Genomic DNA, 57671 nt, shown 5'->3' with positions numbered 1-57671 from the left:
ACGCCCACCGTAGCGGAGGCGTACGCGGCGGGCGGCGTGACCGTCCTGTCGAGCGTCGTCGAGGGCTTCCCCGTCGGCCTCGTCGAGGCCATGCTCTGCGGCCGCGCCACGGTCTCCACCGATGTCGGCGCGGTGGTGGAGGTCATCGGCGGCACCGGGCTCGTCGTACCCCCGCGCAATCCGCGGGCGCTCGCCGAGGCGTGCGTGGCCCTGTTACGCGACCCCGAGCGCCGTGCACGCCTGGGCGCGGCGGCCCGCGCGCGGGCGCTCGAACTGTTCACCGTCGAGCAGAACGTCAAGGCGTTCCACGGCATTTACCTGGAGATCATCTCGCGCTCGCCGGTCGACCGGACCGCCCTCGACCGCGCCGGGGAGCCGCTGCCGTTCGCCGTCCCCGCCGAGGCCCGGCTGCCCGGCCGCTGGACGGGCCGGGCCTCCCGCATCGCCGCGCGGGGCGGCCCGAGCTGGGCCGCGGGAGAGCCGGTGCGGCAGACCGCGCCCGCGGCCGGCACGACCACGACGGAGGGGGTGCGATGAACGGGCCGACGCGACCGGACGGCCGTCCCGGAACACCGGACGGGGCGAGCACGGCAGCCGACGTCGTATCGGTCGAGGGTGTACCGGATGCCGGTGGGCGTTCCGGTGGAGTGACCATCGACCGCAGGGCCTCGGCGGAGTCGGCCGCCCCACGCCGTGGCGCGGCCGACCCCGTCAAGGCCCTGATGCACCGCCACCGCGACCTGTGCGAACGGGCCGTGGACCCCCTGGAGATCGCGGCCGGCCTGGAGGCGCACGGCGTCACCGACCGCACCGCAACCCGCTTCCGCCACCGGGACGTCTTCTCCCTCGCGGAGGAGATGTACGCGCGCGTCCCCCGCGCCGACGAGGAACCGCCGCGTCCGTACACCGCCGCGACCGGCCGGCCCCGAGCGGACTGGATCCTGTTCGCTCTGCTGCCGGGAGCCCTGTGCGCCGCCACCGTGGCCGGCCTGCGCCTCACCACCGGACAACCCCGGCTGGTCACGGCCGCCGTGGGCATCCTCGCCCTGGCGCTCGGCCTACGGGCGGCGCTGAGCCGCGGCCCGCTGAGCGCCGTCGCCCCTCGCGGCGGCGCGCACCAGGCCGGCGGCAACAGCTGGCCGTGGTGGCTCCTCGCCTACGCCGCCCTCGGCGACGGTCTGCTCCACGACGCCGTCGCCGCAGGCCCCCAGGCCCTGCCTGCCTGCCTCACGGGCGGCTCCTGGACCCTCGCCACGGCACCCGTCCTCGCCCTCGCGCTCGGCTGCGCCCCGGCCGCCTGGTCCGCGCACCTCCTCGCCGCACGCGCGAGCCGGAAACTGACGACCAGCCGGGGTCTGGAGGAGTTCGCCGCCTCCGTACGACCGCTGCTGCTCGCCGTGTTCGCCCTGTTCCTGGGTGCGCTGACGGCACTGCTGGCCCTGTGCGCGGCGGCCCTGGGCGAGGCCGCTCCTTATGCGCAGGTCCTGACCCTGGGCGCGCTCCTGCTGCTGGCCCGCCTCCTCGCCCTCCACGGCTTCACCCACGTGCCCGCCGTCGTGCTCGGCTCCGCGGCCCTGGCCGAAGCCGCCGCCGTGGGCACGGTCCTCGCGGGCCGCCTGCCCGGCTGCGCGGCCCTGGCCGACCCCGTCGAGTCCCTGGTGCGGGCCTGGGGCCCCGGCAGCGTCCCGGCTCTCGCCTGCGGAGCGGGAGCGCTGGTCCTGCTGGTCCATGCCACCCGCAGCCTGACCCGCGCGTCGGCCCATGCCCGACCGGAGACCGCCCGATGACCCCCCGACCCGCGCGCCCTGGGGCCACCCCCGCCCCCACCGCCACGACCGTCGACGCGGCGGCGACACAGGTTTCGGCGACACAGGCCTCGGCAGCAGGACCCGAGGTGGCGGCGGCTGCCTCCACGACAGCGGTCACTCCCACGGCCCCGGCTGCCCCCGCGCTGGCGGCCGCTCCCACGGCTTCGACCGCCGCCAAGGCGCCCGCCGCGCGCGTGGCGTGGGCCGCGCACGTGACTCCTGCGGTGCCAACCACGCACACGGTGCCCGCCGCACCCACCGTGCCGACCGCCGCCCACATGCCGCGCTCGCACCCGCGCCGGACTTCCCGATCCGCCGCCTGCCCGGGGGGCACCAGCCCCGGAGCCGGAGGCGACCGCACCACCCCCTCGAAGGAGAGACACGAGATGACCACCTCCCGACCCGGAGCGTCCGGAGCCACCGGAACATCCGGAGCGCACACCCCGGGAGCCGAGCGATGAGGGTCCTGCTGATCGGAGCCAACGGCTACATCGGCCGCTTCGTCGCCGACCGACTGCTCGCCGACCCGGCCGTCCAGCTCACCGCGCTCGGCCGCGGCGACGACGCCGACGTCCGCTTCGACCTGGCGTCCGGCAGCCCCGGCGCACTCACCCGCTTCCTCGACGCGGTCCACCCCCAGGTCGTCGTGAACTGTGCCGGAGCCACCCGCGGCGGCGCCCGCGACCTCACCCGGCACAACACCGTCGCCGTCGCCACCGTCTGCGAGGCCCTGCGCCGCAGCGGCTGCGGAGCCCGCCTGGTGCAGATCGGGTGCGGCGCCGAGTACGGACCGAGCCAACCCGGCTCGTCCACCGCCGAGGACGCCGTGCCGCGCCCCGGCGGCCCCTACGGCGTCAGCAAACTCGCCGCCACCGAACTCGTCCTCGGATCCGGCCTCGACGCCGTCGTCCTGCGGGTCTTCTCGCCCGCCGGGCCGGGCACCCCCGCGGGCTCCCCGCTCGGCCGCCTCGCCGAGGCCATGCGCCGCGCCATGCAGTCCGGCGACGGCGAACTCAAACTCGGCGGACTCGGCGCCCAGCGCGACTTCATCGACGTCCGCGACGTGGCCCGCGCCGTCCACGCCGCCTCGCTCTCCGCCGCGCAGGGCGTCATCAACATCGGCTCGGGCCGCGCCGTACGCCTGCGGGACGCCGCCACGGTCCTCGCCCGCGTGGCCGGCTACGCGGGCGCCCTGCACGAACTCGACGGACTGTCCGGCGGGCACCACCTGCGGGCGACCGTCGGCCACCCGCGCACCGACCCCGACCACGCGGCCCCGGTCGCCTACCCCGACGGCTGCGGCAGCTGGCAGCAGGCCGATGTGCGCACCGCACGCGACCGGCTCGGCTGGCGCCCCCGTATCAACCTCGAAGAGTCCCTCGCCGACATCTGGATGGAGGCGGCATGCCGCATCTGACCAGCTCTGCGGAAGGCGCCGCGCGCACCGAGGTCCGCGTCGGCTTCGGCGTCCCGGGCTGCGGGCACCCCCTGCTCGCCCCGACCGAGTGGGGCGAACTCTCCCGCCCCGGGACCCCGCTGCACTGGGTCGTGCTGAACGTCGCCGACGGCCCCGGCAGCCGCCCCGACCCGCACTGCCTGGAAGCGGCGGGCCGGGTCCGCAACGCGGGCGTCCGGGTCCTGGGCCACCTCGACACCGCCTACGGGTCCCGCCCCTTCGCCGACCTGATGTCCGACGCGCACCGCTATCGCGACTGGTACCGGGTCGACGGCTTCCTGCTGGACCGGTGCCCGGACGATCGCGCCGCGCTCCCCGCGATCCGCCGCACGGTGGCCGCGCTGCGCGGACTGCGCGACGGCACCCACATCGTCCTCGGCCACGGCACCCATCCACACCCCGGCTACGCCGAGAACGCCGACCAACTCATCACGTTCAGCGGCCCCTGGAGCGACTACCGCTGGTCGCAGGTGGCCGAATGGACCGCCGACTACCCGCCCGAGCGGTTCTGCCACCTCGTCCACGGGGTCCCGCGCGGCCACCTCGACGAGGCCCTGCGCATCGCCCGCTGGCAGGGCGCCTCGACGATCTACTTCACCGACCGGACGGACCGGGGCGGCAGCTCCGACCCCTGGGAGACCATGCCCGGCTACTGGGACGACATCGTCTCGCGGATCGGAACGGGAGTCTCGGAATGAAGAAGGCCATGGCAGTGTTACGAGGAGAACAACCGTAGTGATTGACCGACCAACGGAGTCCCCGTGTCGTTGCCACCCCTGGTCGAGCCGGCTGCCGAGCTCACCGTAGACGAGGTCCGCAGGTACTCCCGCCACCTGATCATCCCCGACGTCGGGATGGACGGGCAGAAGCGGCTGAAGAACGCCAAGGTGCTCTGTGTGGGCGCCGGCGGCCTGGGCTCGCCGGCACTGATGTACCTGGCCGCGGCGGGCGTGGGCACGCTCGGCATCGTGGAGTTCGACGAGGTCGACGAGTCGAACCTGCAACGCCAGATCATCCACAGCCAGTCCGACATCGGCCGCTCCAAGGCCGCGTCGGCGCGTGACTCCGTCCTCGGCATCAACCCGTACGTGAACGTGATCCTTCACGAGGAGCGGCTCGAGGCCGACAACGTGATGGACATCTTCAGCCAGTACGACCTGATCGTCGACGGCACGGACAACTTCGCGACCCGTTACCTGGTCAACGACGCCTGCGTGCTGCTGAACAAGCCGTACGTCTGGGGCTCGATCTACCGCTTCGACGGACAGGCCTCCGTCTTCTGGTCGGAGCACGGTCCCTGCTACCGCTGCCTCTACCCGGAGCCCCCGCCGCCGGGCATGGTCCCCTCCTGCGCCGAGGGCGGCGTCCTGGGCGTGCTCTGCGCGTCCATCGGCTCCATCCAGGTCAACGAGGCGATCAAGCTTCTCGCGGGCATCGGCGAGCCGCTGGTCGGCCGCTTGATGATCTACGACGCCCTGGAGATGCAGTACCGCCAGGTCAAGGTCCGCAAGGACCCCGACTGCGCGGTCTGCGGCGAGAACCCCACCGTCACCGAGCTCATCGACTACGAGGCCTTCTGCGGCGTCGTGTCCGAGGAGGCCCAGGCGGCGGCGGCCGGCTCGACGATCACTCCCAAGCAGCTCAAGGAGTGGATCGACGACGGCGAGAACATCGAGATCATCGACGTCCGCGAGGTCAACGAGTACGAGATCGTCTCGATCCCCGGCGCCAAGCTGATCCCGAAGAACGAGTTCCTCATGGGCACCGCCCTGGAGTCCCTCCCGCAGGACAAGAAGATCGTCCTGCACTGCAAGACGGGTGTCCGCAGTGCGGAAGTCCTCGCCGTGCTGAAGTCCGCGGGCTTCGCGGACGCCGTACACGTCGGCGGCGGCGTGATCGGCTGGGTCAACCAGATCGAGCCCCACAAGCCGGTCTACTGACCGCACCGTCGTCCGACCCGCACGACACCCGAAGCCCACGGCCCCGACCGACCCGGACGCCGTGGGCTTCGTCCGTGGTCGGCCGGCCGCGTTCCCGGCACCGCCGTCGGCGGGCCCAGCCGCGCTCAGGAGCAGGTCTTGCCGTCCTTCGGCACCGTGCCCTTCAGCAGGTACGCGTTCACCGTCGAGTCGACGCAGTCGCTCCCGCTTCCGTACGCCCCATGGCCCTCGCCCTTCCAGGTGAGCACCACTCCGACGCCCTTGCCCAGCTCGTCCGCCATCCTGCGAGCCCCCTCGTAAGGCGTCGCCGGGTCGCCCGTGTTGCCGACCACCAGGACGGGCGCCGCACCCGGCGCGCTCACCTCCGGGGTGTCGTACTGTCCGGCCACGGGCCAGTCGTGGCACCAGCCGGCCGTGTCCCAGCCGAGGAAGTCCCCGAAGACGGGCGAGATCCGCTCGAACTCCGCCAGCCGCTTCTTCGTCTCCTCCGGAGTGGGCCGCTGCTTGTCGTCCAGGCACGATATGAGCCGCTGGGAGTGGGTCGTCGTGCCGTAGTGACCCGATGCGTCCCGCTCGTTGTAGCCGTCGGCGAGCGCCAGCAGTCCGGTGCCGTCGCCCTGCTGCGCCTCCTTCAGCGCGCTGGTCAGGCTCGGCCAGCCGGCCTCGCTGTACAGCGGCAGGACGATGCCGGTGACCGCCAGCGACTGGGTCAGCTTCCGCCCCGACGACGTCGGCAGCGGCGCGTCGTCGATCCGCGAGAGCAGGTCCGCGATCTTCCGCGTGCCCTTCTGCGGGTCCTGACCGGTGGATTCGAGGTAGTCGTTCAGCGCGCGCTGGAAGCCACGGGTCTGGTTCTCCGCGTGGCCCACCGTGTCGGCACTGGGGTCGACGACCGCGTCGAGGATCAGCCGCCCGACGTTCTTGGGGAACAAGTGGGCGTAGACGCCGCCGAGTTCGGTGCCGTAGGAGATGCCGAAGTAGTGCATCTTCGCGTCGCCGAGGACCTGGCGCATCAGGTCCATGTCCCGGGCGGTGTCGGTGGTCGAGACATGCGCCAGCAGGTCGCCGGCGGCCTTCTTGCAGCCCTGGCCGAAGTCGGCGGCGTCCTGGAAGTACGCCTGCTCCTCCGCGGGGGTGTCGGGCGTCACGTCGATCGCCTCGGCGGCCTGGATCTGCCGGTCGCCGCGGCAGCGCACCCCGCCGCTGGCGCCGACCCCGCGCGGGTCCCAGCTCACCAGGTCGTACCGCTCGTGCAGCGCGGACACGGTGGAGGCGTACGACGGCATCGTCGACACTCCCGAGCCGCCGGGGCCACCGAAGTTGAACAGGAGCGAGCCGATGCGGTCCCCGCTGCGGGCCTTGGCACGGATGACCGCCAGACCGATCGTCCGGCCCTCCGGCTTCGCCCAGTCCAGCGGAGCCTTGATCCGCGCGCACTGCCAGTCGTCGCCCGGTGCGGGGGAGTCGGCGGTGGCCTTGCAGCGCTCCCAGGCGACCTTCTGGGAGGTCAGCGACGCGGGCAGCGCGGGCGTTCCGGCGGGGGCGTCGGGCGAGGAAGCTCCAGAGGACGCCGTCGCCCCGCTCGTGGCCGTGTCGTTCTTGTCGCTGCCGGACGACGAGCCGCTGCTGCAACCCGCCACGAGCAGTGCGGCGACGGCCCCCAGTGCCGCCCAGCGTGCCGATCGAGCCATCCGCGTGATCCCCCCAAACAGGCCGTCCGCACCGGACGGCGCACGGCGGTCAGGCCATACTAGGCGGAGCGAGCCCGACCCGTCGGGCCCTGTGGATAACCATCTGACCTGCGGCTTTGCTGACTTGGGCGGGATTTCAGGAGCACACGGTCCCGGCCGCGGGCACCTTTCCCCGCAGCAGATAGTCGTTCACCGCGCTCTGCACACACCTGTTCTTGCTGTCGTACGCGCCGTGCCCCTGGCCCTTGTACGTCAGCTCCACTCCGACGCCCTTGCCCAGCGCGTCCACCATCCTGCGCGCCCCCTCGTACGGCGTGGCCGGGTCGCCGGTGTTGCCCACGACGAGGATCGGCGCGGCTCCGGGGGCGTGGACGTCCGGATGGTCGGCGGCTCCGGGCACCGCCCAGCCGGTGCAGCTCACCATGCCCCAGGCCAGGAAGTCCCCGAACAGGGGTGAGGCGGCCCGGAACTCGGGCAGCTTCCCCTGTACGTAGTCGGCGGTGTAACGGGGCTTGTCGTCGGCGCAGTTGATGGCGACGTTGGCGGGGATGATGTTGCTGTACTCGCCGTTGGCGCTGCGCCCGTTCATCGAGTCGGACAGCAACATCAGGATCCTGCCGTCGCCTTCGTACGCGTCCTGCAGGCCTTCGGTGAGGTACTCCCAGAAGTCCTTCGAGTACAGGGACTGGGCGATGCCGTTGGTCGCCGCCGTCTGGGTCAGCTTCCGCGGCAGGACGCCGGGGATCGGCCGCTTGTCGAGGTCCTTGAGCAGGGCGGCGATGCGGTTCTTGACGTCCTGGGGGCTGTTCCCGACCGGGCACTCCTCGACTTTCGAGGTGCAGTCCTCGGCGTAGTTGTCGAGTGCGAGCTGGAAGCCGGCGGCCTGCCCGAGCGAGCTCTGCTCCGAGTTCTGTGTCGGGTCGACGACCCCGTCGAAGACGGCGCGACCCACGTTCTTGGGGAACAAGTGGGCGTAGACGCCGCCGAGTTCGGTGCCGTAGGAGATGCCGAAGTAGTGGAGCTTGTCGTCGCCGAGGACCTGGCGCAGCAGATCCATGTCACGGGCCGCGTCGGTGGTCCGGACATGCGGCAGCACGCGGTGGGAGTTCTTCTCGCAGGCGGCGTTGAACTGCCGGGTGTTGTTCAGGAAGGCGGCGCGCTCGACGGCGTCGTCCGGGGTGGCGTCCTGCTGGAAGTACCGGTCGAGCTGCTGGTCGTTCTCGCACTCCACTCCCGCGCTGCGGCCCACCCCGCGCGGGTCGAAGCTCACCAGGTCGTAGCGGGTGCGCAGGGCGGCGTAGTCCTCACCGAAGGCCGGCAGCGTGCTGACGCCCGAGCCGCCCGGCCCGCCGAAGTTGAACACGAGCGAGCCGATGCGTCCGCTCTCCGGGCCGCTCGCCTTCGCCCTGATCAGCGCGATGCCGACGGTGTCGCCCGTGGGGTCGCTCCAGTCGAGGGGGGCCTTCATCGTGGCGCACTGCCACGCGTCGCCGTCCGGCAGCGGGGAGGGCGCCGTACCGCCGCCCTCGGCCTCGGACGGGGCGGGGCAGTCCTGCCAGTCGAGCTTCTGGGCCGCCGGACCCCCGTCCGTGGAGTCGCCTCCGCAGCCCGCCAGCACCGAGGACAGCAGCACGGCGGAGGCGGCGGTCAGCGCGGCGGCACACGGCCGGGAGAGACTGGGCATGATCCCATCGTGGGGCTCCGCCCGCCTGCCCGCGCGGAAGCACGGGCCGTACGAGGTACGGCGGCCGTCCCCGTCAGAGCGATCCCCTGCGCGACAGATGGTTGAACGCCAGCCACCCGGGCAGCACCGGCAGCCACAGCGTCAGCAGCCGGAACAGCAGTACGGCGGGCGCGGCGACCTCCTTGGGGAGCCCGACGGCGATCAGGCCGACCGTCAGGGTCGCCTCGACCGCACCCACACCGCCGGGCGTCGGCGCCGCGGATCCGAGCGCGTTCCCTGCGAGGAAGACGACGGCGACGCTGGCGATGCTGACCGAGACCGAATCACCGCCGAAGGCCCGGATCGACGCGTCCAGGCACATCACGAAGCAGGCGGTGAGCAGCAGCATGCCGCCGATGCCGGTGACCAGCTTCTGGGGCCGCTGGAGCACGTCCAGCATGCGCGGCACGACTCCGGCGAACAGCGACCGCACGCGCGTGACGATGAACTTCCGCAGGAGCGGCACCGAGGTCACCACCAGCACGAGCACCGCCACCGTCAGCAGACCCGCGATGACCGTCCGGGACGGCGACAGCGACGGCGTCTTCTCGGTGCCGGTCAGATAGCCGAAGGACAGCAGCATCAGGATGTGGCAGCCGAGCCCGAACAGCTGCGACGCGCCCACGCTCGCCACCGCGAGTCCGGGCCGCACACCCGCCCGCTGCAGGAACCGTGTGTTGAGGGCGACCCCGCCCACCGCGGCCGGGGCCACGATCTTCACGAAGGACCCGGCCACCTGGGCCGCCACGGTCCGCGGGAACGGCACCCGCTCCGGCACGAAGCCGAGCAGGCTCATCGCCGCGGCCACATAGCTCAGCGCCGAGAACAGCACCGCCGCGACGACCCAGCCCCACTGGGCGTCGGAGAACACGGTCGCGAACTCGATGTGGGTGAGCTGCGTCAGCAGGAAGTAGGCACCGATGGCGCCCGCGATGAAACTGATCAGAGTGCGGGGTCGTACCCGTTCGAGGCGGGCCGGCTCGACCGGCGCCTGCGGTCTGATCCGCAGCACCTGGTGCCGGATCTGGGTGAGCAGATCCTCCTCGCGCGCCTCCTCCAGAGCCTCGTCGATGGCTCGCTTCTCGGCCCGCTGCTCCGCTCGTACGGCCTTCTTGTCCTGCTTGTCGGACACCGCGGGCACGGCTTCGCCCCCGGCCGCCTCCAGACGGTCCTGCTTGGCCTGCCGGGACGCCTCCAGGACCGCCTCGCGTTCGCGGTGCGCGCGCTCCCGGGCCAGTTTCCGCAGCGTCGCGCGCGTGGAGCGGGTCAGCGCGATGGGCTGGAGCATCGGCAGACAGCCGGCGACGGCGTCGGGACCGAGGACGCCCACCGCCGAGGCGACCGCGCGCTCCGCGCCCGCCCGCAGTCCGAGCGTGGTCACGAGCTGGGCGACGTCCATGCGCAGCAGCAGATCGCCGGCCGCGATCTCACCGCCGCGCAGGTCGGTGAGGATGACCTTGCCGGAACGATCCACCAGAATCGCCTCGCCCGACAGCCGGCGGTGCGCGATGCGCCGCGACTGAAGCGCCTGCACCTGGTGCCAGGTGTGGTGCAGCAGCTCGTCGGTGATCTCCTCGTCGGCCAGCGAGTCGAGGGTGCGCCCGCCGGTGTGCTCGTAGACGAGCATCACGGCGTCGGGGCCGAGTTCGGAGGTCGCGATCAGCTTGGGCGCGTTGGCGCCGGCGGCGATGGCCGCGTACGCGAGCAGCGCCTCCTGCTCCAGCGCCTGGCGCAGCGACTGCAGACTGCTGCGGGTGGCGAAGCCGCGCAGCGTCAGGTTGCGCCAGGCTCGGTAGAAGAAGCCCTGCGCCTGCTGCTCCCGGTCGACCACCGTGACGTCCAGCCCCGGACCGTCCTCCAGGGTGACGAAGTAACGCCGTCCCCGGTCGCCGTTCTCCGTGGTCTCGGAGACGTCCTCGCGGGCCGCGCTGACCGGGCGGAAGCCGACGGTCCGCAGCCCCGCCATCAGCGTCCGCCCGGTGGGACGGACGTTCGGAGAACCGACCGCGTAGAGCGTTCCGTAGGCCACGGTCCAGCCGATCAGCACCGTCAGGATGATCGAGAACGCCGTCGTGTAGCCGGTGACCAGCATGGAGAACGCGTCGAGGCACAGCACGATCCACAGCACGGAGCGCCAGCGCGGTCTGCGGGACATGCCGACGGCCGTCATGTACGCGATGACGGGGGCGAGATAGCCGTGCACCGGGTCGGTCAGGGCGTGGATGTCGCCGGGGGAGGGCTGGGTGAGCGCCTCCTGGATCGAACCGGGCGCGCCCTTGGCGACCCACAGGTCGGTGGCGAGGGTTACACCGTGCGCGAGGACCGCCGCGAGCACGCCGTCGGCGATGCGCAGCCCGTCCCGCTTGATCAGCCGCTCGATCGCGAAGGCGACCGGCACCAGCAGGATCGCGATGCTGGACGCCAGCCCCGCGATCTTGATCAGCAGGTCGGGTGCCTGACCGGTGCCCTTGTTGATGTCCTGTTCGAGCCCCGAGGTCGTCCCGTGTGCGAATGCGGAGACCGCGAGCAGGACGACGATGGCGAGCACGCCCACCAGCAGTCGCATGAGGTCCGAGGGGCGGTGCACGCGCGCGGGGAGCAGCGGTTCGTCGCCCTCGACCGCGTCGGCGTGCGCCTCCTCGGCCGGAACCGGGTCCCGGTCGGTGTCCGCCCCGGTGCCGGAGTGCCGGTGCCCGGTCCGGTCCCGGTCGGGCTCGGGGTTCTTGTCCTCGTCCTGGTCCTGGTCGTGGTCGTGGTCCGGGGCAGGTCGGCTCCCGGCCGCCCCTGTGCCGTCCGCGCCGTCGGCGACGTCGTCCGCCTGCTTCCGGTACGCGTCGACGGTGTCCGGGCGCGACGCAGCGTCAGAGGTACCCTCCGCGTCCTCGGGGTGCACACCCTGCTGCTTCATCATCTCTTCTTGGTCTCGTATCACCGGTTCACCGCCCGCACGATGGTGGCACGCCGCACCGACACACGGGGGCATCAGGGTGCAAATGCGAGGGCGCACAGTCTGCCCCAAGCCTCGCTCGAGGGCGAGAGTCACGCATGGTCGCGAGACCGTCGCACTGTCGGAGGGATGCGGCAGGATGGGGCGAATGAGCGAGCAGAGCCTTCCGGAGGACGCCCACCCGGAGTACGCGGACGCGCTGCCGGAGTACGCCGAGCGGGTCCTCGAGGTCGCCGAGTCGATCCCACCCGGACGTGTCATGACGTACGGGGACGTCGCCGAATGGCTGGAGGAGGGGGGCCCGCGGCAGGTCGGCCGGGTGATGTCCCTCTACGGAGGAGCCGCCCCGTGGTGGCGTGTCGTGCGCGCCGACGGTGTGCTGCTGCCCGGCCACGAACTGCGGGCGCTCGACCACTACCGCGCGGAGGGCACCCCGCTGAAGGCGGCGAGCAGAGCCGCCGAGGGGCATGTGCCGCGCGTCGACCTGCGGCAGGCACGCTGGGACGGCGGTGAACGTGCGGATGGTCACATCTGACAGCTTCCGCCACAGCCCTGGCCCGGGGGAAACGCGCCGCCCGTACGAGGGAAGCCGGGCACGCCCGCCGCATGCCGTACGTTCGTGAGGCGAGGGGCGTGCGCGACGCACGGGCCGCGAGGGTCGCGAGCGCTGTGCGGGAAGAAGAGGAAGCCCTGCTTCCGTGGCATCCGTCGGCGTAGCGTCGCCTGCACGCGTCCCCCTCACCCCGCGGACACCGCCCGCCACGCGCGAGGCGCCCGCCCGTGCCCCGACGACCACCGTCGCGACGGCGTCCCGCGCCGACCGCGACAGCCCCCAGCACACCCACCAGGACCGGCGAACCACGTGAGCTCCTCTTTTTCCACCGAACACCTGCCGCACCCCGTGCGGCAGGGGAGCCGTGGCGCTTACCGACTGGTCCGTACCCCGCCGGCGCGACCGCAGCCCCTTCGACTGGACGCTGCCCAACGCGCCGTGGTTGACCACGGGAGCGGACCGCTGCTCGTCCTCGCCGGTCCGGGCACCGGCAAGACCACCACCCTCGTCGAGTCCGTGGCGGCCCGGGTCGCCCGTGGCGACGACCCCGCGCGCATCCTGGTGCTCACCTTCAGCCGCAAGGCCGCCGTCGATCTGCGGGACCGCATGGCACAGCGGGTCGGCGCCGCCCGCGCGCCGCAGGCGACCACCTTCCACTCCTTCTGCTACGCACTGATCCGCGCCCACCAGGACAGCGAGCTGTTCGTGGAGCCGCTGCGCCTGCTGTCCGGCCCCGAGCAGGACGTCGCCGTCCGCGGGCTGCTGGCCGGCCAGGTCGACCTGGAGCGGCTCGGCCTCGCCCATGTGCGCTGGCCGGACGAACTGCGTGCCTGTCTGACCACCCGCGGTTTCGCCGACGAGGTCCGCGCGGTCCTCGCCCGCAGCCGTGAGCTCGGCCTCGGGCCCGGGGCCCTGGAGGCCTTCGCCCGCCGCATCGGCCGCCCCGACTGGCGGGCGGCGGCCGTCTTCCTCGCCGAGTACCTCGACGTCCTCGACCTCCAGGGCGTGCTCGACTACGCGGAGCTGGTCCACCGCGCGGTGCTCCTCGCCCGCGGTCCCGAGGTCGCCGGGCGGCTCGCCGCGCAGTACGACGCCGTCTTCGTGGACGAGTACCAGGACACCGACCCGGCCCAGGTCCGGCTGCTGCACGCCCTCGCCGGCGGCGGTCGCACCCTGGTGGCGTTCGGCGACCCCGACCAGTCGATCTACGCCTTCCGGGGCGCCGACCTGAGCGGCATCCTCGACTTCCCCCAGACCTTTCCGCAGGCCGACGGTCACCCGGCCCCGGTCGAGGTCCTGCGCACCTCCCGCCGCTCCGGTGCCGCACTGCTGGCCGCCACCCGGCTGCTGACCCGGCGGATGCCGCTGACCCGCCTTCCGGCGGAGAAGGTGCGCGCCCACCGTGAGCTCACCCCGGTCCACGAGGGCGGGCGGGTCGAGGTCTACACGTATCCGACGGCCGGCACCGAGCTGGACAACATCGCCGACATCCTGCGCAGGGCGCACCTGGAGGACGGTGTGCCGTGGGGCGAGATGGCGGTGCTGGTGCGCGCCGGCGCGCGCGTCATCCCTTCCGTCCGCCGTGCCCTCACGGCCGCGGGCGTCCCGCTGGACATCGACGGCGACGACCTTCCGCTGCGGCACGAGCCGGCGGTGGCTCCGCTGCTGACGGCGCTGCGGGCGGTGGCGGCGGCGGAGGCCACGGGACGCGGCGGCGACGACCACACGGACGACCACACGGACGACCACGCGGACGATCTCCGAGAGCAGGAACGGGAACAGGGGCAGGAGCAGGGCGGGGAGCCGGCGACGGAGACGGAGCCGGGTGCGGATGTCTGCTGGCTGGGTACCGAAGCCGCGCTGACCTTGCTCACCTCCCCGCTCGCCGGCATGGACGCGGCCGATCTGCGCCGCCTCGGACGGGCCCTGCGCGAGGAGGAGCGGGCGGCCGGCAACCCCGTACCGCCGCCCTCGGACGAACTGCTCGCGCGGGCGCTCGCCGAGCCCGAACGTCTGGTCGCGCACGACCCGGCGTACGCCCGCGGCGCACAGCGACTCGGCGCGCTGCTGAGGAAGGCCCGGGAGCGGCTCGCGGGCGGCGGCAGCGCCGAAGAGGCGCTGTGGGACCTGTGGGAGGGCACACCGTGGCCCGCCCGTCTGGAACGGTCCGCGCGCCGCGGCGGCGCGGCCGGCCGCAACGCCGACCGGGACCTGGACGCCGTGTGCGCGCTGTTCGCGACCGCCGCGCGCGCGGAGCAGCGCACCGGGGGCCGGGGCGCGCTGAACTTCCTGGAGGAGATCGAGGCCGAGGACATCGCCGCCGACACGCTCACCCGCCGGGCCGTACGCCCCGACGCCGTCCGGCTGATGACCGCGCACCGCTCCAAGGGCCTGCAGTGGCGCCTGGTCGTCGTGGCCGGGGTCCAGGAGGGACTGTGGCCGGACCTGCGCCGCCGCGGCTCCCTGTTGGAGGCCGACCGCATCGGACGCGACGGACTCGCCGAACCGCTCACCCCCGGCGCGCTCCTCGCCGAGGAACGACGGCTGTTCTACGTGGCCGCCACGCGCGCGAGGGAACGCCTCGTCGTCACCGCCGTGAAGGCCCCCGCCGACGACGGTGACCAGCCCTCCCGCTTCCTCACCGAGCTCGGTGCGGAGCCCAGGGACGTCACGGGCCGCCCCCGCCGCCCGCTGTCCGTCGCCGCGCTCGTCGCCGAACTGCGCGCCACGACCGTGGACCCGCGGGTCTCCGAGCCGCTCCGGGAGGCCGCCGCAGGCCGGCTGGCCCGGCTCGCCGCCCTCACCGACGACGACGGCAGGCCGCTGGTGCCGTCCGCGCACCCCTACCGCTGGTGGGGCATGTTCGAGCCGACCGAGAGCAAGGTGCCGCTGCGCAACCGCGACCACCCCGTCGTGCTGTCCGGCAGTGCCCTCGACCAGCTCGCCAACACCTGCGCCCTCCAGTGGTTCCTGGGCCGCGAGGTGAAGGCCGACACGCCCGCGAGTGCCGCGCAGGGCTTCGGCAACGTCGTCCACGTCCTCGCCGACGAGGTCGCCTCCGGGCACACCCCGGCCGACCTCGACGTCCTCATGGAGCGCCTCGACTCGGTGTGGAACGCGCTCGCCTTCGACGCGCCCTGGAAGTCGGCGCAGGAGAAGGAGAACGCGCGCGTGGCGCTCGAACGCTTCCTGAAGTGGCACGTCATGGACCGCGCCGGGCGTACGCCGGTGGCGAGCGAGCACGACTTCGACGTCACCCTCGGGGCGGGTGACTACGAAGTGCGCATCCGCGGCCAGATGGACCGCGTCGAGAGCGACGCGGACGGCCGCGCCTACGTCGTCGACTTCAAGACCGGCAAGCAGACACCCAGCGCGGCCGAGGTGGCCCGCCATCCCCAGCTCGCCGTCTACCAGCTCGCCGTCCGTGAGGGCGCGGTGGACGACGCCTTCGCCGGTGCCCGTCCCGAGGCGGGGGGCGCCGAACTCGTACAGCTGCGCCAGGGCGCCGCGAAGAGGGACGGCGGCGAGACGCTGCCCAAGGTGCAGGCGCAGGAATCCCTGGCGGGGTCGGAGGGGGAGTGGGTCGGAGACCTGCTGGCCACCGCCGCCGGCAAGGTCCTCGACGAACGGTTCACCCCTACCGCGGGCCAGCACTGCACGCACTGTTCCTTCCAGGCCTCGTGCAGCGCGCGTCCCGAGGGCCGACACGTGGTCGAGTGACCCGTCCCCGTGCACCGACCCCCGCGCGGCACAACCGCCGTGACGCACGGCACCGCAGCCGGCGCGACGCACCCCGCGGCCGCGCCTGTGACGCAGTCCCTGTGACGCAGCCCCTGTGACGCACCGCACCACCCGTGCTGACCTGCGCTTCCTGCCCGTCCGAGCGGCGATCGGGCCTCCGCTGTCAGTGCCCACGGCTAGCCTCTTCGACGTGCCCGCCCGTATCACCGACCCCGAGCAGCTCAAAGAGCTCCTCGGCATCCCGTTCACCCCGGAGCAGACGGCCTGCATCACCGCACCGCCGGCCCCGCAGGTCATCGTGGCCGGAGCCGGGTCGGGCAAGACGACGGTGATGGCCGCACGCGTGGTGTGGCTGGTCGGCACCGGCCAGGTCGCCCCCGAGCAGGTCCTCGGCCTGACCTTCACCAACAAGGCCGCCGGCGAACTCGCCGAGCGCGTCCGCAAGGCACTGGTCAAGGCGGGCGTCACGGATCCCGACGTCATCGACCCGGACCACCCGCCGGGCGAGCCGGTGATCTCCACGTACCACTCCTTCGCCGGCCGTCTCCTGACCGACCACGGCCTGCGCATCGGACTCGAACCGACCACACGCCTCCTCGCCGACGCCACCCGCTACCAGCTCGCCGCCCGCGTGCTGCGCGAGGCCCCGGGCACCTACCCCGCGCTCACCCGTTCCTTCGCCGACCTGGTCGGCGACCTCCTCACCCTCGACGGCGAGCTCGCCGAACACCTCGTGAACCCCGAGGACCTGCGCGCGTGGGACGCCGGACTGCTGCGCGACCTGGAGAGCGCCAAGCTCACCAACGTGGAGCTGCGCAAGGTCCCCGAGACGGCAGCCGCCCGCCGCGAGCTGGCCGGTCTCGTGCTGCGCTACCGGGCCGCCAAGCGCGAGCGCGACGTGCTCGACTTCGGCGACCAGATCGCCCACGCGGCCCGGCTCGCCCGGCTTCCCGAGGTGGGCCGCGTGCTGCGCGACGAGTTCCGCGTGGTGCTCCTCGACGAGTACCAGGACACGTCGGTGGCCCAGCGCATCCTGCTCTCGGGTCTGTTCGGCGGCGGCACCGGCCACCCGGTGACCGCGGTCGGCGATCCCTGCCAGGCGATCTACGGCTGGCGCGGCGCGTCCGTCGCCAACCTCGACGACTTCCCCGAGCACTTCTCCCACGCCGACGGCCGCCCCGCCACCCGCCAGGCCCTCAGCGAGAACCGCCGCAGCGGCGGCCGCCTCCTCGACCTCGCCAACGGCCTCGCCGAGCCGCTGCGCGCCATGCACGCGGGCGTGGAGGCCCTGCGCCCGGCCCCCGGCGCCGAACGCGACGGCACGGTCCGCTGCGCCCTGCTGGGCACCCACTCCGAGGAGATGGACTGGCTCGCCGACTCCCTCGCCCACCTCGTACGCACCGGGACGGCCCCCGGTGAGATCGCCGTCCTGTGCCGTACGGCCGGCGACTTCGCCCTGATCCAGGGCGCCCTCGTCGCCCGGGACGTGCCCGTCGAGGTGGTCGGCCTGTCCGGACTGCTGCACCTGCCCGAGGTCGCCGACCTCGTCGCCGTCTGCGAGGTCCTCCAGGACCCGGGCGCCAACGCGTCACTGGTCCGGCTGCTGACCGGTCCGCGCTGGCGCATCGGCCCGCGCGACCTCGCGCTCCTCGGCCGGCGGGCCCGGCTCCTGGTCTCCCACACGCGCGTGGGCGTCGACGGCGACCCCGACCGCAGACTCGCCGAGGCCGTCGAAGGGGTCGACCCCGCCGAGGTGACCTCGCTCGCGGACGCCCTCGACACGTTCCTGGAGACCCCGCTGAACGGCGCCGGGGACGACGACGGGCTGCCGTTCTCGCCCGACGCGCGCGTACGGTTCGCCCGGCTCGCCGGCGAGCTGCGCGACCTGCGCCGCTCGCTGTCCGACCCGCTCATGGACGTGCTGCACCGCGTCCTCGCCGTCACCGGCCTCGAGGTGGAGCTGTCGGCGTCCCCGCACGCGCTGGCGGCCCGCCGCCGCGAGACCCTGTCGAACTTCCTCGACGTCGCCGCCGCCTTCGCCGCGGGGGACGGCGAGGCCTCCCTGCTGGCCTTCCTGGGCTTCCTGCGCACCGCCGCCCAGTACGAGAAGGGCCTCGACAACGCCCTCCCCGGCGGCGAGAACACCGTCAAGGTGCTCACCGCGCACCGCTCCAAAGGCCTCGAGTGGGATGTCGTCGCGGTCCCCGGCCTGGTCACGGGGGCCTTCCCCAGCGACCGGGGCCGGGAGAAGTGGACCGCCCAAGGGAAGGTGCTGCCGCACGAGCTGCGCGGCGACGCCGACACCCTGCCCGACATCGACTGCTGGGACTCCCGCGGGATGAAGGCCTTCCACGAGGCCATGAAGGAGCACCAGCACACCGAGGAACTCCGTCTCGGGTACGTCACCTTCACCCGCCCCCGCTCGCTGTTGCTCGGCTCCGGCCACTGGTGGGGCCCCACCCAGAAGAAGCCCCGCGGTCCGTCCGACTTCCTCCAGGCGCTGTACGACCACTGCGCGGCGGGACACGGCGAGATCGAGGCCTGGGCCGACGAGCCCGAGGAGGACGAGGAGAACCCGGCCCTGCACCGGGCGACCGCCGACCAGGTGTGGCCCCTTCCCCTCGACGAGGCCGCCCTCGCCCGCCGTCGTGCGGCCGCCGCGACGGTCCTCGCCCGGCTGGAGGCCCTCGCCGCCCACGGGGACGGCGATCCCGCGGCCGCGCACGCCCCCGACGCCGCCGAAGACCCGGACTGGCCCCTCCCGCCGGAGGCCGACGAGTCCGCCTACCCGGACCTCGCCGGCCACTTCGACGACTCCGACGAACCGCCGTACTCCGACGAACCTCCTTACGACGACCACGGACCCTTCTACGAGGACCACGCACCCGGCCACGCGGACGGCGACCCCTTCGACGAGGACACCCCGGACTGGGAGTCGCTGACCACCGACCGCCCCGCGCCCACGAGCCTCCCCACGCTCGCGGACCGCCCGACGATCCCGCACCAGGCGACCGCCCCGGAACCCGCACAGGCGGGACACCGTGCGCTCCCGGGACACCGAGCGGCCCCCGCGCGCGGTGGGCACCCGGAGCACAGCCGCCTCACCCCGGAGGAAGCCCGTACCGTCGCCTCCTGGGACCGAGACCTCGGCGCCCTCACCGACGAACTGCTGCGCGCCAGGCAGAGCGTCAGGGACGTCCCCCTGCCCATGACGCTCACCGCGTCCCAGTTGCTGCGCCTGGCCGCCGACCCGGACGGGTTCGCCCAGGAACTCGCGCGCCCCATGCCGCGCCCCCCGCAACCGGCCGCGCGCCGGGGCACCCGTTTCCACGCCTGGGTGGAAGCGCGCTTCGAAGAGTTGACGCTGCCCATGCTGGAACCCGAGGAACTGCCCGGCGGTGAACACGACATCGCCGACGAGCACGACCTCCAGACGCTCAAGGACGCTTTCGAGCGCACCGAGTACGCACACCGCACGCCCTACCGGGTCGAGACCCCCTTCCAGCTCGCGCTCGGCGGCCGTGTGGTCCGGGGCCGTATCGACGCCGTCTACCGGCATCGCGGTGCCGACGGGACGACGTACGAGATCGTCGACTGGAAGACCGGCCGCACCCGCACCGCCGATCCGCTCCAGCTCGCCCTGTACCGGCTGGCCTGGGCCGAGCAGCAGGGCGTGCCCCTGGAGTCCGTGACGGCCGCGTTCCTGTACGTCCGTGACGGCGAGGTCGTACGGCCCGACCGGCTCCCCGACCGGGCCGCGCTGGAGCGTCTGCTGGCCGGGGAGCCGTCCGTGTGACGAAACGCCCAGCCGGGATGTCACTGAGTGCCTATAGGCTCGTGAACATGAGCCAGACCCCGGACAGCGCCGTCCGTACGTACATCGAGCAGCACCGCGCCGCCTTCCTCGACGCTCTCACCGAATGGCTGCGCATCCCGTCCGTGTCGGCCCAGCCCGACCACGCGCCCGATGTACGGCGCAGCGCCGACTGGCTCGCCGCGAAGCTCCGCGAGACCGGCTTCCCGACCGCCGAGGTCTGGGAGACCGCGGGCGCCCCGGCCGTCTACGCCGAGTGGCCCGCCGAGGACCCCGAGGCACCCACCGTCCTGGTCTACGGCCATCACGACGTGCAGCCCGCCGCCCGCGAGGACGGCTGGGACAGCGAGCCCTTCGAACCCGTCGTACGCGGCAACCGCCTCTACGCGCGCGGGGCGGCCGACGACAAGGGTCAGGTGTTCTTCCACACACTCGGTGTCCGCGCCCACCTCGCCGCCACCGGCCGGACCTCCCCCGCCGTCCACCTCAAGTTGCTGATCGAGGGCGAGGAGGAGTCCGGCTCCCCGAACTTCCGTGCTCTCGTCGAGGAACGGGCGGAGCGGCTGTCCGCCGACGCCGTGATCGTCTCCGACACGGGCATGTGGGCCGAGGACACCCCCACGGTGTGCACCGGGATGCGCGGCCTCGCCGAGTGCGAGATCCGGCTCCACGGGCCCGACCAGGACATCCACTCCGGCTCCTTCGGCGGCGCCGTGCCCAACCCGGCCACCGCCGTCGCCCGTCTGGTCGCCGCCCTGCACGACGAGCACGCGCGCGTGGCGGTGCCCGGGTTCTACGACGGCATCGTCGAACTCACCGAGCGCGAGCGCGAGCTCTTCGCCGAGCTGCCCTTCGACGAGGGACAGTGGTTGCGCACCGCCAAGTCGCACGCCCTGCACGGCGAGGCGGGACACACCACCCTGGAGCGCATCTGGGCCCGCCCCACCGCCGAGGTCAACGGCATCGGCGGCGGTTACCAGGGCCCCGGCAGCAAGACGATCGTCCCGTCCGCGGCCATGGTGAAACTGTCGTTCAGGCTGGTCGCGGGCCAGGACCCGGACCACATCGAGAAGGCCGTCCGCGCCTGGGCCGCCGAGCAGGTGCCCGCCGGGATCCGCTGCGAGATCGTCTTCGGCTCGGCCACCCGCCCCTGCCTGACCCCGCTCGACCACCCGGCCCTGCAGTCCGTCGTGCGCGCCATGGGCCGCGCCTTCGACAAGCCCGTCCGCTTCACCCGCGAGGGCGGTTCGGGGCCGGCCGCCGACCTTCAGGAAGTGCTCGGCGCCCCCGTGCTCTTCCTGGGCATCTCCGTCCCCTCGGACGGCTGGCACGCCCCGAACGAGAAGGTCGAACTCGATCTGCTCCTCAAAGGCGTCGAGACCAGCGCGTACCTGTGGGGCGACCTCGCGCAGAACTGGCGCCATGCGCCCTGACCGCCGTGCGCCCTCCGACAGGGGACCCCGCGCGGGGCACTCCGGAGAAACCGCCTCGCAGCCGGAAGCCCTGCCGGACCCGGTCGCCTCCTGCCGCACGTTCCGCTGAACCACCCGCCGAAACGAACCGTTCCACCGGGGGAGATGGAAGCACCTGTGACCACCTGGACCGACCACACCGCCGACCGACCCATCTCGCTCGCCGCGCCCAGCGGCATCGACCGGGCCGCCCACCACCGCCTCGACGAAGCCTGGCTCGCGGCGGCCTGGAGCCACCCCACGACCCGCTGCTTCGTGGTCTCCGGCGGCCAGGTCCTCATCGACGAGACGTCCGACGGGCGTACCGAGATCGTCATGACGCCGTCCTTCGAGGCTCCGCTCACCGAGGCGCACCGCTACTTCCTGGGCACCGACGGGGACGGTGTCAGCTACTTCGCGCTCCAGAAGGACGCCCTGCCCGGCCGTATCGACCAGTCCGCACGCCCCGCCGGGCTGCGCGAGGCCGGTCTGCTGCTGTCCCCCCGGGACGCGGGCCTCATGGTGCACGCCGTCGGCCTGGAGAACTGGCAGCGCACCCACCGCTTCTGCTCCCGCTGCGGCGAGCGCACGGTCATCGCCGCGGCCGGCCACATCCGCCGCTGCCCGGCCTGCGGTGCCGAGCACTACCCGCGCACCGACCCGGCCGTGATCATGGCGGTCACCGACGCGGACGACCGGATCCTGCTCGGGCGTCAGGTCCACTGGCCCGAGGGCCGCTTCTCGACGCTGGCCGGGTTCGTCGAGCCCGGCGAGTCCATCGAGCAGTCCGTGCGCCGCGAGGTCCACGAGGAGGTTGGCATCCTCGTCGGCCGGGTCGAGTACGTGGCCAGTCAGCCCTGGCCGTTCCCGTCCAGCCTCATGCTGGGCTTCAAGGCGCACGCCACGTCCACCGAGATCGAAGTCGACGGCGACGAGATCCACGAGGCCCGCTGGTTCTCCCGCGACGAACTGACCGACGCCTTCGAGACCGGCGAGGTGCTGCCCCCGTACGGCATCTCGATCGCGGCCCGCCTGATCGAACTCTGGTACGGCAAGCCCCTGCCGACGCGCAGCTTCGTCTGAGCCGGCTCGAGGGAGCAGGGGCGCCCCCTCAGGGGAGCAGGGGGCGTCCCGCGATCGCGTCCCCGATGTGTTCCGTCCTGAGCGCGTCCCGACCGTGTTCGGCGACGAAGGCGCGCACACGGCCGAGTGGGCTGTCCGGCGGGGGCGGCCCCTCGCTGATCGTGACGCCGAGCATCTGCGCCGCGAACGCGGCGCCCACGTCCTGCGGGTCGTTCATGTCCATGCTGCGCACCGTAGCCGGAGGGTCTGACAACCGGGCGGCGCACAGGGTTCCGGACGGGGAGAGGGGGCGCGCGGGACACACAGAACCCCCGATCGGCCGCGGAGGGTCGTCGGGGGTCGTGTCGTGCGCGAGTCAGGCGCCGAGCGCCTGCTTGACCTGGGCGAGGCTCGGGTTCGTCATGACGACCTCGGTGCCACCCGTCGCGGGCACCACCAGGACGGTCGGGACCGTCTGGTTTCCGCCATTCGCCTTCTCCACGAACGCCGCGGAGTCCGGGTCGTGCTCGATGTTGATCTCGTTGTACGTGATGCCCTCGCGGTCCAGCTGGCTCTTCAACCGCGTGCAGTAGCCGCACCACGTGGTGCTGTACATCGTCACAGTGCCCGGCATGTCTCTCGTGCTCCTTCGACGTTCTGGGGACGGGTGGTCGCAGGGGGTGAACGTACGTGAAGAGGTCACCATTCCCGTCCGGCGGGCGGCGGGTACGTGATACCTGCCGCATTAGTACGACTGCGAGGGCCCGCCTGTGGACAACCGGCGCACCCGTCCCGGGCGACCTGGCAGCATGGCCATGTGACACCAGCAACGCATTCCACACTCTTCCCGCAGGTACCGGACTCGGCCGACGCGGTGCTCGACGGGCTCGACCCCGAGCAGCGCGAGGTCGCGACCGCCCTGAACGGACCGGTGTGCGTGCTGGCCGGGGCGGGCACCGGCAAGACCCGGGCCATCACCCACCGCATCGCCTACGGCGTCCGCGCGGGCATCCTCCAGCCCTCCAGCGTGCTCGCCGTCACCTTCACCAACCGGGCCGCCGGAGAGATGCGCGGCCGGTTGCGTCAGCTCGGTGCCGCAGGGGTGCAGGCCCGCACCTTCCACTCCGCCGCTCTGCGTCAGCTCCAGTACTTCTGGCCGAAAGCGATCGGTGGCTCCATGCCCCGGCTGGTCGACCGCAAGGTCCAGCTCGTCGCCGACGCGGCCGCCGCCTGCCGCATCCGTCTGGACCGGGGCGAGCTGCGCGACACCACCGCCGAGATCGAGTGGTCCAAGGTCACCCAGACCGTCCCCGCCGACTACGCGGCGGCGGCTGCCAGGGCGGGCCGCGAGGCGCCCCGCGCCCCCGCCGAGATCGCCCAGCTCTACGCCGCCTACGAGGACCTCAAACGCGACCGCGGCGTCATCGACTTCGAGGACGTCCTGCTGCTGACCGTCGCCGTCCTCCAGGACCGCCGCGACATCGCCGAGCAGGTCCGGGCCCAGTACCAGCACTTCGTCGTCGACGAGTACCAGGACGTCAGCCCCCTCCAGCAGCGTCTGCTGGAGCTGTGGCTCGGTGACCGCGACAACCTCTGCGTGGTCGGCGACGCCAGCCAGACGATCTACTCCTTCACCGGAGCGACCCCCGACCATCTGCTGGACTTCCGCACCCACCACCCCGGCGCCACCGTCGTGAAACTGGTGCGCGACTACCGCTCCACCCCTCAGGTCGTCCACCTCGCCAACGGACTGCTCGCCCAGGCCCGCGGCCGCGCCGCCGACCACCGCCTCGAACTGGTCTCCCAACGCGCCCCCGGACCGGAGCCCCTCTACACCGAGTACACCGACGAGCCGGCCGAGGCCGAGGGCGCCGCACGCCGGATCCGTGACCTCATCGGCGCCGGCGTCCCGGCCGGCGAGATCGCCGTCCTCTTTCGCACCAACTCCCAGTCGGAGACGTACGAGCAGGCCCTCGCCGACGCCGGGGTGCCCTACCAGCTGCGCGGCGCCGAGCGGTTCTTCGACCGTCCCGAGGTCCGCAAGGCGGGCATCGCCCTGCGCGGCGCGGCCCGCTTCGGCGGCAACGACTCGCTCCTCGACGACGTCGTCGACCTGCCGTCCCAGGTGCGTGCCGTGCTGTCAGGCGAGGGCTGGACCACGCGGCCCCCGGCCGGTTCCGGCGCCGTCCGGGAACGCTGGGAGTCGCTGGCCGCCCTGGTGAACCTCGCCCAGGACTTCGCCGCAGCCAAGCCGGGCGCCACCCTGAGCGACCTCGTCGCCGAGCTCGACGAACGGGCGAACGCCCAGCACGCCCCCACCGTGCAGGGCGTCACCCTCGCCTCCCTGCACTCGGCCAAGGGCCTCGAGTGGGATGTCGTCTTCCTGGTCGGCGTCGCCGAGGGCATGATGCCGATCACCTACGCCAAGACCGACGAGCAGATCGAGGAGGAGCGCCGCCTGCTCTACGTCGGTGTCACCCGCGCCCGCGAGCACCTGCACGTCTCCTGGTCGCTGTCCCGCTCCCCGGGCGGCCGGGCCAGCCGCAGACCCAGCCGGTTCCTCGACGGACTGCGCCCCGGTTCGGGCAGCGCGGCCGGACGTGCCGGGCAGGGTGGTGCCGGCGGCATCGAGCGCGGCTTCACCGGTGGGGGACAGACCGTGGTCCCGCGCCGGACCCAGCGCACCCCGGCCCGCTGCCGGGTCTGCGGGCGCACCCTGACCGACGCCGGCGAGATGAAACTGATGCGCTGCGAGGACTGTCCCTCCGACATGGACGAGGGCCTCTACGAGCGGTTGCGCGAGTGGCGTGGGGTGCAGGCGAGCAGCAGCGGACAACCGGCTTTCTGCGTCTTCACGGACAAGACGCTGATGGCGATCGCCGAGGCCGCCCCCGACGAACCGGGCGACCTCGCGCGGATCCCGGGCGTCGGGACCCGCAAGCTCAACCGTTACGGGGCCGATGTCCTGGCCATCTGCGCAGGCCGGGAGCCCGGCGGAGGCACCGGCGGGGACTGATGCGAACTCGTCGAAAAAATAGTTTGCGCACGCCCCGGCAATCCCCATAGGTTCTTAGCCACGGGGACGGAGGCCTTCTCGAAGGCCTCGATTCCGTGCTGTACTTACATATCCGTCGGACTGGGCTCACCCCGGTCCCCCAAGACGCCGAGAGGAGGCGATTCCAGTGATCAGCATCAACACCAGCTCCACCAGCACCGTGAAAATGACCGATCCCTCGGTCGTCTCCGCATGCATGCTCGGCGTCTCCAACCTGGGCACCGGTGCGTCCGGCATTCGTGTCGAGCGTCCGGCCACCTCCCTGTCCCTCGCGGGTCTTCCCGTCCGCGAACGCAGTGAGCGACCGATCGAGGCACTGGAAGCAGCAGTAGTGGCACAGGCCAAGGCCTATGCCTTTACGGCGACCGGTGCCGGAATCCGGAAGCAGACGACGCACCACCACCTGATGTGGGCCTTCCGTGGGCCAGAACCCTGGAGTGATCCAGCCTGATCGTCGATCAGGCCGGCGCCTTCAGGGCCGCGGAACCCCATCCGGGATCCGCGGCCCTTCTGTTTGTCCCCGAACGGGGACGACGGAGCGAAGGGGCCTCGGGACAAGAGAAAAGAACCCGGTACCACGCCGACAGCCGGTTCAACAGAGCCGGACCGACCAGACGAGGAAAACCCGCCGTGCAACTCGAAGCGCACGCCCCGTCCGTACCGCCTTCCGAAGCGATCCCCAAGCCCGGCCTCACGGAGGACCCCACCTTGACCCCGCTCACCCCGCTCACCCCGCTCACCGCGCTCACCGCGCTCGACGACGCCATCGAGAGCCTCGGCGTGCCCGTCCCCTGCCGGTCCTACGACCCGGAGGTCTTCTTCGCCGAGTCCCCGGCGGACGTGGAGTACGCCAAGTCCCTGTGCCGTACCTGCCCGCTGATCGAGGCCTGCCTCGCCGGCGCCCAGGAGCGGCGTGAGCCCTGGGGCGTCTGGGGTGGCGAGCTGTTCGTCCAGGGCGTCGTCGTCGCCCGGAAGCGGCCGCGTGGCCGCCCGCGCAAGAACCCGGTCACGGCATGAACACCGCAGGAACCATCGACCGCCCCCTCACGAACGACCCCCAGAAGCAGGCCCCGATGAAGACGTCCGCCAGCGAGCCCACCGGCTCCGCGACTCCAGACTTCACCACCAGCGGCGCGACCGGCTCGCGTCAGAACAGGACCCGAGAGATGCAACTCATCCCAGAAGCCTTGGCTCGTGCGCATATGCACGAGCGACTGCACGAGGCGGAGCAGGAACGCCGGGCCATGCGCCTGGTGACCGCCCGCCGGATGCAGCGCAGGGCCGAGCGCGCCTCGATGCGCGCCCGCCGTGCGCTCGCCATGGCGGTCATGCAGTGACCACCGACCACAACTGAGGAACAGGCTCCCCGGCACCGGGGAGCAGGGTCTCGGGCGGGGGCCGGTCCGTGCGAACGGACCGGCCCCCGCGGTGCGTTGTGAGCCTTGATCCACCGGCCGTGGGGATATCGTCGAAAGGTGACGAGTCTTCCCGGAGGCAGTGACGACCGCGGCTCCGAGCCGGAGCCGAGCTTGCTCGAATGCGCCCGCTGCGGCAGATCGGCCGAGGGCCCGCGGCCCACCTGGACCTGCTCCGTGGAGAACGGCCGTCGACAGTACTTCTGTGACACCTGTTCCCGCGACAACCTCAGAGCGATCGAGGGGCGGCTGGACTCGGCCTGGTGGTGACGGAGCGCGTCCCGCCCGGGCTCAGGCCTCCGCGGCCGACTCCTCGGCCTCCGCCAGGTCCGGCAGGAATCCCGGCAGCCACTCCTCCAGTTCCTGGCCCAGACGCACGGTCGAGCCCAGCTGGCACAGGACACCGATGGTGCTGAGGGTCACCCGGTGTATCAGCAGATAGGACGGGGGAAGGTTGAGCCGCTTGCCGAGCTGGTAGGCGGGGGAGCGGGGGTCGGCGACGCGGGCTGCCTGGCCGCGCATCCAACCGCGGGTGAAGGTGAACGCCTCGACCCGGGCCGGCTCGATGATGGGCAGGAGATAGTCGAGGACGGCGTCGGGGTCCAGTTCGATGGAGTCCTTGACGAACCCTTCCGCGCACAGGAGTTCGTACACGGCATCGGCCCGGCCGTCGAGGGTCATCCGGAGCGAGTGGCCGATGGGCGCCGGCAGTCCACCCGGGAGCCGGTCGACCGTGCCGAAGTCCAGGACGCCCAGACGCCAGTCGTCGTCGGAGTCGCCGGGCAGCAGTCGGAAGTTGCCCGGGTGCGGGTCGGCGTGCAGCAGCCCGGTGCGGGCCGGGCCGGAGAAGAGGAAGCGGGCCAGCAGCTGCCCGGCGCGGTCGCGCTGGGCCCGGGTGCCGTCGGCGATCACCTCGGACAGCGGGATGCCGTCGATCCACTCGGAGACCAGGACCTGGTCGCTCTGGTGGACCACGGCCGGCACCACCACGTCCGGATCGTTCGCGAACTCCCGCGCGTGCAGCCGCTGGGCCTGCGCCTCCAGTTCGTAGTCGAGCTCCTCGGAGACCCGGTCCCGCAGCTCGGCGATCAGGGGCTTGATGTCCATGCCCGGAACGAGTGGGCCCAACAGGCGGGCGAACCTGCTGAGTTGAGTCAGATCGGAGAGCAGGGCCTCGCCGGCTCCGGGGTACTGGACCTTGACCGCGACCTCACGGCCGTCGTGCCACACCGCCCGGTGCACCTGGCCGATCGAGGCCGCCGCGGCCGGCTTGTCCTCGAACTCCCTGAACAGGCCGCGCCAGTCCTCCCCGAGCCGCTCCCGCAGCACGGTGTGCACGGTCCGCGTGGGCATCGGTGGCGCCGCTTCCTGAAGCTTGGTCAGCGCGGCCCGGTAGGGACCGGCGACCTCCTCGGGCAGCGCGGACTCGAAGACGGACAGGGCCTGTCCGAACTTCATCGCCCCGCCCTTCAGCTCGCCGAGAACCTTGAACAGCTGCTCCGCCGTGCGCTGTTGCAGCTCGCGGCCGACGATCTCGGCGGACTCGCCCACGATCCTTTTCCCGAGTCCCCACGTCGCTCTCCCGGCGAAGCCGAGCGGGAGCGCGGCGAGCTTGGCGGTCCGGGTGACCGCCTTGCGGGGAAGATCAGACATGCGCCCTCCAAGTCCCAGCCGGTCGCGGTGTGCCAGCGGTACGGCATGGCTCCGTCGGCGACCGTAGCCCGGCCATTGTCTCGCGCGACTCCCCGTCGTTGGAGGTGTGTTCTCCCTTACCTTTCTCCGCGGCCCCGCACGGACACGCGGAATGCGGCCAGACCGGTCGCGCGTGCCACTGGAGCGTGGGCAGTGAAGTCTCCCAGCGGGCCCCCGCGGTGGAGGGGAGCCCACCGTCCAGGAACGCGAGCGCATGGGCCGCCGCCAGTCCGGCGACGGTCGTGGCCAGCGTCAGGTCGCAGGCGCGTACCCGGTGCGGCCTTCCGGACTGCCACTGGGCCACCAGCCGGGGCCAGACCGGATCCCGTTCCCGGCGCCCTTCGTGCAGACAGCCGGCGCAGCCCGTCTCACCGGGCAGGACCAAGGGGCCCACGACACCGGTCGCCTCCACGACTCCGGCGTGGAGATGGGGTGTGCCGGAGGCGATGAGGGGTTCGGCGACGGACGGGGCGGGGGCATGGACGGCCACGTCGTCCCGGGGCGCGAGGACCACCAGGGAGAACCCCGGCTCGCCCGCGACCCCGGGGGACACCGCGGTCCCGGGCGGTTCCGCGCTCCGGGGTGCGCCGACGGCACGTCGGGGCGGGCGCTCCGGGGCCGCCCGGCGGGCGGCGCGACGGGCCGCCGCGTCCCGGCGCTCCCCGACGGCGTCGGCGGACAGCCCGCCCGGTGACACGTCGCCCGGATCGACGCGGCCGTCATCGCGTACGTCGACCTCGCCGACGCCCGCGCCCGAGAGCAGTGCCGCCAGCAGGGCGCCGACCCGCCCGGCACCCCTGACCTGGACCCGAAGACAACGGCGGGCGGCCAGCCGGCCCATCGCGTCGCCCGGCCCGGAGGTCGTCAGGGACAGCGAGGCCAGATCGGGGCCCAGCCGGGCCAAGGCCTCCTTCCTGGCCCGCAACGCGTCGGCGGGCGGGCCGCCGCCTCTCGCGTCGTCGAGGAGTCCGGCCCGCGCCAGCCGGGTGACCAGCGTGTCGACATGCCCGTCGGGCAGGTCCATCCGGCGGCCCTCCTCGCGCAGCAGCGCGAGACCGCGGGTGCCGTCGAGCAGATCGAGGAAGCTGCCGGTCGCCGTGTCCACGGGACCGAGCGTCAGCGCGTGCGCGGGAGTCATCCCGAACTGCACGGTGTTCAGGTCGCGCCAGCCGCGCCGCAGCGCGGGTTTCACCATCGGATGCATGACAGGCCCCCGTAGCCGAGAGGAAGTCGCAGGAACGAGAGGGAAGTCACAGAACGTTAGGGATCGTCCCTCTTCGCCGGTGGAGTCCGGTCCATGCTCCGCCGGCGAATGCCAGGATGCCCGCCCCGGCCGGACGGTGCCGAAAGTTGTCCACAGGCAGGGAATGTTCGTCGTACGAATCAGGCGCAGGGCGGGGGATCGAAAACCGAACCGTCCCGGAGTCGGGACTTCTCCCATGTGCAGCGGGTAACGTCGGGGCGTGCCCGCCGACCCACTGCACAGTGCCGGAACTCCACAGCGCAGCACGACGAACCAGCCGCCGAGCGGCTCGGTGGCGAGCGCGATCGAGGTGCGCAGGAGTTCCCGTCGCCGCAGGACGGTCTCCGCCTACCGCGAGGGCGATCGCACCGTCGTGCTCATTCCCGCCCGGATGTCCGAGGCCGAGGAGCAGCGCTGGGTGACCGTCATGCTCGACAAGCTCGCGGCCCAGGAGAGCAAGCGGGTGTTCGGTGACGCCGAGCTGACCGAGCGCGCCGAGCGGCTGTCGGACCAGTACTTCGGCGGGCGCGCCCGGCCCGCCTCGGTGCGCTGGGTCACCAACCAGAACACGCGCTGGGGCTCGTGCACCCCGGCCGAGGGCAGCATCCGGCTGTCGCACCGGCTCCAGGGCATGCCCGAGTACGTCATCGACTACGTGCTCCTGCACGAGCTGGCGCATCTGCTCGTGCCCGGTCACGGGCCGCGCTTCTGGCGGCTGCTGGAGGCGTTCCCGCGTACCGAGCGGGCGCGGGGCTATCTGGAGGGCGTGGTCGCCGCCGACCGGCTGCCCCATTTGCCGGGTGCGCGCAGTGAGTGACTCCGTGCCGCACCGGCGTGTCGGTCGGGACTGAGCACTGGTTGTGTACCGGGACGGTACCGACTGCCTGCGTTGTCGGAGTTTGCGGTTAGCCTGGCGCGACGCACTCGCATTCGGGATGGGGGACGGTCGTTACGCATGGCCAGGGAATTCCAACGCGGCCACAAGGCCAAGATCAGTGACCTCACGGCAGGCACGGATCTGTACGTAGGCGTGCAGATCACCGGCCCGGGACTGGGCTTCGACATCAGCTGCTTCGGCCTCGACGCGGACGAACGGCTCTCGGACGACCGGTACTTCGTCTTCTTCAACCAGCCGAAGTCCCCCGAGGAGGCCATTCAGCTCCTGGGCGCGCAGGCGGGCGACACGGAGTCGTTCCGGGTGACGCTCGACCGCATCCCGGCACAGATCCAGAAGCTGTCCTTCACCGCGACGATCGACGGCGCCGGGCAGATGTCGCAGATCGGCCCCGGCTACGTCCGGATCGTCGCCGGCGGCGAGGAAGTGGCCCGGTACTCCTTCACCGGCTCCGAGTTCTCCACCGAGCGTGCCGTGATGCTGGGCGACTTCTACCTGAAGGACGTGTGGCGCTTCGCGGCCGTGGGACAGGGCTTCGACGGCGGCCTCGAGGCGCTGCTGAAGAACTTCGGCGGTGAGGTCCTGGAGGAGGAGGCGCCCGCGGCCCCGCAGCAGGCCCAGCAGCCGCAGACCGGTGCCGCCCCGGGCTTCGCCCCGCCCGCGTTCGGCGCGCCTGCGGCTCCCGCGGCCCCCGCTCCCGCTCCGGCACCGCAGCACCCCGGGACCGTCGCGCAGGGCTTCCCGCCGCCGCCCGGCGCCACCCCGCCGCACCCGGCCCCCGCACCCTCGGTGCACGGCGCGCCGACCCTCATCGCGCCCCTGGCCCCGCCCGGCGGCGGCACCGTACCGCCCCCGTCGCCCGCCCCGGCTCCCTTCGGGCAGCCGCCGCAGCCCCCGTACGGGCAGCAGGCCCCGAGCGCGCCCATGCCGCCCGGCTACGCGCAGCCCCATGCCCCTCAGGGGCCGCCGCCCGGCTACGGGCAGCCGCCCGTGCCCCCCGGCTACGGGCAGCAGCCGTCGTTCGGGCAGGTCCCGGGCCAGCAGGCCGCCCCCTACGGGATGCCGCAGGGCGCGCCCCAGGGCGGCGCCGGGGTGACGAGCGCGCTCCAGCAGTTCAAGGAGACGCCCACCGGGCAGCGCTGGACGCAGCAGAACAAGAAGCTCATCCGCGTCGACCTCGGCATCGGCGGCCAGCCCGTGCTGGCGCGTCAGGGCAGCATGGTGCTCTACCAGGGCAAGGTCGACTTCAGCTACAAGGGCGCCGGGTTCGCCGGCCGGATCGTGGGCAACGCGACCGGCCAGGAGATGCAGCTGATGCGCTGCACCGGCCAGGGACAGGTGTTCCTCGCCGAGAACGCCACCCATCTGCACCCGGTCGAGCTCCAGGGCGACGCGATCTGCGTCTCCGCCGAGAACGTCCTCGCCTTCGACGAGAGCCTCCAGTACGAGGTCCGCCGCGTCGAGGGCCACGGCATCCCCGGCGGCGCCCTGTTCACGATGCAGTTCCAGGGCACCGGCACGATCGTCGTCAAGACGCACGGCACGCCCGTCGTGCTGCCGGTCACCCCCACCACGTTCGCCGACTGCAACGCGGTGGTCGCCTGGTCGGCCGCCTCCCAGGTGATCGTCTCCAGCCAGGTCCGGATGCGGCGCAACGCCTACCCGGGCGACACCGGCGAGAGCGTCAACCTCCAGTTCCGGGGCGCTCCCGGCAACTTCATCGTCGTCCAGCCGTACGAGGTCTGAGGGAGCCCGTCATGAACCAGCCACTCGCGGGCTATGCCCCCGCACCCGTCACGGCCCGCATGGAGAACCACGGCAACCACATGCTGAAGGTCGCCATGCAGACCGGGAACGACCTCCTCGCGCGCGTGGGGTCGATGGTCGCCTACGAAGGATTCGTCCAGTACGAGCCCAACCCGCCGGCCGTGCGCCAGATCGCCCGCGACTGGATGACCGGCGAGGGCGCGCCCTTGATGAAGGCCTCCGGCGACGGACTGCTCTACCTCGCCGATTACGGCGCGGACGTCGTCGTGATCAACCTCAACGGCGACGGCATCTCCGTCAACGCCACCAACCTGCTCGCCTTCGACGCCCATCTGACCTGGGGTGTCGAGCGGGTCAAGGGGATGGCGAAGTTCGCCGGACAGGGCCTGTGGAACACCAAGATCTCCGGGCAGGGCTGGGTCGCGCTGACCTCCCGGGGCAAGCCGATCGTCGTGGACTGCGGCGGCGGCGAGGACGAGACGTACGTCGACCCCGACGCGCTCGTCGCCTGGTCCCCGAACCTCAAGGTGAAGGGCAAGCGCAGCTTCAAGGCGCAGTCACTGATCGGCCGCGGCAGCGGCGAGGCGTACCAGATGGCCTTCTCCGGCCAGGGCATCGTCGTCGTCCAGCCCAGCGAGGACAGCACCGACCGCCTGCGGTTCCGGGGCTGAGGGGGAGCCAGAGTCACCATGCAGAGCCCGCTTTTCGCCTTCAACGACCAGCAGACCCAGGAACGCTGGAGCCTGCAGAGCAAGCAGATGCTGCGGGTCGTCCTGGAGGGTCACGACGACATCCTGGCCCGCAAGGGCACGATGGTCGCCTACCAGGGACTCGTCGAGTTCGACGCCGAGTACCAGAGCAACAACCAGTCACGCTCGCGCGCGTACACCGGCGAGGGCCTGGACCTGATGCGCTGCCACGGGCAGGGCACGGTGTTCTTCGCCAACCTCGCCCAGCACGTCCACCTGGTGGACGTGGAGCAGGACGGGCTGACCGTCGACAGCAGCTATGTGCTCGCGATGGACTCGTCGCTGCACCACGAGGTCATCGCCGTGGACAGCCTGTACGGCATCTCCGGCTCGGGGAAGTACCAGCTCAACATCACCGGCCGCGGCAAGGTCGCCCTGATGACCTCGGGCGCGCCGCTGATGATGCAGGTCACCCCCGACAAGTACGTCAACTGTGACGCCGACGCGATCGTCGCCTGGTCCACCGGTCTGCGGGTGCAGATGCAGGCCCAGACGCATTCGTCCGGGGTGTGGCGGCGCCGGGGCAGCACCGGCGAGGGCTGGGAGCTCAGCTTCATGGGCACCGGCTTCGCGCTGGTCCAGCCGAGTGAGCTGCTGCCGCCGCAGAACGCCCAGATCGGGCAGGGCCTGGCCGCCCAGTTCGGCATGGGCCAGCACGGCGCGCGGGCCCAGAACCAGGGCAACGTCTGGAGCTGATCGCACATGTGAACGAGGGGTGACCGTGGCGTCGGTCACCCCTCGGGCGTTCACAGCCGGGCGCGGGTCGCCTCCAGCAGCCGTACGACGGAGTCGTCCGCCACGTCCGCCACCTCGTCGTAGGCGAACCAGCGCACGTCGAGCGACTCCTCGCTGATCGCGGCCTGCGCGCCCGGGGGCGCCACTACCGCGTACTGCACGTCGAAGTGCCAGTGGCACGGCGCCGGGATCGGGTGCTTGTCCAGCCGCACCGGACCGCCCGCGAGCAGTGTCAGCCCGGCGATGCCCGACTCCTCGGCCGCCTCACGCAGCGCCGCGTCCGCCAGCGTGGCGTCACCCGGCTCGCAGTGACCGCCCGTCTGGAGCCACATGCGCAGCTTCCTGTGCAGCGTCAGCAGGACCCGGCCGTGCTCGGGGTCGATCACCAGGGCGCTCGCGGTGACATGGCCCGCGTGACAGGCCTTCCACACGCCGTCCGGGTGCGCCGCCAGATGGTCCAGGTAGGCAGCGCGCAGCGCCTCCTGCTCCTCGTCCCGGTCCGTGTGGTCCTTCAGGACCAGGACCGCGTCCTCGTACAGGCTCACTCGGCGCCGTCGCCCTCGGTCTCGTCGCCCTCGGTCTCTCCGTCCTTCGTGCCGCCGTCCTCGGCCGCGCCGCCCTTCTTCAGGTCGGGCTTCTCGGCCGAACGGCCGCTGGCGGCCTCGCCCAGCATCTTGTCCAGCTCGGAGAAGTCCAGGTGCTCGCGGTGCACGAAGCCGTCCGGGTCGTCCAGGTCGGTGGCCGTCGGCAGCATGTCCGGGTGCGCCCACAGCGCGTCACGACCGTCGACGCCCCGCGCGTCCGTGAGGGACGCCCACAGCCGGGAGGCGTCACGCAGCCGGCGCGGACGCAGTTCGAGGCCGATCAGCGTGGCGAACGTCTGCTCGGCCGGACCGCCGGTGGCACGACGGCGGCGCAGGGTCTCCCGCAGCGCGTCGGCGGACGTCAGACGCGGCTTCGCGGCCGCGTGGACCACCGCGTCCACCCAGCCCTCCACGAGCGCCAGAGCCGTCTCCAGACGGGCCAGGGCGACCTTCTGCTCGGGCGTGTCCTCGGGCTGGAACATGCCCTGCTGAAGGGCGTCCTGAAGCTGCTCCGGGTTCTGCGGGTCGAACTGGCCGACCACGTCCTCCAGCTTGGCCGTGTCGACCTTGATCCCGCGCGCGTACCCGTCGACCGCACCGAACAGGTGCGAGCGCAGCCACGGCACGTGGGCGAACAGACGCTGGTGGGCGGCCTCACGCAGGGCGAGGTACAGCCGCACCTCCTCCTTCGGCACGCCCAGGTCCTTGCCGAACGACTCGATGTTCACCGGCAGCAGCGCGGCCTTGCCGGCCGGGCTGAGCGGCAGGCCGATGTCGGACGAGCCGACGACCTCGCCCGCGAGCACACCGACGGCCTGCCCGATCTGGGTGCCGAACATGGCGCCGCCCATCGAGCGCATCATGCCGATCAGCGGGCCGGCCATGGCCTGCATCTCCTCCGGCAGGACATCGCCCATGGCCGTGCCGACGCGCTCGGCCACCGGGTCGACGAGCTGCTGCCACGCGGGCAGGGTCGCCTCGACCCACTCCGCGCGTGACCACGCCACGGCGGAGGCGGCACCGGAGGGCAGGGACGTCGCGTCGTCCAGCCACAGGTCGGCCAGGCGTACGGCCTCCTCGACCGCGGTCCGCTCGGAGGCACCGACGCTCGCGTCCTTGACCCCGTCGGCGGTGCCCTGGGCGACCGTCTGGCGGGCGATCTGCTTGGCCATGTCCCAGTTCACCGGGCCGCCCTCGTACGAGAGCATCTGGCCGAGCTGCTGGAACGCGGCGCCCAGGTCGTTGGGACTCAGCGAACCGAACATGGCAGCGAGCGGATTGTCCGCACCGGGGCCGCCCGGGCCACCGGGCCCGAAGCCGAACGGGTTGGCCGGTCCCTGACCACCACCGCTCTGCTGGTCCTTCTTCTTGCCCTCGTCGCCGTTCTCCGGCTCCTCCGGCGGAAGGCCGAATCCGAATGGGGTGTCACTCACGGGATTCCTCGGCTGGTAAGGCCACCGGTTCTTTCCGGCGGCACGACTGCCCGACAACACCACCCAGCCTAGACACCGCGGACGGATCGGGCCTCGGTGCTTCGCCGACGGAGGGCCTGCGGCAGGATGGATGCCACCTGGTACGTACGCGTCGCTCGCGCCCGTACAGAAGACAACCGCTGGAGACACCTGGTGAGTTCCCCAGATCCGCAGGTTCGCGCAGCGCGAAACCACTCGGGCCCGCCCACTGCCCGCGGACCCGTCGTCGCCGTGACCGGCGCCGCGTCCGGTGTGGGCGCGCTGCTGACCGCGCGGCTCGCCGCGTCCGAGGAGATCAAGCAGGTCATCGCCATCGACGAGCGCCGGGGGGAGTGTGCCGAGGCGCAGTGGCAGATCCTCGACGTGCGGGACCCTGCGATCGCGGACAAGCTGCGCGGCGCCGACGCCGTGGTGCACCTGGCGCTCGACCTCGATCTGGGCAGCGACGCGGCCGCGCGCACCGCTTACAACGTCCGGGGGACGCAGACCGTGCTGACCGCGGCCGCGGCGGCCGGTGTGCACCGCGTGGTGCTGTGCACGTCCGCGATGGTCTACGGGGCGCTGCCGGACAACGAGCTGCCGCTGTCGGAGGACGCCGAGCTGCGCGCGACCGCCGAGGCCACGGGGGTCGGCGACCTGCTGGAGATCGAACGGCTCGCCCGGCGCGCGCCGCGCGCGCATCCGGGGCTCAACGTCACGGTGGTGCGGCCCGCGGTGCTCGTCGGGGAGACGGACACCGCGCTGACCAGGTACTTCGAGTCGCCTCGGCTGCTCGTCGTCGCCGGGTCGCGGCCCGCGTGGCAGTTCTGCCACGTCGAGGACCTGTGCAGCGCGCTGGAGTACGCCGTCCTGGAGAAGGTGGACGGGGAGCTCGCTGTCGGCTGCGACGGATGGCTGGAGCAGGAGGAGGTCGAGGAGCTCAGCGGGATCCGGCGGATGGAGCTGCCGTCGGCGGTCGCGCTCGGCGCGGCGGCCCGGCTGCACCGGATCGGGCTCACCCCCTCACCGGCGGGGGACCTCGCCTACACGATGTACCCCTGGGTGGTCAGCGGGAGCCGTCTGCACGACGCGGGATGGCGGCCGCGGTGGACCAACGAGGAGGTGCTCGCGGAGCTGCTGGAGGAGGTCTCCGGCAGGCACACGGTGGCCGGGCGGCGGCTGGGGCGCAAGGACGCCACGGCCGCGGGCGCGGCGGGCGCGACGGTCGCGCTGCTGGGCGCGGCGGCCGTCGTACGGCGGGCCCGGAAGGCGCGGCGGCGGATCTGACAGCCTCCCTGGGGCGACGGGCGTGCGCCGACGGGCCGGCTCCGGGGCGCGTGCTCCGGGGCGCGGGCCGCGACGGGCGGGCCCGGTAGGCGCACGGCCCCTGGAGCACGCGCGGACTCCGAGGCGCGGACCCCGAGGCGCGGACCCCGAGGCGCGGACCCCGAGGCGCGGACCCCAAGGCGCGGACCCCAAGGCGCGGGCTCCGAGGCGCGCGGGCTGACGATGGGCCATCTGTGGTCCGTGCTCCGTGCTCCGTGCTCCGTGCCCTTGATCCGCGATCCGCGGACCCGCGGCGCGTCGGCCCGATGGTCCGAAGCGCTGTTCCCCGCGGTCCCGGGCGTGCGGCACGATGGGGGTATGGCAGCCACGAACGATCATCCAGGTGAGCAGGCGGCGCCGGACCCCGTCAAGCTCATCGCCGTCCGCGACACCGCGCTCAGCCTCGACGAGGTCTTCCGGGCCGTCGGGGACGACGCGGCCGGCGGGACCGCGCTGTTCGTGGGGACCGTGCGCAACCACGACGGCGGCAACGACGTCGACGGGCTCGGGTACTCGTGCCACCCCAGTGCCGAGGCCGAGATGCGACGGATCGCGGAGAAGGTCGTCGCGGAGTACCCGGTGCGGGCGCTGGCCGCGGTGCACCGGGTCGGGGACCTGGCGATCGGTGATCTCGCCGTCGTCGTCGCCGTCTCCTGCCCGCACCGGGGCGAGGCGTTCGAGGCCTGCCGGAAGCTGATCGACGATCTCAAGCACGAGGTGCCGATCTGGAAGCACCAGAGGTTCTCCGACGGCACCGAGGAATGGGTCGGCGCCTGCTGAACCGCCCTTCCCCCGTCCGGTTAATTCCGCTACCCCGTCCGGTTGCGTAACCGAACCCCTGGCGTGAGCGTTGTCAGTGCGGATGGTTAATCTGCTGATCAGTCAGTAGCGATCGCTCGATAGGGGTTGGGAGGTCGGCATGGGCGCACTCGCCTGGTTGCTGATTCCGCTTGTGGCTGCGATCGGAGCCGGCCTATGGGGCACCTGGGCCAACCGGACGAGAAAGACCCGCGGCGACGGTCCTGAATTGGATGGGTATGCCCGATTCCGGGCTGCGATGGAGAAGTCGCACGTCGCTGTGATGGAGAAGACGCCCGCCGCCGTGATGGAGGAGACACACAGCGGTACATGACAGGGTGGCCCTGACGGTGCGCTGACAGACGCGTCCCGTACTGTCGACTCATGCCACGCCGCACTGCGACGATGCTCGCCTCCACCCTGATGCTGATCGCGCTCCTGTGCGCGGGAGTGTTCATCCCCGTGCCGTACTCGGAGCTGTCACCGGGTCCGACGGTGAACACCCTCGGCGATCACGGCGGCGAGCCGGTGCTGCAGATCTCCGGGCACAAGACGTATCCGACCAGCGGCAACCTGAACATGACCACCGTGCGGGTCACCAGTGCCGACTACCGGATGAACCTCGTCGAGGCCGTCTACGGGTGGCTGGCGCACGACAACAAGATCGTGCCGCACGACACGCTGTACCCGAACGGCAAGACCGAGGAGCAGTCCACCCAGGAGAACGCCGAGGAGTTCAGCCAGTCCCAGGAGAGCGCCAAGGTCGCCGCCCTGACGGAGCTCGGCATTCCGGTCAAGGCGCAGGTGATCGTCTCGACGGTCGTGAAGGACTCCCCGGCCGAGGGCCGGCTGCACGCCGGTGACGTGATCAAGGCGGTCGACGGCACGGCGGTCAAGGAGTACACCGACGTGGCGAAGCTCGTGACGAAGCACAAGCCCGGCGAGGACGTCGTCTTCACGATCGTGCCCGCCAAGGAGCAGGCCGCCGCCGAGAAGGAGAAGCGGACGGCCACCAAGACCGAGAAGGTCACGATCACCACCGCCACGTCCGACGACAACAACCCGAAGCGGGCCATCGTCGGCATCTCCGCCGGCACCGACCACACGTTCCCGTTCACCATCGACATCAAGCTCGCCGACGTCGGCGGCCCGAGCGCCGGTCTGATGTTCGCGCTCGGCATCTACGACAAGCTCACCCCGGGCAGCCTGACCGGCGGCAAGTTCGTGGCCGGCACCGGGACCATCGACGACGAGGGCACGGTCGGGCCCATCGGCGGCATCGAGATGAAGACCGTCGGCGCTCGGGACAAGGGGGCGCAGTACTTCCTGACGCCCGCCGACAACTGCGCGGCCGCCGCCAAGGACACCCCCGAGGGGCTGCGCCTGGTCAAGGTGAAGACCATCGGCGACGCCCTCGACGCCCTCGACGACATCCGCACCGGCAACACGGCCGACCTGCCGAAGTGCACCACCAAGGGCTGAGATTCCACCTCCGGTACGGCACCGGACCCCGTGCGGCACCGGGGGCGCCCCTCGCTCGCAGGGGCGCCCCCGGTGCCGTACCTCCCGGTCCGTGAAGGGCCTCAGTCCTCGAACGTCGCCGTCAGGGCCTCCGCCAGCCCCGGAACCAGGTCGGCGCCCGTGAGGACCTCCGTCGGGGAGTCCTTCTCGCGCAGGCGCACAGCCGACTCGCGCGCGCCGTCGCGCAGCACCGCGACCGTCATACGGACCTCCTGGCGCTGCGGGTGCTCGGCCACCCACTTCGTCAGCTTCGCGTCGCTCAGGCCCTGCGGGACCTGCGCCTCGGCGGACGGCGGCAGCATCAGACGCTCCACGGTGAGCGCGCAGCCGACCACCGCGTCGGGCCAGGCGATCGTGGCAAGGAACTCGTCGAGCGCCTTGTCCGTTGGAATCTCGTCCTGCTCGATCGGGGTGAGACCTGTGGTGGTCTGCTCTTCCTCACCCAGACCGAGCTGGGCCGCGAGTGAGGGTTCCTGAGCCCGCAGCCGTGCGGTGTCGACGAGGGCGAAGAGGCGGGCGGGCTGGTCCCAGCCGAGGCCGGAGGCGTACTCGTCGATCTCGAGTACGGCCCGGGTGAGCGGGCTCGCCGCCATGGGAGTGTTGGACATGGTCACAATCCTGCCTCGTTCCTGGCCGGAATCGGGAACCGAGTAAAGCGTGAGTAAGTTGCATAGGTGTGGGTCTGCGATCGCGAGGCCCCGGGGAGGGCCCGCAAAAATGCGGCCCTGACGTATCGACAGCGAACTTCGAGGTGCACACCTTGGCTTTCCAGATGCCGGACCGCGGCGGAGGCCCGACAGGGCCGCGGATCAGAGTGGGCCGCCCGTCCCGGCGTGTCCGGACCCTGCTCATGACGCTGGGCGTCCTTGCCGTTCTCGGCATGGCGTTCACCATGTTCTCGGGCTTCTGGACGAACTGGCTCTGGTACCGGTCGGTGAAGTACTCGTCCGTGTTCACGACGACGCTGTTCACCAAGACCGGGCTCTTCTTCGTCTTCGGCCTGCTGATGGCCCTCGCGGTCGGGTTCAACATCTGGATCGCCCACCGGATGCGCCCGCCGCTGAGCGCGATGTCGATGGAGCAGCAGAACCTCGACCGCTACCGGATGGGCATCGCGCCGTACAAGAAGTGGCTGCTGTTCGGTATCACCGCGCTGGTCGGCCTGGTGGCGGGCGCGTCCGCGTCGAGCCAGTGGCGGACCTGGCTGATGTGGGTCAACGGCGTGCCCTTCCACCAGAAGGACCCGCAGTTCCACCTCGACGTCTCCTTCTACGCCTTCGACCTGCCCTGGTACCGGTTCCTGCTCGGCTTCGGCTTCGCCGCCACGATCCTGTCCCTGATCGCCGCCGCGCTCACCCACTACCTGTACGGCGGGCTGCGCATCACCAGCCCGGGTGCGCGGGCCACGGCGGCGGCCACCGGCCACCTGTCGGTGCTCCTCGGCGTCTTCGTCGCCCTGAAGGCGGTCGCGTACTGGCTCGACCGGTACGGCCTCGCGGTCAAGTCCAGCGACTTCAAGGCGACCGACAACTGGACGGGCCTCAGGTACGTCGACGCGAACGCCTACCTGCCCGCGAAGACGATCCTGTTCTGCATCGCCGTCATCTGCGCCCTGCTGTTCTTCGCCACCCTGTGGCGGCGCACCTGGCAGCTGCCCATGATCGGCTTTGGTCTGATGGTGCTCTCCGCGATCCTCATCGGCGGCCTGTACCCGGCGATCGTCCAGAAGTTCCAGGTCCAGCCGAACGAGCAGGCCAAGGAAGCGCCGTACGTCGAGAAGAACCTCAAGGCGACGCGTGAGGCGTACGGCATCGACGGCACGCAGGTCACCGAGTACTCCGGCAAGAGCAGCACCACGGACAAGACCAAGCTGCGCGACGACGTCGACGACACGGCGAGCATCCGCATCATGGACCCCAACATCGTCTCGCCGACGTTCCAGCAGCTCCAACAGATCAGGAACTACTACGCGTTCCCGACCAACCTGGACGTCGACCGCTACACCAAGGACGGCAAGGCCCAGGACACCGTCATCGGTCTGCGCGAGCTGAACCTCAACGGCATTCCGAAGAACAACTGGATCAACGACCACTTCCGCTACACCCACGGCTACGGCGTGGTCGCCGCCAAGGGCACGGAGGCCGACTCCGAGGGCCGTCCGGTCTTCACCGAGTCCGACCTGCCGTCCACCGGTGACCTCGGGACGTACCAGCAGCGGGTCTACTACGGCGAGAAGACCACCACCTACTCGATCGTCGGCGGTCCCCAGAAGGAGATCGACTACTCCGACGACAACGGCGAGAAGACCACCAGCTACCAGGGCGACAGCGGGGTCAGCCTCTCCAACCCGGTCAACCGGGCCGCGTACGCGGTCGCGTTCGGGGAGCCGCAGATCCTGTACTCCGGCGCCATCGGCGACGGTTCGCGGATCCTGTACAACCGCACGCCCAAGGAGCGCGTCGAGGCGGTCGCCCCGTGGCTGACCATCGACGGCGACGCCTACCCGGCGGTCGTGGACGGCAAGATCCAGTGGATCGTCGACGCCTACACGACCACCAACGGATATCCGTACGCCTCCCGTACGACGCTCGGCGACACCACGGCGGACTCGCTGACCGCGACGAACAACTCGCGCGCGGTGGTGGCCCAGCAGAACCAGGTCAACTACATCCGCAACTCGGTGAAGGCGACCGTCGACGCGTACACCGGTGACGTCACGCTCTACCAGTGGGACACCAAGGACCCGGTCCTGAAGACCTGGATGAAGGCGTTCCCGGGCACGGTGAAAGCCAGGACGGCCATCCCGGCCTCCCTGATGGACCATCTGCGGTACCCGCAGGACCTGTTCAAGGTCCAGCGCGAGCTGCTCACCCGCTACCACGTGAAGGACGCGCAGACGTTCCTCAGCGGCAGCGAGGTGTGGCAGGTGCCGGACGAGCCGACCAACAAGTCGGGCGACGCGGTGCCGCCGTACTACCTGAGCATGAAGATGCCCGACCAGGCGGACCAGGCGTTCTCGCTGACGACGACGTTCACGCCCAACGGCAGGGACAACCTCAGCGCGTTCATGGCGGTCGACTCGGAACCGGGCACCTCCGACTACGGCAAGATCAGAATCCTGAAACTGCCGACCAACACCACGGTCAACGGACCCAAGCAGGTCCAGAGCCAGTTCAACTCCGAGCAGGACATCGCCGAGTCGATCAAGCTGCTGAAGGGCGGCGACTCCGATGTCGAGTACGGCAATCTGCTGACCGTGCCCCTGGACGGCGGACTGCTCTACGTGGAGCCGGTCTACGTACGCGGTGGCGGACTCAAGTACCCGCTGCTGCGCAAGGTGTTGGTGACCTACGGAGGTGCCACCGCGTTCGAGGACACCCTCGACCAGGCTCTCGACAAGGTCTTCGGGGCGGAGGCCTCGACCACGCCACCGCCGGACGAGGGCACGACCAACCCCCCGCCGACGTCAGCCAATCCGACCGTCCAGGAAGCCCTGAGCGACGCCCAGAAGGCCTTCGACGCCGGCCAGGAGGCGCTGAAGAAGGGTGACTGGCAGGCGTACGGAGAGGCGCAGAAGGATCTCCAGGACGCGCTGAAGCGAGCCGAGGACGCGCAGGCCAAGGCCGGCGGGACCGGTGGCAGCGGCGGCAGTCCCGGGGCGAGCCCGAGCCCGAGCGGCACGCCGAGTGCCGCGCCCAGTGCCACCCCGAGCGCCAGTCCGAGCGGTGGCTGAGTGGGGCTGAGCTGCGGCTGAGCCGCAAATGAGTGAAGGGCTCCCCTCGCGCCGTGATACTGTTGAGAAACAACGGCGCGGGGTGGAGCAGCTCGGTAGCTCGCTGGGCTCATAACCCAGAGGTCGCAGGTTCAAATCCTGTCCCCGCTACTGATCGCGAAGGCCCGGATCCTCCAAGGATCCGGGCCTTCGCGCTGTGCGAACGCATGTGCCGGTCCTCGCGACGGCCGCGCCGCCAGGGGGAGTTGAGCGATCCGTGTTTGACTTGTCTCTCTGTGGGCATGTCGACAAAACGCTGAAGTGACCTTCACTGACTGCGGTATACCGGATGTACCCAGGTTGCGGGTGGTGCGACGATGGACGTTATGGGGGACAAGGCAACTCTGTTGGAGACAGGGCGGTTTGTGCGGTCTGCTGACTTTGCGCAGCAGGCTGACCTTGTGCAGCCTTCCGACCGGGACGAGACCGGCGAGGCTGCGGAAGAGGCGCGCCTGCGGCTCGCCGTGGAAGCCGGTGAGGTCGAGGCGATGAGCGTGCTCGGGGCCATGCTGCTGCGCCGCGGCGACCTCGACGCCGCCGAGCCGTATCTGCGCGGCGCCACCACCGCGGGCGACCGCGCCGCCGCCAACAACCTGGGTGTCCTTCTCTATCAGCGCGGCTACGCCGACGACGCCGCGGGATGGTGGCGGATCGCCGCCGTCGCGGGATCCGCGGCGGCCGCCCACGCCCTCGGCCGGTACCACCGGGAGCGCGGGGACGAACCCGCTGCCGAGTACTGGCTGCGCCAGTCCGCCGAGCAAGGACACGTCCTCGGCGCGTACTCCCTCGCCGACCTGCTGGAGCACCGTGGGGACGGCGGGGCCGAGCAGTGGATGCGGGCGGCCGCCGAGCGGGGCCACCGCGAGGCGGCGTACCGGCTGGCCAGGGCCCTGGACCGGCGGCACGGGCGGGACGCCGACGGCGACGGGGGTGTCGCGTCGGCCGAGGCGGAGGCCGGGGCCGAGGCCGGGGCCGAGGCCGGGGCCGAGGCCGAGCAGTGGTACCGGCAGGCCGCCGCGCGCGGCCACCGCCGGGCGGCCCTGCATCTCGGGGCGATCCTGGAGAAGCGCGGCGAGCTCAAGGAGGCGGGCCGCTGGTATCTGACGTCCGCCAAGGACGGGGAGGCGCAGGCCGCCTGCGCTCTCGGTTTCCTGCTGCGGGACGCCGGGGACGGCGAGAGCGCCGCCGTGTGGTGGCTGCGGGCCGCCCAGGACGGCGACGGCAACGCGGCGAACGCGCTGGGCGCGCTGCACGCCGAGCGCGGCGAGACCCAGACCGCCGAGCGCTGGTACCGGGCCGCGATGGACGCCGGCGACGACAACGGCGCCTACAACCTCGGCCTGCTCTGCGCCGAACAGGGGCGGACCGCGCAGGCCGAACAGTGGTACCGGCGCGCCGCCTACGCCGGGCACCGGGAGGCCGCGAACGCGCTGGCGATCCTGCTGCTCCAGGGCGGCGACACGACCGGTGCCGAGCCGTGGTTCTCCAAGGCGGCGGAGGCCGGGAGCGTCGACGCCGCGTTCAACCTGGGCATCCTGTACGCCGGGCGGGGCACGAAGAGCGATGACGAGGCCGCGCTGCGGTGGTACGAGCGGGCGGCGGCGGCCGGGCACACCGAGGCGGCGCTCCAGGTCGGGATCGCCCGGCTGCGGGACGGGGACGAGCAGGAGGCGGAGCGGCATCTGCGCTGCGCGGCGGGCGGCGGCAGCGCGGAGGCCGCGTACCGGCTGGCCGCCGTGCTGGACGCGCGCCGTCCCGCGCCGTCCACGCACGAACTCGGCGAGCACGTGCACGAGAAGACCGAGTGCGAGGAGTGGTACGAGCGGGCGGCCACCCAGGGGCACCGGCGCGCACAGGTGCGCGTCGGGATGCTCGCGGCCGACCGGGGCGACGTGGTGGACGCGGCCCGCTGGTACCGGGCGGCCGCCGAGGCGGGGTCGCGCAACGGCGCGTTCAATCTCGGGCTGCTGCTGGCCAGGGAGGGCAGCGAGCCCGAGGCGGCCGTGTGGTGGACCCGTGCCGCCGACGCCGGGCACGGACGGGCGGCGCTCCGGCTCGCCCTGGTCTACGCGCGTCGTGGCGAGCTGGCGGAGGGGCAGCGGTGGGCCGACCGGGCCGTCTCCCTGGGGCCGACGGAGGTGTCGGAACGGGCGGCCCGGCTGCGGGACGCGCTGCGGGAGGAACTCTCGGCCTGACCCGGCCGACGGACCGGCGAGCCCGGCCCGCGACCACGTGAGCCCGGCCCGTAGGGCCACGCCCGCCCCGGATCCGGGGCCTCCGCAGCCCGGAGCGCCAAGTGATTTGCTTCTGGCTGCGCCCTTGACGTAGTGTTTCATTCATCGACGCGGGGTGGAGCAGCTCGGTAGCTCGCTGGGCTCATAACCCAGAGGTCGCAGGTTCAAATCCTGTCCCCGCTACTGAAGGCCGAGGGCCGGAATCCGAAAGGGTTCCGGCCCTCGGTTCTTTCCGTACGGCACCGTGCGTGCCGCCGCCGTGCTCAGGCGGGGACGTGCTGTGCGGGCTGCCGGGCGGGTGCCCAGCACCGGATGACGTCGCGGACGGAGACGATGCCGGCCGGCTCGCCGCCGTCGAGCACGATCAGATGCCGGAAGCCGCCGTGCGCCATGGCGCCGGCGGCCTCCTCCACGGTCCAGGTCGGCGCGGCGAACACGACGTCGTTGGTGGTGTGGGCGTGGGTGCGCTCGGTGTCCGGGTTCTGGCCCAGGCCGACGGAGTTGAGGATGTCGCGCTCGGTGAGGATGCCGATGCCGCCGGCGTCCGGGTCGAGGACCAGGGCGGCGCCGACGCGGCGCGCGGACATCAGGGCGGCGGCCTGGCGGAGGGTGTGGTCGGGGCCGATGGTGAGGACCACCGTGCTCATGGCGTCGCGGACGAGCATGGGATGGAGCCACCTCCTAGGAAACCCCCGATGGTTCGGGCCCGGCGCCTGCGGCGCCCATGGTGGTGCACAAGTTCACAAGTGGGGGGTGCTCACAGCGTGACAGGTAAAGCAGAGGTCAACAAGGGGGCGTGCGCGGCCAATTGAGGGCGCGCACGCTCATCTGTACCGCTCAGTGGCGCTGGTTGAGATACCCCAGCAGTTCGTCGTGCAGCAACCCGTTCGACGCCGCCGCGTTGCCGCTGTGCGGGCCGGGCCGGCCGTCGAGGCCGGTGAAGGTGCCGCCCGCCTCCGTCACCACGATCGCGGTGGCCGCCATGTCCCAGAGGGAGAGCTCGGGTTCCGCGCACAGGTCGACCGAGCCCTCGGCGACCATCATGTACGGCCAGAAGTCGCCGTACGCGCGCGTGCGCCACACCTCGCGGGTGAGGTCCAGGAAGCCGTCCAGCCGGCCCTGCTCCTCCCAGCCGCTCAGCGACGAGTACGCGAAGGAGGCGTCGCTCAGCTCCGCGACCCGCGACACGTGCAGCCGCGACGCCGAGGACAGGCTGCGGCCGGTGAAGGCGCCATGGCCCTTCGCGGCCCACCAGCGGCGGCCCAGGGCGGGCGCGGAGACCACGCCGACGACGGGCCGGTAGCCGCCTTCCGCCGCCTCCATCAAGGAGATGAGGGTGGCCCAGACGGGGACACCGCGCACGTAGTTCTTGGTGCCGTCGATCGGGTCGATGACCCAGCGGCGCGGGCCGGTGCCCTCGATGCCGAACTCCTCGCCGAGGACGGCGTCGCGGGGGCGGGCGCGCTGGAGCTGGCCGCGGATGAGTTCCTCGGCCGCCTTGTCCGCCTCGGACACCGGAGTCATGTCGGGCTTCGTCTCGACCTTGAGGTCGAGAGCCTTGAAGCGGTCCATCGTCACGGCGTCGGCCGCGTCGGCGAGGACGTGGGCGAGGCGGAGGTCGTCCAGGTAGTCCGGCATGTAACGAACCGTATCTGCCGAGGTGGGTGCGGGGCCACCGGGGTCGGCGGGCAGGCCGCCGGGAGGTGCGGCGCGGGGCCGTCCGCGTGCGGGGGCCGGCGAGCGCCCCGTGATGCCTTCGCGAACCCTTGACAGTGCCCCCGTGCGCGTCAAATCTGGGCGCAGAGCCCCTCGCCCAGGGAGGCGATGATGCCCGCAGCACGGGAGTCCCTGCTGGACGCCGCCTACACGGCGTTGGCGCGCCTGCCGTGGTCCGCGGTGCGGATGGTGGACGTCGCCGCGGCGGCCGGGGTGTCCCGGCAGACGCTGTACAACGAGTTCGGCAGCAAGGAAGGCCTGGCCCGGGCGCTGGTCAGACGGGAGGCGGACGGCTACCTCGCCGGGATCGAGCGCGCGCTCGCCGCGTACGCCGACGCCCGTGAGCGGCTCACCGCCACCGCGGAGTGGACCGCCTCGGCCGCCCGCGAGAACGCGCTCGTACGGGCCATGCTCACCGGCTGCTGGGGCGAGGGACTGCCCGCCCCGACACTGCGGGCGGTGCCGTCCTCCTCGGCGGTGCCGGCGCAGCGGCGGGCGGACGGACCGCTGCCCTCGCCCGGCGACTTCGTGGCGATCGTCCGCGACCGGGCCGTGGCCGCGCTGTCCGGCCCGGGCGCGGACCGGCAGGACACCGTGGAACTGGCCCGCTCCTGTGAACTCGCCGTCCGCGTCGGCCTGTCCTGTGTGTCGGCGCCGCCGGGGGAGGGCGGGGTCGGGGAGTTGGTGCGGGTCGCGTTCCCCCGCCCGCCGGCCGTGTGACGCGCCGCCGCCGGGCGTCGGCCTGGCGAGGTGTCAGTGGGCCGAGCCGGACAGTTGGAGGCCGATCACCCCGGCGATCACCAGGCTGATCGAGACGATCTTCAGTGTGGAGACCAGGTCGCCCAGGAAGACCATGCCGTAGATCGCGGTGCCCGCCGCGCCGATGCCCGTCCACACGGCGTAGGCAGGGCCCACGTCGAGCTTCTTCAACGACAGGGTGAGCAGGCCGAAGCTGCCCAGCGCGAAACAGCTAAAGGCGACGGTCGGCCAGAGTCTGGTGAAGCCGTGCGACAGCTTCAGACACACCGCGAAGCCGGTCTCGAGCAGGCCTGCCACGACTACCAGCAGCCACGCCATGTGCTGTCCTCCCGGGTGTCAGCGCCTGCCCGCGCTTCGCGGCCGCTTGGTCGGGCTCGTCGGGCTTGGATCCGACTCGGTGCGATTATGCACTTACCGGACCCGGGCCCGAACAAACAACGCGAAGGTCAGAGACCCTTCCGTGACGGTGGATCGGCTCTCACCCACCCATGACGGGGGATCAAGCACCCCTCCGTGAAGGGGCTTTCGCCGCCCGTCCGGACCGGGAGTCCGGCCGCCCGTCCGGACCGGGAGTCCGGCCGCCCGTCCGGGCCGGGAGTCCGGCCGCCCGTCCGCGAGGGGCGACGGCCGCCCCCGCGCGGCGGTGGATCAGTCGCCCTCCGTGCGCTCCCGGGTCGCCAGCAGCCGGCGCAGCGAGTACAGCCGCGCCGGGTCCGCGTGCCCGTCGCCCACCCACGCGTCCAGCGCGCAGTCCGGCTCGTCGTGACTGCACGCGCGCGGGCAGCCCTCCGTGCCAGGCTCCAGGTCGGGGAAGGCGTGGATCACCCGGGACGGATCCACGTGGTGCAGGCCGAACGACCGTACGCCCGGGGTGTCGACCACCCAGCCGTCGTCGCTGTCCGCCAGCGGCAGCGCCAGCGCCGAGGTCGTGGTGTGCCGGCCGCGGCCCGTCACCGCGTTCACATGCCCGGTCGTACGCCGCTGCTCCAGCGGCACCAGCGCGTTCACCAGCGTCGTCTTGCCGACGCCGGAGTGCCCGACGAACGCGGTGATCTTCCCGTCGAGCTGCTCGCGGACCCGGGCGACGGCGGTGCCGTTCTCCAGTTCCTCGCGGCTGGTGACGACGTACGGGATGTCGAGGTCGCCGTACAGCTCCAGGAGCTTGGCCGGCGGGGCGAGGTCGGACTTGGTGAGTACGAGCAGCGGGGTCAGCCCGCCGTCGAAGGCCGCCACCAGGCAGCGGTCGATCAGCCGCGGGCGGGGCTCGGGGTCGGCCAGGGCCGTGACGATGGCGAGCTGGTCGGCGTTGGCGACGACCACGCGCTCGTACGGGTCGTCGTCGTCCGCGGTGCGGCGCAGCACCGAGGAACGCCCCTCGATGCGCACGATGCGCGCGAGCGTGTCCTTCTTGCCGGAGAGATCGCCGACCAGGGCCACCCGGTCGCCGACCACGGCGGCCTTGCGACCCAGCTCACGGGCCTTCATGGCCATCACGACCCGGTCCTCGACCAGGACGGTCAGCCGGCCCCGGTCGACGGTGAGGACCATGCCCTCGGCGGCGTCCTCGTGCTTGGGGCGGATGTGCGTACGGGGCCGGTTGCCCTTGCGGTTCGGCCGGGAGCGGATGTCGTCCTCGTCGGTGTGCTTGCCGTAGCGGCGCATGACCTGATCGCCCCTATGCCCCGAGCATCCCGGTCCACAGCTCCGGGAAGTCCGGGAGGGTCTTCGCCGTCGTCGCCACGTTCTCGATCCGCACGCCCTCCACCGCCAGCCCGAGGATCGCGCCCGCCGTCGCCATCCGATGGTCCTCGTACGTGTGGAAGATCCCGCCGTGCAGGGGGCGGGGCCGGATGCGCAGTCCGTCGGCGGTCTCGGTGACATCGCCGCCGAGCTCGTTGATCTCCTTGGTGAGCGCGGCCAGCCGGTCCGTCTCGTGCAGCCGCAGATGGGCCACGCCCCGCAGGTACGACGGGGAGTCGGCGAGGGCGGCGACGGCCGCGATGCCCGGCGTCAGCTCGCCGACCTCGCCCAGGTCCACGTCGATGCCGTGGATCGTGCCCGAACCGGTGAACACCAGCCCGTACTCGGTCAGCTCGCAGCTGCCGCCCATCTCGGTGAAGATCTCGCGCAGCCGGTCGCCGGGCTGGGTGGTGCGGGACGGCCAGTCCGGTACGACGACGCGGCCGCCGGTGACCAGCGCCGCCGCCAGGAACGGCTGCGCGTTGGACAGGTCCGGCTCGACGGTCAGGTCGCGGCCGAGCAGCGCGCCGGGGGTGACCCGCCAGACGTTCGGTTCGCCGCCCGACTCCGGGGTGTCGACCTGGGCGCCGACCGCGCGCAGCATGTCCACGGTCATCCGGATGTGCGGCATGGACGGCAGCGTGCTGCCGGTGTGGCGGACCTCGACGCCCTGGTTGAAGCGCGGAGCGGACAGCAGCAGGGCGCTGACGAACTGGGACGAGGAGGAGGCGTCGACGGCGACCGGGCCGCCGTCCAGCGCACCGCCGCCGTGCACGGTCAGCGGCAGCGCGCCCCGGCCTTCGTCGTCGATCCGGGCGCCGAGGACGCGCAGGGCGTCGATCACGCCGTGCAGCGGACGCTCGTACGACCGCGGGTCGCCGTCGAAGCGGACCGGGCCGTCGGCGAGCGCGGCGACCGGCGGCAGGAAGCGCATGACCGTGCCCGCGTTGCCGACGTCGACCGTGGCCGGGCCGTGCAGCCCGGCGGGGATCACCCGCCACGCCTCGCCCGTGCCGCCCGTGACGGTGGAGCTGGAGGACACCGTCTCCTCGATGCCGACGCCCATCGCGCGCAGCGCCCCGGCCATCAGCAGGGTGTCGCGGGAACGCAGCGGGCGGCGCAGCCAGCCCGGCTCGGAGGCGAGGGCGGCGAGCACCAGGGCCCGGTTGGTGACCGACTTGGACCCGGGCACGTGGACCGTCGCGTCGACGGCTCCGGTCGCGTGCGGGGCGGGCCAGAGGGCGGTGTCTGCGGGGTTCACGGTCATGCGCCCACTTTAGTGGCTGTCGGTGACCGGAGATCTTGATCAAAAGCGGCGAAAGCGGAGCGAAAGCGTGGCATGGACAGTGCCGCGCATATATGCGCAGGCGAGGCATGGCCAAGGCATGACCGGAGCGCGCCCTGCGCCCGGGCGACGGGATGGCCGAAAGTGTCCCGCGCCCTGCGCTCACAGCCCCAGCAGCCACCTGCCCCCGCCGAGCAGCGAGCACAGGGACACCGCGTGGAACAGGAACAGCCACAGCCCTGCCGGCACGTGCGTCAGTCGCGACAACTGGTCCGCGTCCGAGTCCCCCGCGCCGCCGTGCGATCGCTTGGCCTGGAGTTCGAAGGCCGGACGCACCCCGCCGAACAGCAGGAACCACACCACCGCGTACGCGAACGCCGCCTGCACCTGCGGCCCGGCCAGCCAGGACACCAGCAGGAAGGTGCCGCCGGTGAGCACCACGGTGAGCACCCCGTAGGCGTTGCGGATCATCACCAGCATGGCGACCAGCAGCGCGGTGGCCAGCCAGAGCAGCAGCGTGATGTGACCGGCGCCGAGCAGCGCCGCGCCGCCCAGGCCGAGCAGCGGGGGAGCGGTGTAGCCGGCGGCCGCGGTGAGGATCATGCCCAGGCCGTACGGCTTGCCCCGGCTGAGGGTCAGGCCGCTGGTGTCGGAGTGCAGCCTGATGCCGGTGAGGGTGCGGCCGGTCACCAGCGCCACCAGGCCGTGGCCGCCCTCGTGCGCGATGGTGATCGCGTTGCGCGATATGCGCCAGAGCGGGTGGGGCACGACCACGGCGAGGCCCGCGGCCAGGGTGGCGATCACCACCCACAGATCAGGGTCCGGCTGGGTGCCGAAGACCTCGTCCCACAGGGAGCTGAGCGAGGCCAGCGAGGTGGATGCGGTGCTGTGCATTGTCGGCGGTGGCTCCCTTTCGCGGCGCGGAATCTGGCAGTGTTGCATGTATGTGCGGACGGTATGCAGCCAGTCGTGGGGCCGAGGATCTCGCAGCAACCTTTGAGGTCGAGAACTGGGATCCGGAAGAGACCTTGGCGCCCGACTACAACGTGGCCCCGACCAAGGAGGTCTACGTCGTCCTCGACCGCCCTGTGAAGGACGCGGACAGCCCGAGGCCGGTTCGCCAGCTCCGCAAGCTCAAGTGGGGACTCGTCCCGTCCTGGGCCAAGACGCCCGAGGGCGCCGCCCGGATGATCAACGCCCGCGCCGAGACCGTGCACGAGAAGCCGTCCTACCGCCGCGCCTTCGCCGCCCGGCGCTGCGTCATCCCCGCCGACGGCTACTACGAGTGGGTCACCGGCACCCAGGAGCGGGACCTGGAGGTCGAGGGCAGGAAGAAGCGGCCGCGCAAGCAGCCGTACTTCGTGACGCCGGCGGACGGCTCGGTCTTCGCGATGGCGGGACTGTACGAGTTCTGGCGGGACCGCACGCTGCCGGACGAGCACCCGCTGGCCTGGTGGGTGACCTGCTCGGTCATCACCACCGAGGCGGAGACCGCGCCGCTCGCGGTCGCCCCCGCCGAGGGCCCGCGCACCCTGGCCGACATCCACCCCCGCATGCCCCTGATGCTCACCCCCGACCGCTGGGACGACTGGCTCGACCCGGCCCGCACGGACCCCGACGAACTCCGTCACCTGCTCGCACCGCCGCCGACCGGGCTGCTGCGCGCCTACCCCGTCTCCACCGCGGTCAGCAACGTCCGCAACAACGGCGCGGAGCTGCTGAATGAGCTGGAGGGGCCCGAGGAGGGCACACTCTTCTGACGTGACGAAGATCAGTGACGTGAGCGAGACCAGCGTGAGCGAGACCGTCGAGACCGACGCCGGCGCCGCCCGGATCACCTGGCACCGGGCCGCCGACGCGCGGCTCGTCCTCGCCGTGAGCCACGGCGCGGGCGGCGGGATCGACGCCCGGGACCTGAGGGCGCTCGCCGCGGTGCTGCCCGCGCACGGGGTGAGCGTGGCGCTGGTCGAGCAGCCCTGGCGGGTGGCCGGGAAAAAGGTCGCGCCCGCCCCGAAGACGCTGGACGTGGGCTGGAGCGGGATCTGGCCCGCGGTGGCGGAGCCGGGGCTGCCGGTGATCTCGGGCGGCCGCAGCGCGGGCGCCCGGGTGGCCTGCCGTACGGCCCCGGAACTGGGCGCCGCCGCCGTGCTCGCGCTCAGTTTCCCGCTGCACCCGCCGGGCCGGCCGGAGAAGTCCCGGGCCGCCGAACTGCTCGGGGCCGGGGTGCCCACCCTCGTCGTCCAGGGCGGGAACGACCCGTTCGGCAAGCCCGGCGAATTCCCCGAAGGGGGGTACCGGCTCGTCGAGGTTCCGTCGGGCGATCACGGCTTCGCCGTGCCCAGGCGCGCGGAGATCACGCAGGAGCAGGCCCTGGAGGTGATCACGGACACGGTCGTGGAGTGGGTGGGCTCACTCGGGTGACGGACGGGAATGTTGTGCGGCCGGCCGCGGTTGAGGCGGACAGAAGTGCTGGTGCACCAGCACCGACGTCGAAGGAGAGGAAGTCCGCCGCATGGGTTCGACCATCTGCCCGCTCGTCACCCGCGAGCACCCCGTGGACGGGCTGCACCCGGCGGATTCCGATCCGGGCCGCGGCAGCCGCGCCGACCTCGACTGGACGGTGCTGCACGCGGCCAAGATCGCTCCTATTCGAGCGGCGGCGAGCACGTCTCGTCGTCTATCCTCCGATTCGAGTGGGATCGGCATCGATCCCACCCGGGAACTTGAGGAGGTGGGTCCGGTCACTGGGACCGACGCAGGGACCGACAACGGCCAGGCGGAGCAGCCCGAGGGCCAGGGCATGAGTGCGGAGTCCGCCACGGAGCGCACGGCGCGCTTCGAGCGCGACGCGCTCGAATTCCTCGACCAGATGTACTCGGCCGCCCTGCGCATGACGCGCAACCCGGCCGACGCCGAGGACCTGGTGCAGGAGACGTACGCCAAGGCGTACGCGTCCTTCCACCAGTTCCGTGAGGGCACCAACCTCAAGGCGTGGCTGTACCGCATCCTCACCAACACGTTCATCAACTCGTACCGCAAGAAGCAGCGCGAACCCCAGCGCAGCGCGGCCGAGGAGATCGAGGACTGGCAGCTCGCGCGCGCCGAGTCGCACATGTCGACCGGTCTGCGCTCCGCCGAGTCGCAGGCGCTCGACCACCTGCCCGACTCGGACGTGAAGGAAGCGCTGCAGGCGATCCCCGAGGAGTTCCGCATCGCCGTCTATCTCGCGGATGTAGAGGGCTTTGCGTACAAGGAGATCGCGGACATCATGGGGACACCCATCGGTACGGTGATGTCCCGGCTGCACCGGGGCCGCCGTCAACTGCGCGGCATGCTCGAGGACTACGCCCGCGAACGCGGACTGGTCCCGGCCGGCGCCGGAGAGTCGAACGAAGCGAAAGGTTCGGGCTCATGAGCTGCGGAGAGCCGCACGAGACGGACTGCAGTGAGGTACTCGACCATCTGTACGAGTTCCTAGACAGCGAGATGCCGGAACTCGACCGCGACAAGTTCCGGCACCACTTCGAGGAATGCTCTCCGTGCCTGGAGAAGTACGGTCTGGAGCAGGCCGTGAAGAAGCTGGTCAAGCGGTGCTGCGGGCATGACGACGTGCCCAGCGACCTGCGGGCCAAGGTCATGGGGCGACTGGACCTGATCCGGTCCGGGCAGGCCGTGCCCGACCATGACGTGGCCACCTCCCCGGTCACCCCGCAGGAGTCCTGAACCACCGCGAGCTCTGCCGGTGATCCGGCCCGTTTTCACCCGAACGTGCTAATGCGGAGCACTTTCGCCCGCAAACCCGCCCCCGGCCGCCCTAGGCTCCGGAGCCTGGACAGGCATGGTCATGGCCAAAAACGGTCGTGGCCGGGGGAGGGGCGGGCGTCATGGAGGCGGCGGTACCGGCGCGGGCACGTGCGTACGTCGTCTGCACCGCCCTCGGCGCCGGGCTCTGTCTCCAGCCGCTGCCGCCAGCAGCCTCCGCCCGGTGGGCCGTCGTCCTGCTCTCCGCGCTGTACGCGGGGGGCGAGCGGATCGCCCGCCGACGCCTCGCCGGAACGTTCCACCCCCTGCTGCTCGCCGGGGCCTTCCTGCTGCCCCCGTCGGCCGCGGCACTCGTCGCGCTGCCGGGGGCACTGCTCTCCCCGGCCGACCGGCCCGTGCTGCTGCGGCGCGTCTGGCGTGCCGCCCAGCTGACGCTAGGGGTGTGGGCCGCGGCCCGGGTACACGGGGCGCTCGGCGGGCGCGAGGCGGTGGCCGCGGCCGACTTCCCCCGGGTGCTGGTGCCGGCCGGCGCGGCCGTCCTGGTCTTCTGCCTGGTGCTCGGCGCGCTCGACGGGGGGATCCTGGTGCTGGCCGAGCGGGTCTCGGTCCGCCGGGCCTGGCGCGGACCGTTCCCGCGCTCGTTGGCACCGGCCGCGGTGCACGGGCTGGCGGGACTGATGATGGCGGTGCTGTGGCGCAGCCCGTACGGTCCGGTCGCCGCGCTGCTCGTGCTGCTGCCGATGTGCGTGTCGGGGTGGGTGTTCGCCCAGTACCACCGGGAACGGGCCGCCCATCAGGCGACCATCCGGGCCCTCGTGCAGGCCGTCGACATCAAGGACGCGTACACCCGCGGCCACAGCGAGCGGGTCGGGCAGGCGTCGATGATGATCGCCCGCGAGCTGGGCATGGACGACGAGCGGGCCGAGGTGCTGCGCTTCGCCGGGATCCTGCACGACGTGGGCAAGCTGGGGGTGCCCACCAGGCTGCTGCGCAAGGACGGGCCGCTCACGCCCGAGGAGCGGCGGGTGATCGAACTGCACCCCGAGTACGGGCACGAGATGGTGCGCGGCATCGGCTTCCTGGGGGAGGCCCGGTCGGCGATCCTGCACCACCACGAACGGCTGGACGGGAGCGGATATCCGTACGGGCTGGTCGGCGGCCAGATCCCGGAGTTCGCCCGGGTCGTGGCGGTCGCCGACGCGTTCGACGCCATGACGTCCACCCGGTCCTACAGCAGGGCCCGGCCGGTCCCGGCGGCACTGGAGGAACTGCGGCGCTGCGCGGGGACCCAGTTCGACCCGGCGATGGTCGGGGCGCTGGTGCGCGCGCTGGAACGCCGGGGGTGGCATCCGACGGTGACGGCGGACGAGACGCCCGCCCCCGGGACCCACCCACCCGCTTCCGGGGTCCACTCGCCTGCCGTCGGGGCCAACTTGCCCGCCCCTGCGGCTCACCCAGCGGCATCCGGGGCTCACTCGCCTGTCTCCGGGGTCCACTCGCCTGCTGGCGGGGCCAACTTGCCCGCCCCTGCGGCTCACCCAGCGGCATCCGGGGCTCACTCGCCTGTCTCCGGGGTCCACTCGCCTGCCGGCGGGGCCAACTCGCCTGCTTCCGGGGCCAACTCGTCTGCCTCCGGGACCCACCCACCTGCCGTCGGGGCCAACTCGCCCGCCCCTGCGGCTCACCCAGCGGCATCCGGGGCTCACTCGCCTGTCTCCGGGGTCCACTCGCCCGCCGTCGGGGCCAACTCGCCCGCCCCCGAGGCTCACCCACCCGTACCCGGGACGCACGCACCCGCCTCCCTCGCGCACCGGGCGACTCCTGAGCCCGAGACACCCCCCGCGCACCGGGCGACCCCTGTACCCCAGACATCCCCAGCGCCCCAGGAATCTCCCGTGCCTCAGGCACCCCCCATGCCTCCCGCATCTCCCGCCTCCCAGGCTTCCCCCGCACCCAAGGCTTCTCCCGCCTCCCAGGCCTCCCTCGCACCCAAGGCTTCTCCCGCCTCCCAGGCCTCCCCCGCGCCCCACCACCCCGGAGCGCACCGATGATCCGGCCCGGGGGTGTCCGTCACCGGCCGTCCCGTGGTCACGGTCCCCGGTCCGGTCGCCGGCCGCGATTCCTCCACCCGCACCGACGCCGTGACCGCCACCGCACCGACCCCCATCCCGCGCACCGCCGCCAACCCTCGCCCCGCCTCCGGGCGCTCGGCCTCATGCACGCCTGTGCCGCCGTGCTCGCCGGGCTCTGCCTCGCGGTCACCCTCTGGCGAGGCATCGACGACCGCGGGGCCGCCCTCGCCTTCGGGCTCCTCGTCGCCGTCGGGGAGCTGACCCGGTGGAGCGGGCCGGAGGGCAGGCAGGCCGCGCCGCTGGCCGCCGCCGGAGCGTTGTCGTACGCGCTGCTCGGACCCAAGGCGGGGCACTTCGCGCCGCCGGGGGCCCTCGGCCCCGCCCCGACGGTGGACACCGCCGTCGATGTCGCGCGGATCGTCGCCGTGGTCTTCGCCGCGTCCCTGCTGGGCAGCGTGCCGCACCTCGCGCGCGGGCCGGGTCCGGCGCTCGACCAACTGGCGCGCCGGGTGCTGACCGTCGGATTCGCCGCCGTGTGCTTCCGGCCCCTCTACGGCAGCGGCGTCCTCTCGGGCCGGCCCGGCTGCTCCTATGTGCTGCTGCTGGTCGCGCTGCTCGCGCTCACCGCGCTCTGCGACGCGGTGCTCGCGGCCGCGGCGGCCCGTTCCCGCACCGGCTGGCCGTTCGGGCCGCTGCTGTGCGACGAACTGCGGGCCCTGCTCGGGATCGGGTCGGCGGTGTGCGCGACCGGGGTGGTGATGGCGCTCGCGGTCGCCGTGGCGGGACTGTGGGCACTGCCCGTGTTCTGCCTGCCCCTGCTGCTCGCCCAGGTGTCGCTGCGCCGGTACGCGGCCGTGCGCGCCACCTACCGGCAGACCATCGCCTCCCTCGCCCGCGCCACCGAGATAGCCGGC

Annotated in this window: 46 protein-coding genes, 2 tRNA genes and 1 pseudogene (2 of these 49 running past the window's edge); 33 read left to right on the top strand and 16 right to left on the bottom strand. The window is 72.3% G+C overall.

Annotation, left to right across the window (positions count from 1 at the left end; genetic code table 11):
* From ACWC24_RS05730 to moeZ, 5 genes are all read left to right on the top strand, one after another.
* Positions 1 to 537: the 3' end of a DUF3492 domain-containing protein gene (locus ACWC24_RS05730; RefSeq protein WP_450661558.1), read on the top strand. 1221 nt of this gene lie to the left of the window's left edge; only the last 537 of its 1758 coding nucleotides appear in the window; the start codon falls outside the window, past its left edge; its stop codon occupies positions 535 to 537.
* The gene (locus ACWC24_RS05725) at positions 534 to 1787 is read left to right on the top strand and encodes a hypothetical protein (RefSeq protein WP_450661557.1); all 1254 of its coding nucleotides are present in this window, start codon (positions 534 to 536) and stop codon (positions 1785 to 1787) included. Before ACWC24_RS05730 ends, ACWC24_RS05725 begins: the two co-directional genes overlap by 4 nt.
* A gap of 478 nt (positions 1788 to 2265) precedes the next feature.
* Positions 2266 to 3225 (top strand): NAD-dependent epimerase/dehydratase family protein, encoded by a 960-nt coding sequence (locus tag ACWC24_RS05720; RefSeq protein ID WP_450661556.1) that lies wholly within the window; start codon positions 2266 to 2268, stop codon positions 3223 to 3225.
* The gene (locus ACWC24_RS05715; RefSeq protein WP_450661555.1) at positions 3213 to 3962 is read left to right on the top strand and encodes a spherulation-specific family 4 protein; all 750 of its coding nucleotides are present in this window, start codon (positions 3213 to 3215) and stop codon (positions 3960 to 3962) included. Before ACWC24_RS05720 ends, ACWC24_RS05715 begins: the two co-directional genes overlap by 13 nt.
* A 63-nt stretch (positions 3963 to 4025) precedes the next feature.
* Positions 4026 to 5204 carry an adenylyltransferase/sulfurtransferase MoeZ gene (gene moeZ / locus ACWC24_RS05710; protein WP_450661554.1) on the top strand — a complete coding sequence of 393 codons (1179 nt, stop codon included), beginning with the start codon at positions 4026 to 4028 and terminating at the stop codon, positions 5202 to 5204.
* A 125-nt stretch (positions 5205 to 5329) separates the two neighbouring features.
* Here the strand turns inward: moeZ and ACWC24_RS05705 are convergent, their stop codons facing one another.
* The 3 genes from ACWC24_RS05705 to ACWC24_RS05695 form a co-directional block, all read right to left on the bottom strand.
* Positions 5330 to 6895 carry an alpha/beta hydrolase gene (locus ACWC24_RS05705; RefSeq protein WP_450661553.1) on the bottom strand — a complete coding sequence of 522 codons (1566 nt, stop codon included), beginning with the start codon at positions 6893 to 6895 and terminating at the stop codon, positions 5330 to 5332.
* A 136-nt stretch (positions 6896 to 7031) separates the two neighbouring features.
* Entirely contained in the window at positions 7032 to 8579 is a 1548-nt protein-coding gene (locus tag ACWC24_RS05700; RefSeq protein ID WP_450661552.1) for an alpha/beta hydrolase, read from the bottom strand.
* Between the two features lie 73 nt (positions 8580 to 8652).
* Positions 8653 to 11526 (bottom strand): lysylphosphatidylglycerol synthase domain-containing protein, encoded by a 2874-nt coding sequence (locus tag ACWC24_RS05695; RefSeq protein ID WP_450661736.1) that lies wholly within the window; start codon positions 11524 to 11526, stop codon positions 8653 to 8655.
* A 187-nt stretch (positions 11527 to 11713) separates the two neighbouring features.
* Between ACWC24_RS05695 and ACWC24_RS05690 the strand changes: the two genes are divergently transcribed.
* The 5 genes from ACWC24_RS05690 (at position 11714) to nudC (ending at position 22207) form a co-directional block, all read left to right on the top strand.
* On the top strand, positions 11714 to 12100 hold the full coding sequence (locus tag ACWC24_RS05690) for an MGMT family protein (protein WP_450661551.1): 387 nt from the start codon (positions 11714 to 11716) through the stop codon (positions 12098 to 12100).
* 327 nt (positions 12101 to 12427) lie between these two features.
* A complete protein-coding gene (locus ACWC24_RS05685) occupies positions 12428 to 15838 on the top strand; it encodes an ATP-dependent helicase (protein WP_450661550.1) in 3411 nt (1136 codons plus the stop codon).
* Positions 15839 to 16049: 211 nt separating this feature from the next.
* On the top strand, positions 16050 to 19655 hold the full coding sequence (locus ACWC24_RS05680; protein WP_450661549.1) for a UvrD-helicase domain-containing protein: 3606 nt from the start codon (positions 16050 to 16052) through the stop codon (positions 19653 to 19655).
* A gap of 47 nt (positions 19656 to 19702) precedes the next feature.
* Positions 19703 to 21106 (top strand): dipeptidase, encoded by a 1404-nt coding sequence (locus ACWC24_RS05675; RefSeq protein WP_450661548.1) that lies wholly within the window; start codon positions 19703 to 19705, stop codon positions 21104 to 21106.
* Positions 21107 to 21250: 144 nt separating this feature from the next.
* Entirely contained in the window at positions 21251 to 22207 is a 957-nt protein-coding gene (gene nudC, locus ACWC24_RS05670) for an NAD(+) diphosphatase (protein WP_450661547.1), read from the top strand.
* A gap of 28 nt (positions 22208 to 22235) precedes the next feature.
* Here nudC and ACWC24_RS05665 read toward each other — a convergent pair whose 3' ends face one another.
* Both ACWC24_RS05665 and ACWC24_RS05660 read right to left on the bottom strand, forming a co-directional pair.
* The gene (locus ACWC24_RS05665) at positions 22236 to 22430 is read right to left on the bottom strand and encodes a hypothetical protein (RefSeq protein ID WP_450661546.1); all 195 of its coding nucleotides are present in this window, start codon (positions 22428 to 22430) and stop codon (positions 22236 to 22238) included.
* Positions 22431 to 22562: 132 nt separating this feature from the next.
* Positions 22563 to 22820 (bottom strand): glutaredoxin family protein, encoded by a 258-nt coding sequence (locus tag ACWC24_RS05660; protein ID WP_152891521.1) that lies wholly within the window; start codon positions 22818 to 22820, stop codon positions 22563 to 22565.
* Between the two features lie 183 nt (positions 22821 to 23003).
* Here ACWC24_RS05660 and ACWC24_RS05655 point away from each other — a divergent pair, with 183 nt between their 5' ends.
* The 4 genes from ACWC24_RS05655 (at position 23004) to ACWC24_RS05640 (ending at position 26578) form a co-directional block, all read left to right on the top strand.
* Complete coding sequence (locus ACWC24_RS05655) at positions 23004 to 25202, top strand: ATP-dependent DNA helicase UvrD2 (protein WP_450661545.1); 2199 nt, start codon at positions 23004 to 23006, stop codon at positions 25200 to 25202.
* Positions 25203 to 25368: 166 nt separating this feature from the next.
* Entirely contained in the window at positions 25369 to 25692 is a 324-nt protein-coding gene (locus ACWC24_RS05650) for a hypothetical protein (protein WP_162469027.1), read from the top strand.
* 179 nt (positions 25693 to 25871) lie between these two features.
* Positions 25872 to 26258: a WhiB family transcriptional regulator gene (locus ACWC24_RS05645; RefSeq protein ID WP_375973008.1), complete on the top strand. Its 387-nt coding sequence runs from the start codon at positions 25872 to 25874 to the stop codon at positions 26256 to 26258.
* Entirely contained in the window at positions 26255 to 26578 is a 324-nt protein-coding gene (locus ACWC24_RS05640; protein WP_450661544.1) for a hypothetical protein, read from the top strand. The genes ACWC24_RS05645 and ACWC24_RS05640 overlap by 4 nt, the downstream gene beginning before the upstream one ends.
* Positions 26579 to 26947: 369 nt before the next feature.
* Here ACWC24_RS05640 and ACWC24_RS05635 read toward each other — a convergent pair whose 3' ends face one another.
* The gene (locus ACWC24_RS05635) at positions 26948 to 28309 is read right to left on the bottom strand and encodes an ABC1 kinase family protein (protein WP_450661543.1); all 1362 of its coding nucleotides are present in this window, start codon (positions 28307 to 28309) and stop codon (positions 26948 to 26950) included.
* A complete protein-coding gene (locus ACWC24_RS05630; protein WP_450661542.1) occupies positions 28302 to 29552 on the bottom strand; it encodes a TOMM precursor leader peptide-binding protein in 1251 nt (416 codons plus the stop codon). Before ACWC24_RS05630 ends, ACWC24_RS05635 begins: the two co-directional genes overlap by 8 nt.
* Positions 29553 to 29811: 259 nt before the next feature.
* On the opposite strand from ACWC24_RS05630, the gene ACWC24_RS05625 reads away from it, so the two are divergent.
* From ACWC24_RS05625 to ACWC24_RS05610, 4 genes are all read left to right on the top strand, one after another.
* Positions 29812 to 30408, top strand: coding sequence for a M48 metallopeptidase family protein (locus ACWC24_RS05625; protein WP_450661541.1), 597 nt, complete (start codon positions 29812 to 29814; stop codon positions 30406 to 30408).
* 138 nt (positions 30409 to 30546) lie between these two features.
* Entirely contained in the window at positions 30547 to 32232 is a 1686-nt protein-coding gene (locus tag ACWC24_RS05620; protein WP_450661540.1) for a TerD family protein, read from the top strand.
* Positions 32233 to 32243: 11 nt separating this feature from the next.
* Positions 32244 to 32924 (top strand): AIM24 family protein, encoded by a 681-nt coding sequence (locus tag ACWC24_RS05615; protein ID WP_152893985.1) that lies wholly within the window; start codon positions 32244 to 32246, stop codon positions 32922 to 32924.
* Between the two features lie 18 nt (positions 32925 to 32942).
* Positions 32943 to 33698: an AIM24 family protein gene (locus ACWC24_RS05610; protein ID WP_152893986.1), complete on the top strand. Its 756-nt coding sequence runs from the start codon at positions 32943 to 32945 to the stop codon at positions 33696 to 33698.
* A gap of 50 nt (positions 33699 to 33748) precedes the next feature.
* Here the strand turns inward: ACWC24_RS05610 and ACWC24_RS05605 are convergent, their stop codons facing one another.
* Entirely contained in the window at positions 33749 to 34282 is a 534-nt protein-coding gene (locus ACWC24_RS05605; RefSeq protein ID WP_450661539.1) for an NUDIX hydrolase, read from the bottom strand.
* Positions 34279 to 35754 carry a zinc-dependent metalloprotease gene (locus tag ACWC24_RS05600; RefSeq protein WP_450661538.1) on the bottom strand — a complete coding sequence of 492 codons (1476 nt, stop codon included), beginning with the start codon at positions 35752 to 35754 and terminating at the stop codon, positions 34279 to 34281. The genes ACWC24_RS05605 and ACWC24_RS05600 overlap by 4 nt, the downstream gene beginning before the upstream one ends.
* 192 nt (positions 35755 to 35946) lie before the next feature.
* Between ACWC24_RS05600 and ACWC24_RS05595 the strand changes: the two genes are divergently transcribed.
* The 4 genes from ACWC24_RS05595 to ACWC24_RS05580 all read left to right on the top strand — a co-directional run bounded on the left by ACWC24_RS05595 (position 35947) and on the right by ACWC24_RS05580 (position 39378).
* On the top strand, positions 35947 to 37059 hold the full coding sequence (locus ACWC24_RS05595; RefSeq protein WP_450661537.1) for an SDR family oxidoreductase: 1113 nt from the start codon (positions 35947 to 35949) through the stop codon (positions 37057 to 37059).
* Between the two features lie 357 nt (positions 37060 to 37416).
* Positions 37417 to 37878, top strand: coding sequence for a molybdenum cofactor biosynthesis protein MoaE (locus tag ACWC24_RS05590; protein ID WP_450661536.1), 462 nt, complete (start codon positions 37417 to 37419; stop codon positions 37876 to 37878).
* A 139-nt stretch (positions 37879 to 38017) separates the two neighbouring features.
* Complete coding sequence (locus ACWC24_RS05585; protein WP_450661535.1) at positions 38018 to 38230, top strand: hypothetical protein; 213 nt, start codon at positions 38018 to 38020, stop codon at positions 38228 to 38230.
* A 50-nt stretch (positions 38231 to 38280) separates the two neighbouring features.
* Positions 38281 to 39378 (top strand): YlbL family protein, encoded by a 1098-nt coding sequence (locus tag ACWC24_RS05580; protein WP_450661534.1) that lies wholly within the window; start codon positions 38281 to 38283, stop codon positions 39376 to 39378.
* A gap of 101 nt (positions 39379 to 39479) precedes the next feature.
* On the opposite strand, the gene ACWC24_RS05575 is transcribed toward ACWC24_RS05580, so the two are convergent.
* Positions 39480 to 40025, bottom strand: a complete 546-nt coding sequence (locus tag ACWC24_RS05575) for a PPA1309 family protein (protein WP_450661533.1) — start codon at positions 40023 to 40025, stop codon at positions 39480 to 39482.
* Between the two features lie 164 nt (positions 40026 to 40189).
* Here ACWC24_RS05575 and ACWC24_RS05570 point away from each other — a divergent pair, with 164 nt between their 5' ends.
* From ACWC24_RS05570 to ACWC24_RS05555, 4 genes are all read left to right on the top strand, one after another.
* Positions 40190 to 43150 (top strand): UPF0182 family membrane protein, encoded by a 2961-nt coding sequence (locus ACWC24_RS05570; protein ID WP_450661735.1) that lies wholly within the window; start codon positions 40190 to 40192, stop codon positions 43148 to 43150.
* Positions 43151 to 43226: 76 nt separating this feature from the next.
* Positions 43227 to 43300: transfer RNA gene (locus ACWC24_RS05565), tRNA-Met, on the top strand.
* A 206-nt stretch (positions 43301 to 43506) separates the two neighbouring features.
* Positions 43507 to 45384 carry a sel1 repeat family protein gene (locus ACWC24_RS05560; protein ID WP_450661532.1) on the top strand — a complete coding sequence of 626 codons (1878 nt, stop codon included), beginning with the start codon at positions 43507 to 43509 and terminating at the stop codon, positions 45382 to 45384.
* Between the two features lie 148 nt (positions 45385 to 45532).
* Positions 45533 to 45606, top strand: a tRNA-Met gene (locus ACWC24_RS05555).
* 80 nt (positions 45607 to 45686) lie between these two features.
* Here ACWC24_RS05555 and ACWC24_RS05550 read toward each other — a convergent pair.
* The gene (locus ACWC24_RS05550) at positions 45687 to 46088 is read right to left on the bottom strand and encodes a CBS domain-containing protein (protein WP_152893993.1); all 402 of its coding nucleotides are present in this window, start codon (positions 46086 to 46088) and stop codon (positions 45687 to 45689) included.
* Between the two features lie 172 nt (positions 46089 to 46260).
* A complete protein-coding gene (gene hisN / locus ACWC24_RS05545) occupies positions 46261 to 47061 on the bottom strand; it encodes a histidinol-phosphatase (RefSeq protein ID WP_450661531.1) in 801 nt (266 codons plus the stop codon).
* Between the two features lie 186 nt (positions 47062 to 47247).
* Between hisN and ACWC24_RS05540 the strand changes: the two genes are divergently transcribed.
* A complete protein-coding gene (locus ACWC24_RS05540; RefSeq protein WP_450661530.1) occupies positions 47248 to 47859 on the top strand; it encodes a TetR/AcrR family transcriptional regulator in 612 nt (203 codons plus the stop codon).
* A gap of 33 nt (positions 47860 to 47892) precedes the next feature.
* Here ACWC24_RS05540 and ACWC24_RS05535 read toward each other — a convergent pair whose 3' ends face one another.
* The 4 genes from ACWC24_RS05535 to ACWC24_RS05520 form a co-directional block, all read right to left on the bottom strand.
* Positions 47893 to 48216, bottom strand: coding sequence for a DMT family transporter (locus tag ACWC24_RS05535; RefSeq protein ID WP_450661529.1), 324 nt, complete (start codon positions 48214 to 48216; stop codon positions 47893 to 47895).
* Positions 48217 to 48546: 330 nt separating this feature from the next.
* Positions 48547 to 49560 carry a ribosome small subunit-dependent GTPase A gene (gene rsgA / locus ACWC24_RS05530; RefSeq protein ID WP_450661528.1) on the bottom strand — a complete coding sequence of 338 codons (1014 nt, stop codon included), beginning with the start codon at positions 49558 to 49560 and terminating at the stop codon, positions 48547 to 48549.
* A 13-nt stretch (positions 49561 to 49573) separates the two neighbouring features.
* Positions 49574 to 50905 carry a 3-phosphoshikimate 1-carboxyvinyltransferase gene (aroA, locus tag ACWC24_RS05525; RefSeq protein WP_450661527.1) on the bottom strand — a complete coding sequence of 444 codons (1332 nt, stop codon included), beginning with the start codon at positions 50903 to 50905 and terminating at the stop codon, positions 49574 to 49576.
* A 180-nt stretch (positions 50906 to 51085) separates the two neighbouring features.
* A complete protein-coding gene (locus ACWC24_RS05520; RefSeq protein WP_450661526.1) occupies positions 51086 to 51817 on the bottom strand; it encodes a M50 family metallopeptidase in 732 nt (243 codons plus the stop codon).
* Positions 51818 to 51867: 50 nt separating this feature from the next.
* Between ACWC24_RS05520 and ACWC24_RS05515 the strand changes: the two genes are divergently transcribed.
* The 6 genes and pseudogenes from ACWC24_RS05515 to ACWC24_RS05490 form a co-directional block, all read left to right on the top strand.
* A complete protein-coding gene (locus ACWC24_RS05515; RefSeq protein ID WP_450661525.1) occupies positions 51868 to 52683 on the top strand; it encodes an SOS response-associated peptidase in 816 nt (271 codons plus the stop codon).
* Between the two features lie 34 nt (positions 52684 to 52717).
* Positions 52718 to 53344, top strand: a complete 627-nt coding sequence (locus ACWC24_RS05510; RefSeq protein ID WP_450661734.1) for an alpha/beta hydrolase family protein — start codon at positions 52718 to 52720, stop codon at positions 53342 to 53344.
* Between the two features lie 310 nt (positions 53345 to 53654).
* Positions 53655 to 54338, top strand: coding sequence for an RNA polymerase sigma factor SigR (sigR, locus tag ACWC24_RS05505; protein ID WP_162469929.1), 684 nt, complete (start codon positions 53655 to 53657; stop codon positions 54336 to 54338).
* The gene (gene rsrA, locus ACWC24_RS05500) at positions 54335 to 54646 is read left to right on the top strand and encodes a mycothiol system anti-sigma-R factor (RefSeq protein ID WP_450661524.1); all 312 of its coding nucleotides are present in this window, start codon (positions 54335 to 54337) and stop codon (positions 54644 to 54646) included. Before sigR ends, rsrA begins: the two co-directional genes overlap by 4 nt.
* Positions 54647 to 54807: 161 nt before the next feature.
* A pseudogene (locus ACWC24_RS05495) lies at positions 54808 to 56091 on the top strand (HD-GYP domain-containing protein); the annotation flags it as partial.
* An 809-nt stretch (positions 56092 to 56900) separates the two neighbouring features.
* Positions 56901 to 57671, top strand: partial view of an HD-GYP domain-containing protein gene (locus ACWC24_RS05490; RefSeq protein WP_450661523.1) — the 5' portion only. 480 nt of this gene lie beyond the right edge of the window; the window shows 771 of its 1251 coding nt (coding positions 1-771); it begins with the start codon at positions 56901 to 56903; the stop codon falls past the right edge of the window.

This window comes from Streptomyces sp. NPDC001443, from assembly GCF_053597355.1.
This window is presented reverse-complemented; position numbering and strand designations above follow the sequence as displayed.

Bases quoted from the DNA above. Each gene is read 5' to 3' on its own strand.
- ACWC24_RS05725 (WP_450661557.1), top strand. From the start codon at position 534: ATGAACGGGCCGACGCGACCGGACGGCCGTCCCGGAACACCGGACGGG.
- ACWC24_RS05720 (WP_450661556.1), top strand. From the start codon at position 2,266: ATGAGGGTCCTGCTGATCGGAGCCAACGGCTACATCGGCCGCTTCGTC.
- ACWC24_RS05715 (WP_450661555.1), top strand. From the start codon at position 3,213: ATGCCGCATCTGACCAGCTCTGCGGAAGGCGCCGCGCGCACCGAGGTC.
- ACWC24_RS05705 (WP_450661553.1), bottom strand. From the start codon at position 6,895: ATGGCTCGATCGGCACGCTGGGCGGCACTGGGGGCCGTCGCCGCACTG.
- ACWC24_RS05700 (WP_450661552.1), bottom strand. From the start codon at position 8,579: ATGCCCAGTCTCTCCCGGCCGTGTGCCGCCGCGCTGACCGCCGCCTCC.
- ACWC24_RS05695 (WP_450661736.1), bottom strand. From the start codon at position 11,526: ATGAAGCAGCAGGGTGTGCACCCCGAGGACGCGGAGGGTACCTCTGAC.
- ACWC24_RS05690 (WP_450661551.1), top strand. From the start codon at position 11,714: ATGAGCGAGCAGAGCCTTCCGGAGGACGCCCACCCGGAGTACGCGGAC.
- ACWC24_RS05675 (WP_450661548.1), top strand. From the start codon at position 19,703: ATGAGCCAGACCCCGGACAGCGCCGTCCGTACGTACATCGAGCAGCAC.
- nudC (WP_450661547.1), top strand. From the start codon at position 21,251: ATGGAAGCACCTGTGACCACCTGGACCGACCACACCGCCGACCGACCC.
- ACWC24_RS05665 (WP_450661546.1), bottom strand. From the start codon at position 22,430: ATGGACATGAACGACCCGCAGGACGTGGGCGCCGCGTTCGCGGCGCAG.
- ACWC24_RS05660 (WP_152891521.1), bottom strand. From the start codon at position 22,820: ATGCCGGGCACTGTGACGATGTACAGCACCACGTGGTGCGGCTACTGC.
- ACWC24_RS05640 (WP_450661544.1), top strand. From the start codon at position 26,255: ATGAACACCGCAGGAACCATCGACCGCCCCCTCACGAACGACCCCCAG.
- ACWC24_RS05635 (WP_450661543.1), bottom strand. From the start codon at position 28,309: ATGTCTGATCTTCCCCGCAAGGCGGTCACCCGGACCGCCAAGCTCGCC.
- ACWC24_RS05630 (WP_450661542.1), bottom strand. From the start codon at position 29,552: ATGCATCCGATGGTGAAACCCGCGCTGCGGCGCGGCTGGCGCGACCTG.
- ACWC24_RS05620 (WP_450661540.1), top strand. From the start codon at position 30,547: ATGGCCAGGGAATTCCAACGCGGCCACAAGGCCAAGATCAGTGACCTC.
- ACWC24_RS05615 (WP_152893985.1), top strand. From the start codon at position 32,244: ATGAACCAGCCACTCGCGGGCTATGCCCCCGCACCCGTCACGGCCCGC.
- ACWC24_RS05610 (WP_152893986.1), top strand. From the start codon at position 32,943: ATGCAGAGCCCGCTTTTCGCCTTCAACGACCAGCAGACCCAGGAACGC.
- ACWC24_RS05590 (WP_450661536.1), top strand. From the start codon at position 37,417: ATGGCAGCCACGAACGATCATCCAGGTGAGCAGGCGGCGCCGGACCCC.
- ACWC24_RS05585 (WP_450661535.1), top strand. From the start codon at position 38,018: ATGGGCGCACTCGCCTGGTTGCTGATTCCGCTTGTGGCTGCGATCGGA.
- ACWC24_RS05580 (WP_450661534.1), top strand. From the start codon at position 38,281: ATGCCACGCCGCACTGCGACGATGCTCGCCTCCACCCTGATGCTGATC.
- ACWC24_RS05575 (WP_450661533.1), bottom strand. From the start codon at position 40,025: ATGTCCAACACTCCCATGGCGGCGAGCCCGCTCACCCGGGCCGTACTC.
- ACWC24_RS05570 (WP_450661735.1), top strand. From the start codon at position 40,190: ATGCCGGACCGCGGCGGAGGCCCGACAGGGCCGCGGATCAGAGTGGGC.
- ACWC24_RS05560 (WP_450661532.1), top strand. From the start codon at position 43,507: ATGGACGTTATGGGGGACAAGGCAACTCTGTTGGAGACAGGGCGGTTT.
- ACWC24_RS05550 (WP_152893993.1), bottom strand. From the start codon at position 46,088: ATGCTCGTCCGCGACGCCATGAGCACGGTGGTCCTCACCATCGGCCCC.
- hisN (WP_450661531.1), bottom strand. From the start codon at position 47,061: ATGCCGGACTACCTGGACGACCTCCGCCTCGCCCACGTCCTCGCCGAC.
- ACWC24_RS05540 (WP_450661530.1), top strand. From the start codon at position 47,248: ATGATGCCCGCAGCACGGGAGTCCCTGCTGGACGCCGCCTACACGGCG.
- ACWC24_RS05535 (WP_450661529.1), bottom strand. From the start codon at position 48,216: ATGGCGTGGCTGCTGGTAGTCGTGGCAGGCCTGCTCGAGACCGGCTTC.
- rsgA (WP_450661528.1), bottom strand. From the start codon at position 49,560: ATGCGCCGCTACGGCAAGCACACCGACGAGGACGACATCCGCTCCCGG.
- aroA (WP_450661527.1), bottom strand. From the start codon at position 50,905: ATGACCGTGAACCCCGCAGACACCGCCCTCTGGCCCGCCCCGCACGCG.
- ACWC24_RS05520 (WP_450661526.1), bottom strand. From the start codon at position 51,817: ATGCACAGCACCGCATCCACCTCGCTGGCCTCGCTCAGCTCCCTGTGG.
- ACWC24_RS05515 (WP_450661525.1), top strand. From the start codon at position 51,868: ATGTGCGGACGGTATGCAGCCAGTCGTGGGGCCGAGGATCTCGCAGCA.
- rsrA (WP_450661524.1), top strand. From the start codon at position 54,335: ATGAGCTGCGGAGAGCCGCACGAGACGGACTGCAGTGAGGTACTCGAC.